The following is a 57,671-nucleotide window of genomic DNA, read 5'->3' on the forward strand; positions in this document are numbered from 1 at the left end:
GTCGAAAGATTGCCGATAATTTGCTGGCCAGGCATTTGCGATCTTGCAAGTTGCCGACCATTTTTCAGGTCGATGATGGCGACTTCTCCGGTCATCAGCGGCTGTACGAATTGATCGCCCATGCGAACTCCTCGACCTGATGGACGAGGGATTGAAGCACTCCAGATGTGCGAGCCATCTTCGAGGTCTAGCGCAGCGACTTCACTCCGGCCGACGACAATGAGCGACTCTCGATAAACGCCGGCGACGTAAAGTAATCGTTGTCGAAAGAGTGGCTTTTCCCAAACTCGCGATCCATCGCTGATGTTCAGGCAGACAAGTTCATCGGAATCTGGCGGAGTATGAATGACCAATCGACCTGCCTGGACAACCTTGGAATCGAACCAGCGATCATCATCCAGTAAGCGATCTTTCGATTGAGAAACCGTTTGGCCGCGGCTTCGAAGTCCGCGTCGGAACATCATTTGATTCTGGACGATCCGTCGTGTTTCTTCGTACTGATGCGTCCAGACAACTTGCCGCAAGAACGGGTCCACGGCTGTGATCACGCCTTCTCCAGTCGGACAGATGAGCAACCCGTCCAGATAAGCTGGCATCAGCCCGGCGAGGCGTCGTCGTTCATCGAGCACGATTTCCTTGTCAGAATTCAGCAATCCGAGTGACCAGAGAACAGAACCCGTTTCTCGGTCCAGTTCGTACAACTGAATTTGTCCCCGCTCTTCTCCAATGGCAAACAACTGATCGCCAACGGGTGTGGGGGCTCCGTAGAAGAAAATTTCACGGCCAATCTCTTCATCCTGCTGAAACGGTGTGTACGCGTTCTCGTCAACGGTCCCGATCGACCAGCGGTTTCGAAGACCGGCATTGAGTTCAAAAGCATGCAGCTGATTGAAGGGCTGAGGCACCAGTTCATGACGCTGTGTTGATCGGTTTAAGAATTCGCGATCAACGGTTCCGACGAGTTGAGTATCGCTCACTGCGTAGACATATTTGCCATCTGTACTGAGTGATGCCGATGTGAGATCTCGCCAGCCACGGACTGCAAAAAACAGGTTGCGAACTTTTTCCCGATGCTCATCGTTCGCCAGAGACGGGCCGGATGTGTATTCGTGTAAGTATTTGAATGTTTGGTCAATGTTGACTCCGACGCCATCGATTTCTCCGGTCTCCAGATTGTAGGATTTGATCGTTCCGTAACTTGGCACAATCACTCGATTGCCGACAATCAACGAACGTCCCGCAGGGAACACAGTTTGAGAGTAATGAGACCACAAAGAGGACTCGGTCGACCGGGCAAACGATTGTGCATCGTCCAGCAACGCTTTCTCTTTCGCGGCATTCCCGAGGAAAAAATCGTATTGATCGATTAATGGCTGCGACCAGGCATCAGAAAACATCACAGGAGTAAAGCGGGATGATCCGATGTGTGCTTCGTTTCCAGAGGGGATTCTCCATTCGAAAATTTCTGCTTCCGATGGTGGAAGAACAGGTGACTTCGCAAGCGACGCGAGGTCGAGATTGACACCTTCAAAGTCTTGCAGAATCGCTTCCGCCCGACTCGGGTTTCCGGACATCGCCATGAGCGTAGCGGCACGTTTGACTTTCGCATTTAAGTCGTTTCCTCCTGAGAACCGTGCGGTCCCAGCGATCTCACGGACAGCCGCTCCGATCTCTCCGCGATCGACGCTTAGTGCCGCCCATTGACTTCGTGCCAGCTGCCCCCCTTTTGTCGAACGGAAGCGGCGCCCGACCTCCGCGAGTGCGTTCAGATCCTGAGACGAAATCGCTGTCTCGTACTGTTGCATGGCCTCGGCGCCGAACAGACGTTCGTAATCCTCAGCGTGCTCGGCAATGATCAATTCAATTGCATGCTTTGTAGAGCCGCTGATTTCCATGCCGATCGTTTGAAATGAATCCTCTGAGTCATTCAAAATTGTTTGCAAAGCTTCCAGTCCTTCAGCGACCTGCCCGTTCTCGATCGCTTCTTTAGCACGAAACAATGCAGTCTCTGCAAGGGGATCGCGTGGAAGGCGTCGCAGATGTTGAAAGGTTGGATCGGGCTCTTCGCTTGGCTGAGGTGGGAACAACGGGTTGAAGACACCCTGCCCCAGCGATGGGGAGGCGAGTCCCTGAAACCAAAGTGAACAGAAGACCAAAAAGAAAATCGCTCGGTCCATCTTCATATTTTTTGCCCTTGGGCAGTGAGTGTTAATCGTCATCCGTACGACGTTCGATTCCAGAGTATGAGGTTCTTCAGGCATGTGTGGGGAATTAAACTCTTGAGGACGAATTGACGGCAGTGGCATGCAGAGACGGAGGTCAAAATTCCGAAGAGGCTTCGGTGAGGAATCTGTATCCTGAAAGGTTTCAGCCAATGACTCAACCTGCTTCCAAACTGATTCAGAACTGAACCTGAAATCTGAATTTGCTCTCTCAAACAGAATGAAAAGTGACCATCCCACAAGTTTCCGGGCTGGTTCTCATAAAAGCAAATGAGATACGGCATCCGGGGCTCTCTTGTCGTCTTTTTAACCAGTTTCCTCAGTTTCTCCCTTTTTCTGTTTCGCTGTCGTTCTGAGTCATCAATGATTTGATGGATTCATGTCAATTTTGTGATATTTTCGGGGGTGATGTCCACGCCCCATGGTCTATAATTATCCCTCTGGTGGAAGCCGAAATGCATGCGGAAATGGTTCACACTGGTGCGAAACAGTCGCGGGAAATGGCAGCTTCAGAATATCTGAATTGACAGTTCTTAGCATTCTATGATAACGAATAGGCAGAAACAGAACAGATTTGACGTAAATTCTGACAAGGATTAGGTCGTGGTCGCTCCAATTGAAATTCCCAATTTGCTCATTGCTGATGATGATCAGGCATTTCGAGAGACCGTTATCGAAATCTTGGAGCCACATTTTCCGATGGTCGCCGTCGAATCCGGCGAACGTGCCATCGAAGTTGTGGAAACGATTCAGGTTGATGTTGTCATTCTCGACATGCATATGCACGTCATGACAGGGTTAGATACATTGCGGTGGCTGAAAGAGCGTTACCGTGAGTTGCCGTGCATTTTAATGAGTTCCGATGTCTCTGAAGAACTCGAAACGCAAGCGTACGACCTCAACGCATTTCGCGTGCTTAGGAAACCTCCGCGTCGTCAGCATCTCATCGATATCATCCATCGTGCTGTCAAGCTATAGTGCAGCGTAGACAAGAGCGTTTTCGAACGGATGTACGAGTTCCGTCTCATGGAGTTCAGCGTTTTTCCTGATAGAATCATTTCTCCACAGGTACTGAAAGCACAGAACGCTGTCGCTCGGATGATGTATAGGAAGAGAGCATGTCGTATCTGCCGTCAGGCGATAGATTCGGTGAAACAATCATGCACTCGATCCGAGGCTAGAGCATCTTTCGAATTGGTTTGCAGGTTCTGCCTCGTGGCGAACAGCATTTTTACTGGAGAAATGCGTTCTTCACGGGCACACGTTAGAGCAAACTGCTCTAGTGCTGTCTGCGAATGAAGAATTTGGGCTATCGAGGCGGGCAATTTGTTGCGGAGAGCACTTCTGAAGTGATTTTGGTGAGTCCTTCTGTGCTGAGGTTACGATTCACTGATGTTTATTGAGAAACGCTAACAATAATTCTGGGATCGCTGTCATTCACTGGGAATAAGGGCACTTTTCTGGTTTTGTGAGAACAGATAAGAAGAAACTACTGGGGAATTCATGGCAGATGTGACAATCCAGGTGGTGCAGGGGCTTGAAGCGGGAGCAATTCTCCGCAAACTGCCTACCCCAATCACAATTGGTCGAGAAGAAGAAAACCTCGTTCAACTCAACGACGAACGCATTAGCCGCTACCACGCCAAAATTCAGGCAAATGAAGACCAATTGATCCTGACGGATTTGCAAAGCACGAACGGGACCCGTGTTAACGGTCACTTCACACGCATGCGAACTGTGCAAGTTGGCGACCAGATAGCCCTTGGACGTTGTCTCTTGGTGATTGGATCGCCAGAAGAACTCGAGCAACTTGGCGATGACCTCTCGATTCCCGACGCCCATGAAACTGTCGGAGACGACCCGGGCGACCTCCCTGAAGCATTTCCTTTAGATCCACCTCAGGCACCAACAGGACTCTCAGCGAATCAGATTGCCGAAGTCGCCACGCTCATCGAATTCATTCGCACTGAAATGCTCACGATCCTCAATCAAATTCAGGACACTCCCGATCACCCAGAAGGTGAAGTCCGCCTGCCAGACGATGCCTGGCATCGTCTGCAAATGCTCCCCCCTCAACTCTCCCGCTACCTCGACGAGCTCATCGAACCCCAGCAAGATTAGAGCATTTTCAATGCTTTTTGTGCCCATGAATTTCACTTTCACGAGTTCATAGGCAGCTTGCCACGAGGCGGAACCTGCAAGCCAATTCGAAAGATGCGCTAATCGAGCCGTTGAATCTCAATGAGTAACGGGATGCGGTATTCGCGATTGGGTTCTCGCTCGACCAGTCGGCCGGTGTAGTTGGCGGAGATTGGGATTCCACGTTTCAGATCGAATCGAATTTTCCCGGTCAGAGAAATTTCACGACGTGGTTCCTCGTTAGCCAGTTCAGATGTGTTCAGTGTCCAGAGTCTTGTTAGTGTCACTTCATTTTTAGTGGTGGAGTTCGGTGCCACATCAACCTGGATCGTGGCATGCAGCTTCTCTTGATGTGGGGTTGAAAATGGAGAAGTGACGGAGGTCGTTGTGGATAACAAGGTGATCTCTCGATGAAACTCTTCCTGCCACTTGTGGGTGGCATCTGGGGGAAGTTGTGGAAACACCCAGGACTCCAGAGATCCGAGCAGGTAAGGAAGTTGACCGTCCGTTGGATTCACCTGACCATTCGAGCCTGAGACTGGACCAGTCGGAGCCTCTTCAGTGAATGGTGAAAACGATCGACCAAATGTTGGGGGAGCGGTCAACGAGAATCGCGAATCATCTGCTTCCGATTCAAACTCACTCGGGAGTGTCGGCAGTTCGACTCCGTCTCGGGGAAGGACTTCATTGATAAACGTTTTGTTGCGTCGTGAAAATGCTGGAAGCCCGGCAGCGTAAGCATCGACCCGAAATGTTGGGGTTCCGGTGTGTGTTCTAGTTTCAGTTGGATATTTTGCTTCGATTTTAACGCGGTACGGATGTTGGTCTCCGCGGACATATTTGTAGTTCAGCTTCTGGACAGGAACGGGAGCGGGAACCGAGGGAGTGGCAGGAGCCTTTGAGTCAATTGGTGGGTCGACTTCCGATACCGGTGGCAAGGCTGGCTTTTGTTTCGGAGAGTTTTTCGGACGCGACTTCTTCTTTGAGTGTTTCGGTTCTGTTGTTGAAGCGACACGCTTCGCAGCTGGTGGTTCCAGATCGCCAACAATGACCTTGGGCGTGAGAGAAGAACTCGCCGATGTCGGCAAGATCGTTAACGCAAAGGCGATCAAGCTGAGTGCATAGATCGTTTGAGACAACCGATGCTGTTTCCGCTTTGGAGTCCGCATGATGTTTTGCATACGCTTGGCTGTCACTTCGAGTGGGCTGAGCCCAACCAGTTCCTTGGAAGGTCGCAGTTGTTGATGCAGTTCCAGCATGTTCAGAAGGCAACGTGCGTAATTAGCTGGCTGACATTTTAATTGTGTGACGACATCGGTATCGCAACACTCTTCTCGGATTCGACGGACTTCACGATTGAGCCAGTAAACAAGCGGATGAAACCACCACAGCACTTGAACAAGCAGTTGCAGCAAGCCGACCAGTGTGTCGCCTCGGCGTAAGTGTGTCATCTCGTGTGCGAGAATCAGCTTGATTTCAGCGATGTCGGTCTGGCTGACAACATGCGACGGCAGAACGACGACCTGATGAAAGAAGCCGCTTGCAAACGGAACAGTCGGATGCAGTGTCACCAGGACTTTAGGTATGTGAAGTAATCCTAAGTCAGCGGAAACCAGTTCGACTGCTTCCAGAAGTTCGTCCGAAGCAGGGACTTGGGTATCTTTGTGGAACCGCAACAGTTGTGCCCGTTTCCCGAGGATGTACCCCAGTAAACTCAGCACACCTGCCAGCCAGATTCCGAACAGGATCTGCCTCCATGGCCACGGTTGCGCTGGCGGAGCAGCTGCGTTTTTTTTGATGGCTGGAGACTCTTTCATCGACCTTGTTACGGCCGAGGAATTTTCGGTGCCGGTGTCGACCGCATCAACTTTCTGGAAGGTTCCAGAGTTGACCGTTTCTACGGGAGTCTCAGGGGCTGTGACTGCCGGTTGACTCTGTCCAACGAAGGGGACCATTTCCCAGAGAATTCCGGTTGGGGAATCCCAGATGGGTGGGAAAATCGCTTTCACTAAAACCAGCAACAGCAGGCCGTATGCGAGATGCGGCGATTTCGGGAGGACATACCGTACGAAGAGGACGACGGCAGGAATCAGCAGCGTGATTTGCCAAAGTTGTCGCCAGAGAGATGTGTCCAGCAGTTCGTTCATCACTTGGAAGTGTTGTCGGATTCTAGGTCATTCAGCATGCTACGAAGTTGGTGAATGTCGTCGCTCTCCAATCCTTGTTCCCGGATTAGATGTTCCACTAGCGGAAGTGTCTCCCCATCAAACAGTCTTCCGACAAAGTCTTTGACAGTTTCCCGGATCACTTGGTTCGGACGGATTTTGGCGGTGTAAACTAAGCTGCGTCCGTTTCGCTTTGAAGAAAGATATCCTTTCGCTTCAAGACGGCGGAGAAATGTTTGGACGGTTTTGTAGTCAATGTCACGCCCTTCCGGGAGGGCTTCCAGGACTTCTCGAACAGTTGCTTTTTGTAGATCCCAGACAATTCTGGCGATCTCCATTTCCGCCTTTGAGAGTGCGGGCCTTTGGCTCATCTCAGACTTTCGCTCAAGGGGTATATGGCTGGTCCATCTTGACTGTCCTGTCTGTTGCAAACCACTGATCTTGCACATCACTTTCTATTGGCGGACAGTCGTAAGTGAAAATTTTACGTCGAGCCATTCCTCATTTCCAGTCCAATCTCAGATTATTCCCATTTCGGAGCAGCCAGGTCTTCGTAATCTTGTCTGTCGAACTCAACAGGAGTTTTTTAGCGCAGGCTTTCTAGAGCAGCTTGCTCTACCGTGTACCCGTGAAGAATGTGTTTCATTAATAAAATTGCTGTCCGCCACAAAGCAGAACCTGTGCACTAATTCGAAAGGTGCTCTAACTATGTAATGAATCACTCACTTTCACGAGATAATACTTGAAGGCCCAGAAGAATTGCTTAAGGAGCGTTTTTATGAGGACGCTGGCTGGCGATATTCCACAGGAGAGTTATTTAAGGTTCTGGTTGTTCAGGGGACTGGCTGTCCAGTTCGGTGATCTGTTTACGGAGGCGTTTCGTTGTGCGGTAGCGAGATTTTCGGAGAGCGCTCTCGCTCATTCCGAGATCTTCAGCGACATGGGCATCTTGCTCACCATTGATGACAGTCCGCCAGAATGCCTGCCAGACGTGAGGTTCTGTGTTTGCTTGAATGATTTCAACCGCTTCGTAAGTTTGTCCCATTTCAAGGAGCCAAACGTCTCCATCATAATTATGGCCATCGATGAGGTCTTCTGGGACCCATTCGATCTCCTGCGCAAGCTCGTCATTCGGGATGGGTGTTTTTGCAACTTCTTCCCAATGGCGAAGGACGACGATTCGAGTAATTCCAAATAGCCAGCCTCGGAAGGAACCATGTTTTTCTCGCGAGTGCCGATATGACTCGATTCGCTGAGTCGCAATCAAGAAGACTTCCTGCGAGGCATCCGAGATGTCGTGTGACTGAAATTGATGCTTCGAGAGAGATTTGATCCACTTGAAGACCAGGTGGCCAAACAGGTGCGTCATGCGCACCCAGGCATCCTCCTTTCCCGATTGAATCCCCAAAATTAAACTCGCTGAAGTCATTCTCGATTCATCTGAATCCATAATCTCGCGATCCATTTTTAAGATTCTCCCTCAAATTATCGGAAATTTGTTGTCGTTCAACTTAACGCATTGTCCTGTCGTTACTTAGAGGGCGAAGCACGGGCGTTAATTTGCCGCGAAATCTCGCGAAATTAGAAATTTTTGTGAGAATTTTGTCTTCTCGCGGGGCGCGCCAGGGAAAAACTTATTGGTGATAAGATTCATTCCTGATTACAAGGGTCTTTGATGGAATGAGTCGGCGGTGCAGGCAAGAGCGAGCCTAACGGGGGCTGTCTCAAGTTTGTGAAAAATTGCAATTTTGAGCCTGAGTACGGCTTCGGCGGGAAAGTTGCCCCTGTCAACGACTTCGCTTGCATCGCAACCATTTTTTCTTCGTTGATTGATTGATAATCGACAAGAGCGTGTTCCATTCGTGAATCGATTTCAGTTCGCCCGAAATCGAGCTTCAGCTTTCGTTCGCTGTTTGACCGCATTGAACTGCGATGCTTTGCGAACTTCGCGATGTTGGTGATTGGTTAATCTGGCTGGAATGTACTACGCGAGGATCTCTTTGGGGTGTCCTTGTTGGTTTGGTCTCGGGCAATCTGGAATACGCTTTGGCATACGTTCCTCGTGGTGCTACGTGAGCCAACGGATTCATGTTTCAGTCTCAAATGGTAAACATGAAGAACGGTTACTCTTACCGATCATAGCAATCTATGAATTCGCAATGAAAGGTGAGTTGAGTTTTTCCAGCTGGGTAAGCACTCAAGTTTATTCAGATTCTTCAAATGCTTGTTGTGCTCGTGATGATCTCTTTTATGAATTCATTGGCTGCTCGCCACAAGGCAGAGCATAAAAATTAAGATCGGATTTATTTTAATGAGATTGAATCTGGTGACGTTTGTCATTTGTTGAAGCAGATCGTCAGCGAGGGATTTTGTGGCGGTTGCATTGTCGAATTCATTTTGAACAGTCACTATGAGGGAGGATTTATTGTTGCGAATTGCTGGCGGATAAGGAACTCTTATGAAATCGACCCCGATCTTTGCATTGTTCATTTTTCAGTTTGTGAGTTCCGTTGTTTTTTCTGCGGAGAGGCCGAACGTTGTCTGGTTGATTTCAGAAGACAACTCGATGCACTACCTGAAGATGTACGATGAGTATGGTGTCGAGACTCCCCGGATTGCGGAACTTGCTCAGAATGGACTGATTTACGATCACGCATTTTCTAACGCTCCCGTCTGTAGTGTTGCTCGGACAACATTGATTACCGGCTGCTACGGTCCTCGGATTGGAACCCAATATCATCGGAAATCTGTGGCTGTGCCAATGCCGGAGGGGCTCAAAATGTTCCCCGCTTACCTACGCGATGCCGGTTACTACACCGCGAATCACAGCAAGACAGATTATAATGCCGTTGAAGGAAAAGGCGTTTGGGACATGTCGTCGAACAAGGCCACATGGCGAGCCCGAAAAGAGGGACAGCCTTTCTTCTATAAACAATCGTTCACGGCAACACACGAAAGCTCGTTGCACTTTTCGAAGCAGCTGATGGCGAATGAAAAGACGATCACCGACCCGGAAACTGTGTTTGTTGCTCCCTATCATCCAGATACCAAAACATTTCGTTACACAAACGCGCGCTATCGAGATCGGATGCAACTTGTCGATCAGCAGATCGGGGCAGTGGTCGATCAGTTAAAAGCAGATGGCCTGCTCGAGGAGACATTCATCTTTTATTTCGGGGACCATGGTGGAGTTCTCCCGCGGGGTAAAGGGTATGCCTACGAAAGTGGGTTACACGTTCCCTTGGTGGTCCGCGTGCCAGAGAAGTGGAAGCACTTGGTCGATGCGGAATTGGGTTCCCGTCAATCTGGATTCGTCAGCTTTATTGACTTTGGCCCAACGACACTGCACCTGGCCGGAGTGAATGTTCCGGAGCAAGTGGATGGTCGGCCGTTTCTGGGTGAAGGTGTCAAGGCTGTGGAAGTAAACAAGCGAGATACCGCGTTCGGATATGCGGATCGATTTGACGAGAAATATGATTTGGTGCGGACCTGGCGAAAGGGGCGTTTCGAGTACATTCGCAACTATCAACCGTTCAATTTTGATGGTCTGCAAAACAACTACCGCTATCGCATGTTGGCGTTTCAAGAGTGGCGGGAGCTCTATCAGGCAGGCAAACTGAATGATGCTCAACGGGCGTTCTTCGAACCGCGACCTGTTGAGTTGCTCTACGATGTGGAGGCTGACCCGCATGAGGTTCACAACCTTGCGAGCGATCCTCAATACGCTTCCGTTTTGAAAGAGATGCGAAGTGAGCTCTCTCTGTTTGTTTCTGATCTGCCCGACCTCAGCTTCTATCCAGAAAGTTATCTTGCTGAGGCCGCTTTCGAAAACCCTGTTGAGTTCGGTAAGAAGCGGCAAAAGCAAATCGCTCGGCTGGTGAAGATTGCAGACCTGAGTTTACTTCCTTTCTCCAAAGCCAAACCAGAACTCGTGAAGGCGCTGGAAGCAAAGAATCCCTGGGTGAAGTATTGGGGATTGATCGCATGCAGTTCGTTTGGTGAAGAGGCCAAAGAGTTTGCGCCCATTGCGATTGAGTTGGCAAAGAATGATTCGAACCGGTTAGTACGGATTCGGGCCGCCGAGTTCCTGGGATTGATCGGCGCAGCGGACCCGCAAGCAACGTTTCGGCAAGCGCTGAAAGAGACTGACTCCGGCATTGAAGCGGGTCTCATTCTGAACTCTCTCGTGTTGTTGCGAGATGGTAAACCGGGTTATGAGTTCGAAATTGATAAGTCGCTGTTTCAGCCAAACGTGTTGGAAAACGACACCGTCGCGCGACGTCTCGAGTATCTTGCGGATTAGATCCCTTTGCTCGACCGCATGCCCGTGGAGACGGAATTTCCGCGAGTCGTCAAATCATGGCTTTTTATAGTTGTTCATAGCTGCGGTGTTTTCCATTTTGGAATACCTGTCGATTCCTGCTGTTTTTTGAACTGCACGTGGAACGGTCGGTATGGCAACATTTCGGCTTTTTCGTTGACCATCATCGGAACTGTTTTCTTCCACCACTGATCGTAACGATTCAGTAATCGTTCGACGATTTCAGGATACTCTTCTGCGACGTTTTTTGTTTGACCGGGATCTTTTTGCATATCATACAGCTGGTCTCTGCCAACCAGACGAAAGCGTTGACTGCGAACAGCAAAGTCTTTCCATTGATGCTCATTCGGATCGACTCCGGTTTTCCAGCGACCTTTGTGGCTAAACAGAAGTCGATTCTTCCATTCAGATTTTGGGTTCTCGATTAATGGGAGCAAGTCCCTCCCTTCGACTTGACCTTCCGGATTTGTTGCTCCAGCGAGGCTGACGAGAGTCGGGAACAGATCGATATGTGCAGCGATCCGATCGATATCCTGGTCTGCCGGAATTTTTCCATTCCAGCGAATGAAGAATGGAACGCGAACACCTCCTTCATCAACAGAGCCTTTCAATCCTTTCATGTTTGCATTGTACGGAAATAGTTCGTCACCACCTGCGGTTGTGCCAATCTGTTTTCCAAGCCGTCCCGAGCCTCTGCCGGTCATACCGTTGTCCGACATAAAGATGATAACGGTCTCGTTTGCGAGGCCCCATTCGTCAACTTTGTTTAAGAGCTGCCCAACGTTTTCGTCGATGTTTTCAATCATCCCGTAAAACCCGGCTTCGTCTTCTGTGAAGCCCATGTCGATGAACCGTTTGGCGTTTTCGGGAGGAGCGATGAATGGTCCATGAGGAGCATTCGTCGTGATGTAAGCAAAGAATGGGGCATCTTGCTCTTTGACTTCTTTGATCCAACCGAGTGCAGCAGTGAAAAAGATGTCCGTGCAAAAACCTTCTGTCTGTAGGAATGATCCGTTCTGCTTGATGTACGGGTTGAAATATTTGTTTCCCGGAGCGTCGGCGCAACTGCAATCGTAAGCTTGTCCGATTCCTCCGGCGCCATGAATGAATGCCTCATCGAAACCGCGATTGTGCGGTTGATACTCATCTTCATCACCGAGATGCCACTTTCCGAAAATTCCGGATGTGTAGCCAGCTTGTTTCAGCACCTGCGGGAGAGTCGTTGCGTTGAGGGTCATTCTCTCACGCTCAAGAATTGTGTGAGTCACGCCGTTTCTCATTGGGTGTCGACCGGTCATCAGGGCGGATCGCGTGGGGGCACAGGTGGGAGCAACGAGAAAGTGGGTGAAGCGAGTGCTCTGATCGTACAGCTTGTCCATATTCGGAGTGCGAATCCATGAATGTCCATGTTTGCCGACAGGGCCGAATCCTTGGTCGTCTGTGATCACCAGAATGATATTTGGCTTCGAACCCGATAGCTCAGCGGCCTGAGTGAAACCTTCAAGTCCGGCGACGAAGGCTAAGAATCCAAGGAGCAGAGTCGTCCATCTCATGGAGTTGTCCTGATTTTAGAATGTGACTGTCGAGCAGAATTCGGGATTCATTTCCCGCATGAAACGTTCACATGTGATCAGAATCGTAATCAAAATGCTGACGAAATGTCGAACCCCTTCAGGAATGCGACCTCCCCGGAGTACGGTGGCAAGGAGTGTGGGGAAGTGGTTGGACAGGTTGCCCTCGTGAACGACGTCAGAGGCTCTTTTCGTAATTTCTCGGATCGTAAACTGTGGAATCTTCCCGGCTTGAGCATCCGACGGACTTCATATTGACCCAAAACCGGGCATTTTGGATAGTGTGGCGAGAAAATTGCGAATTCATGCGGCAAGGAGGCTGCACAATGCGACGTTGGGGTACAAATTTTATTATCGTTTTGTATCTGGGATCTCTCTGTTACGGGCTCTCAGTCCATGCCCTGAAGATCAATGTTTACGACCACTTGGCAAATTATTTCGTCGTTTGGGATATGTATTGTGGCTGGGGCTGTTTCGAGAAACGTGTGCTTCTGATCGCAGAGGGTGAGAGCGGAAACCTGTACGATGTCTCTCCTCCGTGGAAGCCGATCAAGCCTTATGGGTCTGCCGAGCGACACGACTACGATTCGTGGGGATTCTACTCGGGAAAAGTGGCAGCCAACACTCTCCGGCATACTGATCATGAGCCGATCACCCGCGTATTGCTCGTCGAGCAGTTGTGGTCAAAGAAATACAACATCCCCGATTCAATGTGGGCGCGGCAATTCGACGAGCCCAAAGATCCGCGAGTCTACTACTACGTGCGGACAAAATTTGATCCAGAGGGAGCCGTCGTTGATCGGCATTATGACTGGCAAGCGAATTTGGCTTACCAGTCACTCGTCGACAATCCGGTACTGCGAACAACGATTGCTCAGTCGCGTCCTTTCATTGTTGACGATCGACCGTATCAGCCCAGTCGAAACTATATCCAGCAAGTCTCATTCGAACAGACTGACTCAGTAGATCGTTAAACCGAAGCGTCAATTTTCGATATACGGTGATCGCTCTCTACATTCTTGATACTCGCCCCCTAGCCCCTAGAACAACGGCCTGAACGGGCGCACAAGGCTCGACCATGAACGAACAACATCAGTACTCAAAGCGTTCTGGAATCGTGAACCATTTTCGAGAGTGGTTTTACGCGAAGGAAGTTCCCTATTCGCTGGCGCTCGCAAGGATTTTTGTTCCGCTGGCGATGTTGTTTGCGGTCATCCCTCGTTGGCCGAACGTTCGAGAGATGTATTCATCAGATGGAGCCCCTGCTCCGTTCTGGGAAAATTATGGGATGACAGACTTTTTGCCGATCTTCTCGCCTGAAATCGCGATGGGTCTGTATACAGCGATGGTTTTTCTTTGTCTGGCAGTTTGTGTCGGCTGGAAAACTCGTCTTTCACTTGTTGCGTTGTCAGCGCTTGTCGCCTACTTCGGATTGCTTGATGCATTGGGGACGCTCACGAAATATACGATCTTCGCCTGCCACACTTTTGTGCTGCTTTCATTTTCTGAATGTGGCTCCGTGTGGTCGGTTGATGCCTGGATAAAAAAACGGAAATCAGGTGAGCCAGCCAGCCTGGAAGCTGAGGTTTGGCCACAGCGATTGATCCAGCTGCTCGTCGGATTTGTCTACCTTGGATCTGCAGTCACCAAAACTCAAACGCATGGATTCTTCAGCGGAGATCAAATGTTTTACTGGTCGCTGACGAATATGAATTTCCATAATCCACTGGGAGAGTGGATGACTGGATTCCCTGCGTCTCTGGTCCTCTTTGGGTACTTGGCTGTGATTTGGGAAGTTCTGTTTCTCTTCCTCGTCTGGAAGGATCCTGCCCGCCGCATCTTACTGGCCTTTGGGCTTCTGTTTCATGCGATGACATTTTTCATGCTCGGATTGCTGGTTTTTCCGTTGCTGTTTTTTGCTGTCTATTTCGTCTTCCTGAAGGAATCGGAAGCAAAGAGGATTGGAACATTTTTCCAGTCGCTGCTTCCCAAGTCGCCGCAGTTTGCTGAACGGATCTCACTTGCGCAGATTACCTCCTGGCCAGCTTTTGGAGTTGTTCTTCTGGGAATGTCTCTCTTCTCTATTGCCGCAGAGAGAAAAATGGACGTCTATTCTGAGAACGGACCGAACGGGCGGATCGTCTTGCAGCCGCTGACTCAGGAAGCTGTCGCTGAGATTACACAAGACGACCGTTCAATGGCTGTCGAAGATCAACTCTTCTCAATTGATATGGGGACAACAGTTGCCGGTGGGTATGTCATCAATCCGCGGAATACGTTTCAGACAGGCGAAACTGTTTTTATGCAGGCGCGATTACTTCACCCTCACAGCGACTTGTGGGTTGAGTATACTTTGCGCGACTCCCAGAACCGCGTTGTTGCAAGGGAAGGGAGCATTGCCCCCCGTGAAGAACTCCGCGTGACTTTCAAAGTTCCGATCAGTCAGGATTGGCCCTCTGGCGAATATCGATTGTCGGTCGCTGTTAATACGAAGCCCAGCCTTGGTAGAACTATTCACATCGTCAATCCGTCTCGGTAAACGGATTCTCTTCGTGCTGGCCATTTTCATTGTGAATCGCAGCTGACAAGAGACGACGCTTGTGGAGAGTGGACCCTCCGGACACTTGCCGGAGGCGAAATGTTAAACTGCTGGAATCGGTGACGATCCTCGTTCTTTGCGATCTCAGACAAGTTTCGCTTTGATTCACATTGATGAATGATTAAGCTCATGGATGTACACAGATTGTTTTCCCCAACGAAAATTAGAACCAGTCCGGAAAGTCTTTGATTGCTCACCTTTCTCTGTGTTTGAGAGAGCGAGTTCAGGCTGCAGGATCAGTTCTAAAGTTGAGTCAAATCGATGAATGAGCCGACCCCCATCCTTGAAGTTTATCAGGTTGGTCCGACAACGATTGTCGGCTTCGGTGGACGGGATGTCCTCGACAATGTCAACGTGGCGGTTTGCCGGGAAGAAATTCTCGCTCTGATCGAGAATGTTGAATGCGAAACACTTGCCTTCGATCTCACAGGCGTCACGCTGTTACCAAGTGGGCTTCTCGGGTTATTGACATCAATCACGCAGCAGGCAGTGAATGTCCAACTCTATAATCCCTCTGACGACATTCAGGAAGTGCTCGAAACAACCAGGCTGAATACACTGATGGAAGTGAAAATGGTCGAGATCCCGAAAGTTGATGACTAGAGCAGTCTGCTCTACCGTGTGCCCGTGAAGAACGCATTTCACCAGCGAAACTGCCATCCACCACGAGGCAGATCGTCAAGACTGACATTGGAATTGCTCTATCGTTGATACCAGACGATGAGCTTTTGGAGGTCTCCCATCTGGGCAATCGTGGTCACTCGCTTTCTTGAGCCCCAGGTACCAAGCACTGGGGAATAGCCATGTTGATGGTCCACAATCTGTAAGGCTTCCCGGACATCTTCGGCGTTGATCTTCGAGCGTGCATGTGTCACCGCTCTCCATCGGGCAATCCACAGAGTTGCAGGGAAGACGAGCATTAAAGCGTGTAAACCGTCAATCAGATTGATGTTGTAATAAGCTGGGCCACAGAAGTGCATCCCCTGAATTTTCACACGAAAATAACGGGTGAAAAGTTCTTCAGACTCTTCAGAGAGCTTTCCGAATGTCCCCTCCAGAGCTTCGAACGGGACCTCATTAAGGTCAGGGTGAAGTTTCGGTAGCAGCCCGGTTCCCGAACTGAGTTGTGTGGCGGATTTCAATTGCTTCAGGCGTCCACCTGCCGATGTGTCCATCGATGCAAATGTATCCTTGCGGGCGTACTGCCCTGCCAGGAGTCGAAATTGCATCAGAGCCACTTTGGAAGGCGGGTGAGGTTCTGGAATTGTTGGAACCTCCTCGGGAGCCGCAGCTGTCAGTAAGTTGAGGAGTTCCTTCAGGCGTTCTCCGCGAATGTTTTTGAAGTTCGTTTTTTGGATCAGATCGATCCAGAAATACGTTCGCAACAATTTCAGCGCTACCGGCCTCTTTTCATCTGCCAGGGATTCATCGAGAGCGTTTACGACGTCGAGCGTTTCCTCCCAGGTGAGTTGAACTTTGTTTGTGAGCTTGGGGGCTGCGGATTGTTTGCGACCTTCCGGAACAACCAGTTCAGCGATTTCGCGAACTTCCTTGTTTTGGCGGGTGATCGATTTTCCGAGGTTTTGCGTCACGCTCGGGCAACTGAACCGTAAGCTGACAGAGATGTCGTTCCCTTTCGGGTGAAACGCGTAAGGGTAAATTCGACAGGCGAGCGGCTTGGCCTTCTCGCCGAATTTTCCGTGAATCCGACATAGCCCCTGTTCATCAAGGAAGACGCATGAACCATCTTCCTGCTGGGCAAGGCGATGTTTTTTCTTACCGATCAGGCTGCGCTCGGTGACAATCGTTTCCATGTTGTCTGGAATTTCGTTGGATGCTGCCCAATTTTGCGATTCGATTCGCTCTTTTTCCTCTTCGGTGATAAAAATTCCATGCTGTTTGCAACAGCCACTACAGTTGTGACAGTTCCAGTTTTGGATGGTCGGAAGTTCCAGTTGCAATCGTGGCATGAAATTTCGATAGTCGCGACGTGATGAATTGGGTATCCTTATAGTGATAGAGTTTAACTGAGGTGGAGAAGAGAGCGAACCAACTCGCCAGGTTGGTGTCAATTACTTGGCTCAAGTTCTTCACTCAAGTTGATTGTTGATATTTTAGAACTGATCCTGAAACCTGAAATTGCCCTCTCAAGCATTGAGGAAAGCGGTGATTCCAGAGGTTTTCGGACTGATTCAAGTCTCATTGATGTCCTGCATTTTGATAAGAAAGCCAAATTCTTGGGAGAACCACAACGCGACAAGTTGAAAGTCCAATCTCGTAAATGTGTGATCGTCGCCGTGATCGATCCACTTTCCGGCCGCAGCCGAGAACGAGCTTTCGATGAAATGGAAGGTCTGGTGACGACCGCAGGTTCCGAAGTTGTCGGAAAGATTTTGCAGGTTCGAGACAAACCGGATGCCGCGACTTATATCGGCAAGGGGAAGCTGCAGGAGTTGAAGGATTTGATCGGCGTCACAGAAGCCGATCTCATTGCATTTGACGCAGATCTCTCTCCATCGCAGGGGAAAAAAATCGAGGAGGCCACGAAAACTCAGGTTGTCGACCGGAGCGAAGTGATTCTCGACATCTTTGCGACACATGCCCGATCTTACGAATCAAAACTGCAGGTTGAGCTTGCACAGCTCCTGTACTTGCGGCCCCGCCTCACACGCATGTGGACTCACCTTGAACGAATCAGTGGTGGGATTGGCAGCGGAAAAGGTCCGGGGGAGAAACAGCTGGAAACAGACCGTCGATTGGTTGACCGGCGGATTTCCGAACTCCGACGCAGGCTGGAAGATGTGGTTGAACGGCGCGAACGACAAGTCGCAGCCCGGACTCAGCACATGACGGTCTCTTTGGTCGGATACACCAATGCCGGAAAGAGTACCTTGATGAATGCCTTGACCGGCGCAGAGGTCTACACCGCTGACAAACTCTTCGCAACGCTTGATACACGTACTCGGAAATGGACCCTCCCCAACTGGGGGAGTGTGCTACTGAGTGATACGGTCGGTTTCATTCGGGACCTGCCTCACCATTTGGTGGCGTCATTCAAGTCGACGCTGTCCGAAGCACGTTATGCAGATCTGCTTCTGCATGTCGTCGATTGCGCTCATCCTGATGCCGCCGATCAGATTGAAACTGTGAATCAGGTTCTAAACGACGTCGGTGTTGATAGCGACGATCCGATTCTCGTTCTCAATAAGATCGATGCTGCTGAAGATCGCGCAAAAATTGATGTTCTGCGAGCTAAGTATCCGACGTCAATTTCGGTCAGCGCTAAAGAGCAGATCGGTTTCGATAAGCTTCGGGAGGCAGTCTGTTCTCGATTGGCGGATGGATATCTCGACGCGCGTGTTGAAGCTCTTGCCGGAAATGGCAAAGTACACGCGTTTCTCTCTGAGCATGCTGAAGTTGTGAATACGGAATACGAAGACAGCAACGTGGTCTACGAATGCCGGATCCCGAAGCGGTTCGCCTATGGCCTCACACAGGCGGGGGCGAACGTGACGAACATGGATGGTTCACCAATTGAGGACGAGTCCGAAGATCAATGGTAAGCGGGCCGTCCAGTGTGGGCGACTCATTTCACTGCGGCTCGTCTTTTTTGAGCTGGTTTCTGGCTGAATGACTGAGTCATCGGCGGTTTTTGATCATCGCATCGTCGTCTGTGTAGAGTTGCATCTTGGGAGGCTTCGGCGTTACGGTAGAAATGAGTCTCCGTCAACGAAAAAGTTTTTCCAGTCATGCAGGTCTATGCCGATGCGTTCACTCTACTGTTTTCTGGCTGTTGTACTCTTGCTCGGCACCCTTACTGCCGAAGAGACGTTGCCAACTGTTTTCAAAGATGACTTCGAAAGCGGAGTCGAAAACTGGAAACCATCTGATGTCAAAAAATGGAAAGTGACTGAAGAGAACGGCAATCACGTCTATCATCTGCTCGGGAAGAGTGACTATCAGCCGCCTCATCGGAGTCCTCATAGTCTTTCGTTGGTGAAGGACGTAGTGGTTTCTGATTTTGTTTTTACAGCAAAGGTGAAAACGCTCCAGTCTTCGAGAGCCCATCGAGATATGTGTCTCTTCTTTGGTTATCAGGACCCGGCGAATTTTTATTACGTCCATTTGGGAGAAAAGACTGATCCTCATGCCAATCAAATTTTCATTGTGAACGACGCACCACGCATCAAGATCAGCGAAAAGACGAATGATGGAACTCCCTGGAAAGATGAAACCTGGCATCAGGTCAAAGTGGTTCGCCGAGTTTCTGATGGATTGATTGAAATCTACTTTGACAACATGGAGCAACCACAAATGGTTGCTCACGATAAGACATTCACATGGGGCCAGGTTGGTTTGGGATCATTCGACGATTTGGGGCAATGGGACGATGTCCAACTTCAAGGGAAAACTGTGACCCCGCCAATACAGCCGTAGTGTTCTGTTGAAACTGGTTCAGACCAGAAAGACCAGGAAAATAGTTCGCATCCATCAATTACAAAAATCAAACTAAGGATATTCCAATGGTGAAAACCGCCTCGACGATGATGCCTCTCGGGAGCGACGCTCCAGCATTCTCGTTGCCCAATATCGACGACAGCGTTGTTTCTCTATCAAATTTCAATGAGAAGCCCGTGCTGGTCATCTTTATGTGCAACCACTGTCCCTTTGTGATTCATCTCCGTGAGGCACTTGCAGCCTTTGGAAAAGAATATCAGGGGAAAGGCCTGAACGTGATCGGGATCAGCTCGAATGACGTCGAGAACTATCCGCAGGATGGCCCCGATAAGATGAAAGAGGAAGCTGCGAGTGCAGGATACACTTTCCCGTATCTGTACGATGAGACCCAAGAGACTGCCAAGGCTTATGGTGCTGCCTGCACGCCTGACTTTTTCCTCTTTGATCAAGATCACAAACTAGTCTACCGAGGACAGTTTGACGACAGCCGTCCACAATCGGGGATTCCCGTCACTGGGGCTGACCTCCGTGCCGCTTGCGATGCTCTGCTCGCCGGCGAGCCTGTTGTCGAGGACCAAAAACCGAGCATCGGCTGCAATATTAAGTGGAAAGAAGGAAACGCTCCCGACTATTTCACCGGGCAGGCAACTGCTTAATTGAGTGCACTATTTGAGTACGCAGTTGAGTGCCTGGTTCGCGGTGTGCTCAATGATGAAGCAGATCACTCAGGGTGCGATTCAGCGCACCCTGAGCCCGTGCTTTACAATATTGTTCAGAGCTCATTATGTTTCAGGGTAATTAGAACTGATCCTGAAACTTGAAATTGCTCTCTCAAACGTTGAGGTAAGTGGCTATTCCAGAGGTTTTCGGAGTGGTTGTAAATTGCCGGGACTGATTCAGATAAGACCATGAACGACGAACCGAGTTCCAATTTTTCTGATCGAAAGATGACTTCCGGGGCTCAGCGGATTCTGACGCAAATCCGTCGCCGTGCCGCAGAAAACAAACAGGATCGCCTGCCACTGTATGAATGGCTGGTGCAGGAACTTCTCGGTGAAGAAAACCGAGCGACTGAGGTTCTGGATCTCCCGACCTCAACGCTGGGGGCATTGCAAAATCACTTCAGCTCGGACTTCTCTGCCTCCGAGTCACTTGTCTTTTTTGAATGGCAGCTCACGCTATTACGCCATGCTGATCGTTACGCGATTCTCAGTTCTGTCGAAGCAGTGACCGGGACGGAACATCTGTTGATTTCTGCCATGGAGTTGGACTCTTCGACTCGTGAAGCCTTCGCTGAGCATGGAGTTCAACTCGAAGATCTTGTCGAGAAAATTGCTTTGCCCGACCCGGAGATTGGAATCGATCTCGAAGATGAAATTCAGGTGAAACCGGCAGGCGTGGGTGTTGTTGATGAGCCAACTCTTTTTCGCATTCTCGATGCTTCTGCAAATCGATGCCGGGAAGGAATGCGTGTGGTCGAGGACTTTGTGCGGTTCGGTTTAAATGAATCGTTTCTGTCTCGCGAACTCAAAGGACTCCGGCATTTGGTGACGGAGACTCTCAGACACCTTTCGCAGGAAAAGTGGGTGACTTGCCGAGACACTTTGAATGACGTTGGCACGACCACTTCGACACCTTCTGAAGCATACCGGGGGACGCCGGTTGATGTTCTTCGTGCGAGCATGAAGCGGATCGAAGAAGCTCTGAGGAGCTTGGAAGAATACAGCAAGTTGATTGATGCTGATCTCAGTCAACGTTTTGAGCAGTCGAGGTATCGATTCTATACCATTGAAAAAGCGATCGAGACCAATTTCAACAGCCGTGAGCGGCTCAAGAATCGGCGGCTGTATCTTTTGGTGACTGCAGAGGATTGCCGGTACGGGCTGGAAACGACGGTCCGTGATTCCATAGCCAAGGGTGTCGACATTGTTCAGCTGCGAGAGAAGCGGCGGACTGACCGAGAGTTGCTCGAAATGGGAAAGCGAGTTCGCGAATGGACTTATGAACAAGAGGCTTTGTTTATCATGAATGACCGTCCCGATTTGGCAGCCGCCTGCCACGCGGATGGTGTTCACTTAGGGCAGGATGACCTTTCTGTCAGTGACGCCCGCAAGATTGTCGGTTCTCGAATGTTGGTCGGGATTTCTACACACAACATTGAACAGGCAAGAGAGGCGATCTACGCGGGGGCCGATTATCTTGGAGTCGGGCCGACATTCCCTTCACAAACAAAAGAGTTCACTGACTTTGCTGGTTTGGATTTCTTGAGAGAAGTCGCTGCCGAAACCAATCTTCCGTGGTTTGCGATTGGTGGAATCGATCTCTCAAATTTAGGATTGGTTTTTGAGGCAGGTGCTGCCCGAATTGCTGTGAGTGCAACGATTTGCGCCGCTCCGGACCCGCGGGGGCGGACCCGGGAACTTGCAAGTCGGCTCTTCACAAACGCCGAAAACAATGTGAAAATGTGACGTGCGCTACAGACCACATCTGTAGTTGAGTCGATAATAACTCAAGTAGAGAGATCTCGCCTCGATCTGAAAGATCAGGTAAGATGATTTGTTGCAGCGACGGCTTGACTGAGTGGCTGAACAGGCCATTTCGGTCCACACGATTCAGAACATACAATTTACAACGCCAATACAACGCAAACTTTGCGGACCACCCCCAAGCTAAGTTTGATGGAGTCAGTATTCTGATTCCCTATTCTTGAGGATATTTCACGATGCGATTCATTTTGACATTCGCGTTCTCTGTGCTTTTGCTCGGTGTTTCAGTTGAAGCGCAGAACTTCGGAGACCTCTTCGAAACGAATCAGGTCAAGCCTGCATTCCAGTTGGATGAGGCTGGAGAACCTGAAGTTTCAGCAGTTCTCAAGAAAGGCGAAAAGGCAGGCGTTGTCGTTTTCGAACTGAAACTGACGATCCCGAAAGGGGCCAACAGTTATTCGCAGGACAAAGATTTTGCAAAACCGACCGTGATCACTTTGAAAGATCTCGGTGGCTGGACTCCTTTGGATGATGCGTTTAAGCCGAACCCTAAACCGAAGCGTTCGTTTGACGAAGTCTTTGGAAAAGAAGTTGAAAAGCTCGTTGGAACGACAACATTCAGCCGTCGCTTTTTAGCTCCACAAGGGGCTGATGTGACAACGGTATCATTCTCCGGAAAGATCGATTTCCTGCTCTGTGACCAGGGAAGTTGTACACCGAAGTCGAACTCATTTGTTGCCAAATACAGCGAAGAAAAGAAGGGCGGAGCCGAGAAAACTCTCACATTCGAAGAGTCTGCTCCCACTGTGCCTGCACCTGATTCATCGGCCCCCGATTCAACTGTCGAACCGACTTCCGCAGAGACGGTTTCAGAGGCGGCGTCGGGTTCGGCATCAGGTGTTGCGGAAACGGATTATAAGGTCGGATATCAAATCACCCCGACACGTCTGGTGGGTGGAGAAACTGTCGAGGATCCAGTTCGGCTGCAGTTTCAATTGTCGCCTGTGAATGCTCAGGCAGGAGAAGATGTTGAACTCCAGGTGACGATGAAACTGCTTGAAGGCTGGCAGACGTATGCTCTGACTCAAGCTGAAGGTCAACTTGAACGTCCAACGAAAATCTCGATCTCGAACGTGACCGGTATGGAGCCAACCGGAGAGTGGTCTTCAATTCAGGAACCGGAACTTCACGAAACATCTGTCGGGAAAGCTTTTGCACATTACGAAAGCGTTACATGGACCCAAAAGTATCGTGTGACTAATCCCGAAGATATTGGAGTCGCGGGAAAGATTACCTATCAAATTTGCAAAACATCTTGCCTTGCCCCGCTGCCTGTTGAGTTCTCACTTGGGACTGCTCAATCCGAAATCCATATCGCCTTGGCATCTTCACCAACTCTGACTGTTGGTCTGAGTGACGTTGCCGAGATTCAAGCACCTCCGGTCCCCACGGGAGAGAAGGACATCGACATGTTCGCCGTTGACACTGAAGGGGAAATTACCTCTTTGGGTGTTGCGTTGCCGCTGGCATTTATTGGCGGATTGCTGCTGAACTTCATGCCCTGTGTCTTGCCCGTTTTGGCAATTAAAATTCTGAGTCTGGTTCAGCAGGCAGGCGAAAGTCGTTCGCGAATTTTGACCTTGAATCTCTCTTATACCGCGGGAGTGATGCTGGTCTTTCTGTTGCTTGCTGTTGTTTCCGCAGCCATCGGTTGGGGAGGCCAATTTCAGAATCGAACGTACACAATTCTGATGAGCATTATCGTCTTCTCGATGGGCTTGAGTCTCCTGGGAGTTTTTGAACTCCCAATCCCCGGACTGGTCCCTTCAGCGAATGATCATAATGAAGGACTGATGGCCGCCTTCAACACCGGGATTGTTGCGACGCTGCTGGCAACTCCTTGTACAGGTCCATTTATGGGTGTTGTCATCGCGTTTGCTGCCAGTCAACCGACAGCAATTAACTTCCTCATCTTTGGCCTGATGGGGCTGGGGATGGCGTCTCCCTATTTAGTCGCTGGCTTCTTCCCGCAAGTCGTCAACTGGTTGCCACGCCCAGGAATGTGGATGGTCCGGTTCAAGCAGTATGCCGGGTTCGTCCTCATGGGGACTGTCATTTGGCTGATGAACGTTTCACTCGATGCAGCCACGCACGTCCCGCTGCTCATCCTGTTGTTAGGGGTCGCAGTCTTCCTGTGGATGATTGGCCTTGGAACAACATCTGGGAAAGCGATGTTTGGCAAGCCACTCGTCTATGCTTCGCTGCTTGCGGCTCCATTGATTGCTTACGGAATTTACGATATCCGAAGCACTCCTGAGAGCTCTGCGGAAGCTCGTGTTGCTGAACTCACCGGAGAGACATCAGGCAAGCCTGTCGATATCGACGAAATGCCTTGGGAGCCCTTCTCTGAAGCCCGCATGATCGAGCTTCGACAACAGGGGAAACCGATGTTAATCGACTTCACAGCCGATTGGTGCGGAGTCTGTAAGTCAAACGAACTCTGGGCATTGAATCGCAAACCGACCGTTGAATTTGTTCGCAAGCACGGGATCACGCCGATGGTCGCGGACTACACGCAGGAGGATGCAGAAATTCGTAAATGGCTCCAGAAGTTCGGAGTGCAATCGGTTCCACTTGTTGTCATTTTTCCTGCGGACATTGAGCAAAACGCAACGGCAATTCCCGGGCCATACACCATGGACGGAATTATCAACTACCTGTCAGATGCAGTGAATGTAAAGAAAACGACTGTCGCCCAAGATGAGGTCGACCAGAAAACTTTGTAGGTTCGGTCAATCTTTGACTGTCGTTTTCGTCTGAGGTCGTACGGATCAGGCTGCCCACCATCCACCGTTGACATGGAGAGTTTGTCCGGTGATGTATGAGGAGAGGTCGCTGCACAGGAATAAAATTGTGGAAGCAATCTCTTCCGGCTCGCCGAACCTGTTGAGTGGAATCTGTTCGAGCATTTTCTGACGTGCCGCGTCCGGGATCGATTCGCCCATTTCTGTCAGGACGACTCCGGGAGCGACGGCATTGACGTTGATACCTTTGCCAGCCAGTTCACGGCTGAGAACCTTCGTGAGTGTGATCACGCCCGCCTTTGCAGAGGCGTAATTGGCCTGCCCGTAAAATCCAATAACTCCTGATATCGAAGCCATATTGACGATCCGTCCCCCCTTCTCCAGGTAAGGGGTGATAGACTGGCTGGCGCGAAAGACTGCCGACAGGTTGGTTTCGATGACGGTGTCCCATTCATCGTCTGTCATGTTCTTGATGCTCCGGTCTCGGAGGACCGCAGCGTTGTTTACCAGGAAATCGATCCGGCCAAACTTCTCTTTCGTCTGATCGTAAAACTGTTTCATCTCTGAACGGCTTCGGACATCAGCGGGAGCAATGAATCCGTTGTCGCCCCACTCTTCTGCCAATTTTGTGGCTCGTCCCCGGCTGATTCCATCTGCGTCATCAAAGTAGTTGACTGCGACCTGTGCACCCGCATGTTTAAGCATGGTTGCTGTCGCCTTGCCGAGTCCTTGAATTCCCCCAGTGACGACCGCTACCTTGCCTGACAAATCAATTGAGATCATTGATGTACGTTTCCTTCTGAGAATTACCCACGCGCAAACCGAGATGAGATCGGGTTCACCTGTCAAAAATGGCATCATATCAAAGTTGTCCAGAGTTGTCGGAGGTGATTTCCTGATTCGTCGAAGACTTTTCTTGCAACGAGGGTGTTTTGAGAAGTCCGGGCAGATTATCCTCTGGAAGTTCCGTTCAGTTGATTGTGAAACAGAGACCTGTTTGACAGGACGAACGGAGAAAATTGCCAAGTCCGTGGAGTAAAATTATGGCGGAGAACGCCCCGCTTGTTGGGATCATTATGGGAAGCAAGTCCGATTGGGAGACGATGCAACCCGCGGCGGACATGCTGAAAGAGTTTGGTGTCGAACATGAATGTCGAGTTGTCTCTGCACATCGGACTCCCGATTGGATGAACGAATATGCAAAGACTGCGGAAGAACGCGGGCTGGAAGTGATTATCGCTGGAGCAGGTGGGGCGGCTCACCTGCCTGGGATGGTCGCCTCTCAAACTGTCCTCCCTGTGTTGGGAGTCCCGGTCAAAAGTCGAGCACTGAACGGGCTCGATTCGCTACTGTCGATCGTGCAAATGCCTGGCGGAGTTCCGGTCGGAACACTTGCGATCGGTGATGCCGGAAGTAAAAACGCAGCTTTGCTGGCGATTCGAATTCTGGCGAACTCGCGTCCCGAACTGCGTGAAAAACTTCGTGCGTTTCAGAAAGAACAAACAGAGAGCGTTCTGGAGAACTCGGAACTATGCTAAAGCAGATTTCTCCCGGTGCGACGCTGGGTGTTCTTGGAAGTGGTCAACTCGGACGGATGTTTGCTATTGAAGCACGTCGCCTGGGGTATGGCGTTCATGTCTTTTCCCCAGATGAAAAGACACCGACAGGAGCCGTTGCGGATCGCGAGTGGACTGCCAATTACGACAACTTCGACGCGATCGACGAATTCGCGAGAAGTGTTGATGTGGTGACACTCGAATTCGAGAACGTGCCGACTGCTGCCCTCAATCAAATTGAAAAGTTTGTTCCGGTCCGTCCGGGGCCGCAGGTTCTTGAAGCAGCCCAGAATCGAATCAAGGAAAAGTCTTTGATGCGCAGCTTCGGGCTTCCAACAGCTCCGTTTGCCGCCATTGACTCTTTGGAAACCTTGACTTCCAAACTTGCTGAATTCGGTGGAAAAGGAATATTAAAAACGGCCAGCTGGGGGTATGACGGAAAAGGTCAGCAGATGGTGACCAGCGATGCCGATCTGGCGACCATTTGGGAGCAGTACGCAGGCAACGAAACAATTCTGGAAGGCTTCATCGACTTCTCTCGTGAACTTTCGATTATTGGAATCCGAGATGCGAACGGAAATTTTGACTGTTTCGATCCGTTCTTGAATCACCATGCCAATCACATTCTGGATGTTTCGTTAGCGGGGCCAGGGCTGTTTCGTCCGAAAGTGATTGAAAGAGCGAAGGAGATTGTGCGAACGGTGATGGACTCACTCGATGTGGTGGGCGTACTCTGTGTGGAACTTTTTGAAACTAGCGGTGATGACCTGCTCGTGAACGAAATTGCTCCGCGACCGCATAACTCAGGGCACCTCACCATCGATGCCAGCTACTGTTGTCAGTTCGCACAGCAGGTCCGGTCGATTTGTAATCTTCCGCTTGGTTCTACAGAGCTTCGGCAACCGGCTGCAATGGCCAATCTCCTTGGTGATCTCTGGCCGAAAGCTGGTCAACCAGACTGGGCGGCTGTGCTCTCGTGCCCTGAAGTTCATCTGCATCTGTATGGGAAAAGCGAAGCCAAACCAGGCCGAAAAATGGGGCATCTTACTGCGCTCTCCAACGATGTTTCCAGCTCGGAAGAGATTGCCCGTAGAGTGAGAAGCTTGCTGTAGACTTTGCTTCGTCGCATCAGGCCTGACACGAATTGACAACACCATATGGCGGTCGTATCGTGGAGTGAGAGGCGGAGTTCTCTGCCGGGTGATCAACACCGACGAAGCACATCACCACACGTACGTCGACAAGATGTACATCACAGACGATGACCACTGTACTTGAGGCAAACCTTGTCAGACGAGACAGAGACTACTGACACACGGGCTGAGGCTCTTCAGACAAAGGAAGGCGTTCAACGGAAGCGTCTTGCGATCTATTTTTCCGTCACCTTTTCTGTACTGCTGGGGATCCTGGCAGGGTTGGGAGTCTTCACGTTCGGGTACGGTAAAGGGGCGAGTTACCTCAGTAATGATCCCAAAGGATGTGCAAATTGCCACGTGATGCAGGATCATTTCGATTCCTGGCAAAAAAGCAGCCACCACCATGTGGCAGTCTGCAATGATTGTCACCTCCCCCACGATTTTGTAGGGAAATGGGTGACAAAAGCAGACAACGGATTCTTTCACTCGTTGGCGTTTACGCTGCATGATTATCACGATCCAATTCAAATCAAGCCTCGGAATCGGCGTGTGACTCAAAGCTCATGTATCGATTGTCATGAGGATTTTATTCATCCTCTTTTGCCAGTTGAAACAGAAGCAGGGACCGGTGACGCTAAAGCTCACGACATGCTCTCTTGCGTTCATTGCCATAGCGATGTCGGTCACGCTTTCCGGACGATTTCATCCGGTTCAAAGCGAGATTAAACAGCCCGATTCAACACGTTTTTCACTGTTCCGTTCTAAAGCCAACTCTATGAAATCTTCAAATCAAGGCCTCGTTCGTTGGATGTTCCTCCTGACCTTTCTAGTCGGTGCGGCATCTTTTGGTGTGATCGCGTTGCTTGTGAGCATCTTTGAGCGGAAGCAGGAAGCACGAACGCCATTTGTCAAAATTGTAGAAGTGAGCGAAGTGAGCACAGACCCCGAACCATGGGGGCTGAACTTTCCGCTGCAATATGAAACCTACTTGAAAACGGTCGATACCGAACGGACTGAGTATGGCGGGAGTGATGCTTTGCCGCCGAGCAAGCTGGAGAAGCAACCCTGGTTGAAAAGACTTTACGCCGGATATGCTTTCAGTCTCGATTACCGCGAAGCACGTGGGCATGCCTACATGCTGAGTGATCAGAAAGCGACGAAGCGAGTCACTGAAGTCCAGCAAGCCGGGGCCTGTCTGCATTGTCATGCCTCAATTGTCCCGACGTATCGACGAATCGGTCTCGAAGAACAAGGGGTCGAGGTGACTGAAGCCAAGCTTGCCGACTCCTTTAATCAGGAAGCTGTGATGGCTGGCTTTAAGGCAGTCAGCCAAAGAAATTTCGAAGATGTATACGCAGAGTTGTTGAAAACTCCTGATGGTGTCGTTGAAGCGTCCGAAGGTGACCCTCATATGGGTGGGGCTCATCCCGTTTCGTGCATCGATTGCCACAATCCCGACACAATGCAAATCCGAGTGACTCGTCCGGGATTCATTGAAGGAATTGCCAAGCTGGCCGCCAGCGACGATCCGGTTCCACACTTGCCGAGTATCGCAAAATGGCGTGAATCGGGAAAAGAGCGGCCCTATGATCCGAACCTGGATGCATCGCGTCAGGAGATGCGGTCGTTCGTTTGTGGGCAGTGTCACGTTGAATACTACTGTGCAAACAAAATGACGCTGACGTTCCCCTGGAGCAATGGACTCAAAGTCGAGGATCTGGAAAAGGAATGGGCAGAGACCGAATTCCCTGATGGAGGCGGCGAATTCTACGACTATGTTCACAAAGAAACCGGAACGAAAGTCTTCAAAGCTCAGCACCCAGAGTTTGAACTCTGGAGTCAGGGAATTCATGCAAGAGCCGGTGTCAGTTGCAGCGACTGTCACATGCCATATGAAAAGGAAGGGGCTACCAAATTCAGCACTCACTGGGTTAGAAGCCCGATGTTAAATATCAACCGCGCCTGTCAAACCTGTCACAATGTTCCTGAAGCAGAACTGAAAGCTCGTGTTGACATTATTCAGAATCGAACAACAGCACATATGGAGCGGGCTGCTGTAGCGATGACCGATATGCTCGATGCCATTATTGAAGCACAAAAGAATGGAGCGACTGAAGAGCAGCTGAAGCCGATCCGAGAGATGCAGCGCAAAGCGATGTGGCGACTTGACTACATCAGCAGCGAAAACTCTAAAGGATTCCACGCAGATCAGGAAGCAGTTCGGATTCTTGGTGAGTCAATCGACTACAGCCGGCAGGCACAAGCAGCCGCATACAAAATCGGGAACACCAAAAAAGCGGCAGAAAAAGAGTAAGGCTCCTGCGTCTCAACTCATTTCAACCGGCTCGCACGACAATGAGAGGCTGTGGACAAAGGAAAGAGATAGAAGTCTTTTATTACTTGAGGATTTGATCTGTAGCGAGATGCTCGATATTCAGCATCTCCTTCAGCTTTTCGTATCTTGAGGCAGAGTTTTCGTTAGGAGACTGGGCTCGTTTCACGGCGCGAATTAACAAATTCTTTGGCGTGTGTTCCAGGTCGATGAACTCCATGATCTGAGTCTTGTAACCCTTGACTTCCAGTGCTTCGGCGCGGAGGGCATCGGTTGCGAGGGCCGCGATTCGCTCTTTGAGTATTCCGTGCTTCAGAATCAGATTCAGATCGTCATTCTGGATCTGAGGAAAGACTTCGTGTTGGCAGCAGGGAACCGCAAGGATGACATCTGCCTGAGCATTGACGGCATAGGCAAGAGCTGCATCCGTGGCACTGTCGCAAGCGTGCAATGAAAGAGCCAGGTGAACTTTCGCCTGTTGCGCCGCATCCTCAATCTTTCCGTTCGAGAACTCCAGTCCTTCCAGTTGGAGTTTATCAGCGAGACTCTGGCAGCGCGAGATGACATCTGGTTTTTGGTCGATGCCGTGCAGAACGACCTCTCTTTGATGGATGGACGTCAGCAGGTAATGGACTCCAAATGTCAGGTAGCTGAGCCCGCAACCGAAATCGACAATTCGAATTGGTCCATCAGCGGGAAGTTCGGAATAAAGGTCGTTGACGATCTCTAGATAACGATTGACCTGACGGAATTTCTTTTGGCGAGCTGCATGGACCTTCCCTGCAGCGTTCATGATTCCAAGAGCTTCCAGAAACGGACAAGGAACACCCTCCGGGATGAGATAGTTCTTGGCTCGATTGTGTTTCAATGAGACGCGGGGTTCCTGGGACGTTGTTTTCTTCTTTGTGTGTTTCAGCCCTTTCTTTGACTTTCTAAGGATCTCTTCGCTTTCATTTGTAAAGAGATAAGCTTCGCGAAACATGTCTCCAAAATCGTTGCGAAATTTCTCGACTGACTCCTCATAAGAGAGATTCTGGTGAGTCTGCAACTTTTCGAACTGGAGTTCCCATTGAAGAAAGTTTTGACCCTTGATTTCAATCGGGCGAACGGTTTGCTTGCGTGGAACTTCAGGTGAGGTTCCTTGAGTCGGAGCACTTAAGATCAAACGTTGGAATCGCTTCTCTCCAATGGAACTGTGAAATGCATTGATGAATTCTTCAAGATGGGCGGTCATGTTGTATGCCGTGCAGCAGCAGATCGATCAATCTGTTGGTGAGATCGGTCTGCTGTGAAATTGGAAATTGAAGTCACTCTACGAAAAAACAGCCCGCAATGTGCAGGCTGTTTTTTGTCTTGATTGAGTACGAGTACGAATCGATTGGATTCTAAAATTCTCCACCAATTGGCTCTCGGCCATTCCGCGTGCAGAGTGCAAAGAAGATCTGGTCATCGACGTTTTTCGCCATCGACCGGGACGATCCATCCGCCAGAGCGATATTCAGAACATCACCGTGGAAGCTACCGAAGCCGAAGAAGTGAATACTTCCTGTGAGGTTACAGTTTTGAGCGTTGGCAGGCGTTCCGGTCCAGTAGGTGTCGAATCGCGAACCGGAAATGTCGTCGCGTCCTCGAGCACAACAGGCGTAGCTGTCGCCCCAAAAACCACCGAAGAGTGATTCTGCAAAAATGATTGTGTTCGACATTCCATCGGTAATGTCGCGGTCATCAATGCTGCTGTTCTTAAAGAAAATTCCGTTCTCGACCGGGCCACCCTGAGGAGGGAGTTGGCCTTGTGCGTTTTGAGCTTGTGTTGCCACGAATCCCATGTTTCCTCGGTAGCTGGAATAAGCAAGGTTGCCAGGACGGTTGTCCGGAAGGCTGGCACTTGGGCAGACGTACGAGGGGACGGGAACCTGGAGGTACTCCCAGTTACTGTTGATTGGTGGGTCAGGATTGTTGCTGGTTTTATCGAGTTCAAACTGAATGGCGAGCGTCCCTTGCTCGATCTGTGGCAGGATCAGTGAGTGCAAAGCCCATGGGCGTCCCATCGTCCAGTCACTGATTGTAATCGGCTGCGCACTCCCAGAACTGATCACGACGGGAGGAGAAAAGTATTGTGAAATATCGATATCGCATAGCGGAGCTGGAGGATTTGGGTTGAGAGGATCAGCTTCGGCTTCAATCCAACCTGATGGGAACGATCGATGGCTGTCGAGGTAGTTTTGTGATGCCAGTCCGAGTTGCTTGATGTTGTTCAAGCAAGAACTCCGACGTGCCGCTTCACGGGCACGCTGCACAGCTGGCATCAGCATAGCGACCAAGAGGCCGATAATTGCGATGACCACAAGCAATTCGACGAGCGTGAACCCCGATTTATTACGGGAGATTCCGCGTTGTTTGATGTCGCATCGACGCATGGATGACCTCTCAATTTCAAAATGAGGGAGCTATGTGCTCGTATTTTATGATCAATTATGGAGCACTTTCGTGCTTTCGGAGTCGTGAAAAACGGTTCTCTCAGAAAAAACCGGAACTCCACGGGCAGATTTCGTACACCAATTCGAGAACTGCTGAGATTGTCTTACATATTACAGGGTGGGTCATCAAGTTGGACAGCGAAAAGTTCCTTTTTGGTGCTATTTTGCTGAGTTTCCCCAGCGCTTTGTGAGGTTGGCAGAGACTTCAAGCTGGTCGCAAATTCGAGCCACTACAAAATCGATCAGGTCCATGATCGACTGCGGTTGATGATAAAAACCCGGCATCGCTGGTAAAATCACCGCTCCGGCATCGGACAATGTTTTCATGTTTCCTAGCTGGAGGCTACCAAGTGGAGTTTCGCGAGGAACAACAATCAGTTTTCTGCGCTCTTTCAAATGAACATCGGCAGCTCGGTGAATCAAATTCGATGAAAGGCCATTTGCAATACTGCTGAGTGTTCCCATTGAGCAGGGGCAGATCACCATTCCGTCGGTGAGGAAGGAACCACTTGCGATCCCCGCCGAAAAATCCTGGTAGGCATGGGAATACAGTTTCCCGGTTCGCTCTCGGACATGTGAGTCTCCGGGAATTGAATTCAGTAGCTCCTCCGCGTTGAACTGGAGAGGGTCAATTTGCAGTCCCAGCTCAGCAGCGAAAACCTGCGTCGCTGCCGGGCTGATAGTCAAATGAACTTCGTTTCCTGTTTCGAGTAACACTTGCAACAAGCGGACTCCGTAAAGTGATCCACTCGCTCCGGTGATGGCGACAACAATACGTTTCATGCGGTTTCATTCCATTTATCAGTCTGTTCCAGTCTCCAAGTTAGAGTGATGAACCGCAAAACGATATCGATCAAACAGTTTTTTTGCTTTCAAATCCCTCTCAAGTTCTTGTTGCCCACTTTTCACTGACACAAACGCAGAAATTCACAGCCTTCAACACCGATTCTCTAGAATTTTCAAGCAAACCCAAAATTGATTTTGCGTCCTGTTGTGTGGCGGGTCATTCATGAAGCCTTGAAAACGAGCTTCACCAGCACGGCAAACGTCATAGATGCATGAGAAATAAAAAAGAGGCAGCCAAACCGAAGTCTGACTGCCTCTTTACAACGGAGGGTGAATCCGTTCGCTTCAAGTATTCGCTGTGATTGCTGTCGATTATTTCAAAATTGGCAGCAGGTTTGGATTCGATGCAGATCGTTCCAGGTCGACCTTATCGATTTCCTTAGGTGGAGCTGGTGCGGCTGGTGCGGCTGGTGGCACCAGGTTGTCGGCATCATTGCTCTCGACCGGTGTCGGTTCTCCCTCAATTTCCTGAACAGACTCAACCGGATAATAAGGAGCGGCGTTGGCCGTGGGGCCAAACTGATGCCAGTCCTGTGGTCGTGGGGCTGGGGGAGTCATCCCTGGGACAGGAACCCACGTTGGAACTTTTTGGTAGTAGTATCCAAGTTGAGTCGTATCTGTCGGTGTGTAAACAGCAGGTCGATGCCCGTGGTAACCGCTTGGATGTCCACCGGTCCACTTTGCAGGGTAGTTATGTTGATAGGAAACCGGCTGACGGAAGTAGGGTTGTTTGCCGGGAATCATGAATCCATGAGATGGAGCGTAAGAGCAGACTCCACTGCAAGGGTCCAGCCATGCCAGGATTTTGCGAGCCGAACAGCTCAGCTTTCCACAGCATGAGTTACAGCCATTGCAACCGGCTCCCCCGATTGGACAGATCACGCCAAGTGGGCATCTTCCGTATGGTCGGCAACCGTATCCACCGTATCCGTTTTGGCAACTCCGGCACCCAGAGCCGCCTCCATTTTGACAGACACCACTTTGGCAGTTCTGGCAGTTTCCATTCTGACAGCCAGCAGAATTACCAAAGCCAGCCCCTGCTGCCTTATCGCAATTTGTTCGCAACAGCCCATTCTGGGCAGCGACTGCGGGAGAATCGGTAATGTGGACGACTCCCGTTTCGTCCAACTCCTGAGCCGAAGCCACTCCGGTGATCAGGCACAACATTCCCGCAACTGCGAGAAGTTTGCTTCGAAGAATTTTTGATCGAACCATCGTTTTATTCCTGTAATACAAATGAGTCCCGTTGTCCGTAAGTTGTTGTTACGGAGTAGGAACTCCCGGAGTGAGAGGGTGAGCAACAGGTGTGAGTCGACTGGAAGGAATGCCCCAACCGTAGTTGTATGTGTGGTTCACGTTCGGTGCGAGAGGCACAGAAACAGGACCACCATATCCCGGAGCGGCATAAACCTGTCCGTCGCGTGAATCGAAGTAGTCCGGATTCACGGGGTAAACCATGCTGTATTTGCCCCAAGGTGGAGCGCCCTTCCCATCTGGTCCGGTTGGACAGAAGTATCCAAACTTACAGCGAAGGTAAGCCTTCTTCTCTGCAATGTCAGCTCGGCATGATGCCTTGAGGGTATTGCAACGTTGTTGGTTGCGAAGCCCCAGGAAGAACATGTTCATGCTGATCCATTGCCCAACTTTTGAGTTGGCACAAAGGTACGGACCTGGTTCGCAAGTCGCGTAGCCATCGGTGACGTAACCGTCGGAGACATATCCGTCGGTGACATAGCCATCCGTCACGTATCCATCGGAGGCGTAACCGTCCGATGTCGGGCATGTTTTACATGCACTGACTTGCTGAATTTCACCCGATTGACCACGGTAGGTCCATTCCGGTTGAGATTGATCGCTGACGCGGACGACGCCGGCCGATTCTGACTGGCCAAGACGTACGACTCCCTCAGCATCCTCTGCTGATACGGGGACCGTCGCCAGGACGAGACTCGCGGCAACAAACCGCAGGCTCCAACTGCGAACGAGAGTCATCATGATTCTTATTCCTGGGTCTGAGTGTTCGACTGCCGACGCTCAAGACAAGAGTGGTCTCAATCAGTGAGAGCCAAATGTCTTCCTTGACGGCGATCAGTACGATTTTTGAAAAGTTGATGTACTGGAACATTTTCAAAGTTTGTCCTGTCGATGAACCTCGCTGTCACGATTTCATAGACTGTTCGCCACAGGGCGGAACGTGAAGACAAATTGGAAATGCTCTTGCTCTCTCATCCGACACCGTGCGGGCGGCATCGGACGAGAAGGGCAGAGTGATTCGGATCGATTCGTGAACCGAAATTTTGAGAGCAGCTTTATTGCTCTCGTCTGTTCGTGGGAATGCTTTCGATAAAATCGTTAGCGTTTTTCCACGAGGCTGAACTCACGAAGTTTTTCGGATTGCTTAACGTGGTGGGCGAAATCCGGAGAAGAGAGGACGATGCGATTTGTATTTCACAATCACTTCGGTCCCTTCCAGTTTCACTTGTTCGTGTTGACGCATCCCGAACGGGGTCCAGATCCAGCCCCCTTTGACGTTGTAGTAAAACGGGCCATACATGGCATGGTATTCATGCGGGTACAGCATTTCGTGTGGAGCAAATGCCTGGTTTGTAATGATCGCTCCACCATTCCATGGAGGCGTATACTGAACCGGGCTTGGATACAGTGGAGCATTCAGTTGTGGATAATGTGCTCCACCATGTCCGTGCGGAGCAACGTAACCGTTCCCCGGTGATTGAACGAGATGCGTTTGTTGAACGCGACCGTTATGCGGACTCTGTGCCATTGCTGTATTGAACATCGAAACTGCAACGACAGCTGCAGTCATCTTCAAAGATACTGAGAACATTTCACCCTCCCTGTGTCCTCTACGAACACACGAGTCACAGCTGTGACGTGCGGTGTTCTGTTTAATTTTGACAGCGAAGCTGTCAGACTATGTCCCGATCCGTGAACATTTCGAACAGGAACCTTCCAGGTCTTCTGGAAGTCAGGTTCGGTTCCTGGATCAGTGCTGATGACTTTCCCGTAAACTGACATCGTGAACAGCGAACTCAATGTTCGAGAGGCCGAAGGCAAGTTTTTGGTCCAGTTTGAAAATCACGTTCTCGAATAAGACAACATGACTCACTCTCAGATTCGGCAAACTCGGATCGTGACAATGAGTCATTTCGGGAACGTTCCAACGAAACACCCACGTTTTCCGAATGTATGACTCTCAAACGACTTAAATCAGCTGAATAACCGCTTCAGTCGGTAATGTTCGCACTCTTTTCGTAATCCGGAAATCCTTCCTGTACTCCGCAGATTGACAAAGTCATGACTTATAAAGAACGACTCAGACTCGGAATTCTTGGCTGTGGTCGGATTGCGACCCGCCGCGTTCTGCCTGCTTCATCGGAAAGTGAACTGGTGAGCGTCGTCGCCATTGCCAGTCAGCGAGAGGGAGTGGCCCAGGAATCTGCGAGCGAGTTTCAGATTTCCCACGCATTCAACAGTTACGAGGAACTCCTGAAGTCGGAAGATGTTGACGCGGTTTATATTCCGAGTACCGGCGATCAGCACCACCGGTGGACCATTGCAGCGGCAGAAGCTGGCAAGCATGTCCTATGCGAGAAACCGCTCGCGCCGACTCTTCGAGAAGCTGAGGAGATGGTCGCTGCGTGTCGCGAAAACAATGTATTGCTGCAAGAAGCTTTCATGTGGCGACAGCACCCTCGCGCACAGATGCTCAAGAGCGTTTTACAAGACGATGCGATTGGCACGCTCCGGTTAATTACGGTGAACTTCTCGTTCAATATCGATCGCAACGATTGGCGACTGAGGCCAGAACGAGGCGGCGGGGCGATGTGGGACCTCGGTTGTTACGGAGTCAACGCGAGCCGTTTCTTTACCGAAGCGGAGCCGACAGCGATTTCTGCCGATGCTCATTGGTGGGAGACCGGCGTTGATATGACTATGCGAATTGGACTGACTTTCCCAAACGAAGTGCTCGCAAATATTGATTGCAGTTTTGAATTACCGTTCCGCTGCCGCATGGAACTTGTTGGAGACGGTGGTCGAATCGTCGTTGATCCCGCATTTCAACCAGGTGAGAAACCATCGTTTCAAATTTGGCGCTCAGCTGATCATGACGCTCCCATGGAAACGATCGAAACAAGTTCCCGCGACCAGTATGCCTGTCAGCTCGACGCTTTTGCGTTGGGAATTCAAGAAGGGAAACTCGTCGATTCTGCTGAAGATGGTTTGCAGAACATGAAAGTCATGGAAGAGATCCTGAACACCGCGAAGAAGACATCGACGGCTTCTCCGAAGGCATGAAGTCTTCGGGTTGAGCAAATTTGATATTGGATTTGGTTTAAGTTTTGTGAATGTTGAACCAGCGTCCGCAGTGATTGCATTTTACATCCCCATGCGGTGAGACATCTGCGTTTTCGGCTAAGCTCGCGCCACAGCCATCGCATTGATACCCAGCGGTGACATCAGCGAGTGGGGCGGCGGGCCCGTCGTCAGGGCGTGGATTCAGTTGATGCATGTTTTCCATCATCGAGCGGATTCGATGTTCAGGACTCAGCTTCCCTGAAAGTGTTGACATGCCGATCACCACAAATGGAATCGCTACAAAGGTTCCGAAAATTTTGAAAAAGAGTGGAGCAAAGCCAAACGGAGGAATTCCTGTCCATAAAGAAAAGATCAGTGTCAGCCCGATTCCGAGCGGAACAAGCCCCATGAATCGGATTAATTGCATTGGGTCTTCCTTCTATGGTGAAACTGGTTGAAATCGTGAATCGAGAAACGCGTGGCGAACTCAATTCTTATTCGTGATAGAGCCCAATTTATTCGTGCCCTTTTGGTTTATGAGGAGTTTTCAAGGTCGAAAGGTACTCGACGAGGTCACGGATGTCGGACTTCGAGAGCTGTTTCACGATGTCGTCTGGCATTCCTGACTTCCCTTTCGCTTGTGCATCGATTTTATCTTTCTCGACGATGATGATTTCGCCCATCGGCTTCATCAGTCGATATGATTTGTCGTCTTCACCTTTTACGAGCCCGGAAACAATTCGACCATCGTCCATTGCGAAGACGACAGTCTCAAATCCTTTGGCGATTTTCGCATTCGGGTCGACGATCGATTCAAGGAGATATTTGCGAGGGTTTTCTTTTGAGACAGCGGACAAGTCTGGTCCGACATCGCTGCCGTTTCCTTTGACTTTGTGACACCGGCGACAGGATGCAGCTGCGTTTCCGAAGAAGATCTCAACTCCGCGAGCGTAATCTCCCCCTTCCAGACATTCCAGATAAGCTGAGAGTGGGTCACTGGGGTCACGGTTTTCCTCAATCATTGCCAGCCGAGTTTTGAAAGCATCCGACTCCTTGCTCTCTGCCACCTGGATTAAATCCAGCTGAACATCCGGAGAAGCTTTCCCGGCGATAAACTGGTCGATTGCCTGCAATAGTATTTCATCCGCAGCCTGTGAATTCAGGTCCGCCAGTACTTTGACAGCTGACTGTCGCTCAATCTTGGTTCCCTTCTGCAATGCCTCTCCGAGCATTGGTGTGACTTTCTCAGGTGCCCTTGCGGAGAGAAGTTCTCTGGCAACGGCACGAATCTGGTCTGACTGATCTTGGGTTGCAGTCTCCAGGGTCTCTCTAATTTCTTCTGCTTCAACAGCGTCGAGAGCAGACAACGCTTCGACTCTCATCGCTGCAGCGTTCTTCTTGTTCTTGAAAATTTCATCCAGATGGGAAGCAACATCTCGTACTTCATATTTGGCAGCGAGCTTGATCGCTTGCGTCTTGAGCTTTGCCCCGCCCGACATCATCCCGCCAAGATTGTTTCGAACAGCTTGATTCGCCAGTCCTGACTCTCGCTGTGGAAGTGGACGGTAAATATTGATGACTCGATCCAGATTCGGTGGCTGATCCCAGCTGAGGAGTTCATCTATTGCTTCCAGTCGCAATGCCTCTAGTAGCCGAGTTTCTGCTGCCAGCTTGGCGACAGTTTCGGCATTCTCGGCGAGGCCCAATCTGAAGTTGGCGTTCATCACACGCCGCAGTAATGCGTCTGGAGTTTCGGGAGTCACTTTGAGTTCTGCGAGTGCAGGGAGCGCAGCTTCAATCTCCAGATCGTGGATTGCTCGAGCTGCTTCGACAGACACTTGAACATTTGGATCATTCAAGAATTGCGTCAGTTGAGGAGACTTCATTCTTCTCAACGCGACGACAGCAGCCAGCCGCACGCTTTCATGAGAGCTGACGTCGGCATGTTTCGCCAGATCTTCCGCAGTGGCTGTTCCGACCAGTCCCATGATGCCCGCATGCCGCAGCGCTGGATCGTTGTCCCTGTTTTCGTTCAGCATTTCAATGAGTGCAGCTTGTGATTCCGCTTTTTGCAATTTGCCGAGACCGATGGCTGCGAAGTATTTTTCGCGAGCGCGTCCTCTTTTGACAGCTTTCAGGAAACCGCTGTACGCTGCTTCCGACTTGGCATCGGCAAGAACCTTGATCGCTTGAGCCCGAACTTCTTCGACGGGATCGTTCATCAAAGCTATCAGTCGATCAGGTGTCGCTTTCCCCTGTCTCAATAGTTGTCCAAGTCCCCAGATTCCATGTAATCGGGCGATATTGTCGCCGCTCAAAATGGTCAGCCGATCGAGATCGTCGATCGCATCGTTTTTGACGAGCTGGAACTGAGCACGTTGTCGGACGCGGCGGTCCGGGTGTTCGCAAAGGTGAGTCAGTTCGTGGTTTTCGATATCGCTAAAATTGAGCTTCATGATCACGTCAGAGGGTTCAACGTTATCCGGTTCCCGATTTTCCTTGTGCGAAAAAGTATAGACACGGCCCTTTCCTGGACCCTCCCAGCCATCGACCCAGTCGGTGACGTACATCCGTCCGTCGTACCCGAAGTCGACATCGGTTGCGAGAATCGATTGGATGAACCAGCCGTGGTCAACGAATTTGAAGGTCGCTCCATGTGGCGTGACGGCGAATTGTCGAATTCCACTGGCTCCTGATGACCCACGAAAATCTGCGAGAAAGAAGCGGCCTTTGTATTCTGAACCCAAACCAACTCCGGGATAACAAACAAGTCCGGAAGGTCCATCAGAGATGTTCACAATCGGTGGGACGATATAAGCGGGTTGAACTGCCGTCGTTTCTTCATCCGCCTGATACGGATGCCACATCCGTTCGCGGTTCCAGGGGCCACGGTCCGAAAGATATTGGAAATACATCCGCCAACCAGTGTCACCACCTTCGAGGACATGCACCCAGCGAGCCTGGTCGCCGGAGTCAGAGTTGTTGTCGCCGGTGAAGAGATTCCCGAAGTCGTCAAAAGCAAGCTCTTGTGGATTCCTCAAGCCATAGGCAAAGACTTCAAGATTTGAACCATCCAACTCGCAGCGAAACACCGCTCCCGTATCAGGGCGAACGAGATGAGTCCCTTCTTTGGTCATGACGTTGTAACCACGATCACCAATGCTGAAATACAAACGCCCATCGGGGCCGACAATCAGACCGTGCATGTCGTGTCCACGAAAAGCGACCCGCACTCCATATCCGTGATGAAGAGCTTCCTGGTGATCAGCTTTGCCGTCGCCGTTTGTGTCTTTAAGTTTGTAAAGCTTAGGAATACAGGTGTAGTAAACATCTCCATCAATCGCCAAAACACCGGCACCTGTTCCGTCGAGGATGTCGTTGAATCCGTCTGCGAAGATGGTCGATTTGTCTGCTTTGCCGTCGCCGTCAGTATCTTCCAGAAGGCGAATTCGATCCTGCTCTTTCGCATAGTTCGCGACATCTTCACCAAGATACTTTTTGAACATCTCCAGACGCTCTTCGACGGTTGTCAAAGAGAGGTCCGTTTCAAGCCAGTTCATGTGGCCTCGATTATCTTCGACTCCCTTTTGTTGACGGAACGTTTCGCAAACATACATCCGTCCCTGTTCATCAAATCCGAAGGCAACCGGATTCGCCAACATCGGTTCTGCTGCCCATAACCTGGCTTCCATGAAAGCGGGGTACTGAAATGCTTCCATCGCAAGTTGCCCCTCGTTTGAGGCCTCTTTGATGTCTGGAGAATAATCTTGAGCTAGCGCAGCGATCTGCCACGAAACCGGGAGCAGCAGGAGGAGCGTGAAAAAACGAAGAGCTGGCAAGTGTCACCTCTTTGGTGGGGATGATCTATGAATGTCGCGGCAATTCCACGTGGGAGAATATTTTAACGCTCGCGAGAATCGGAAGAGAGTGCTTTATTACAGAAAATACACGGTTTTTGCCTCATCATCGCTCTGAGAGTGCTTTTGTGAGGCTCATGCCCGTGAAAATTGCTTTCCCGACTGTATAACTCGTTCGCCAGGAGCATCAAGGCTGAGCTAAGCGTTTCCAGGCGAGGAGAGCATCTTTCACGGCTGCGACGTCGTGGACTCGAATGAGGTCGGTGTTCTGTTGCGCGAGAGCGATCGCGACTCCAAGCGTCCCAGCGAGCCGTTCTTCGATGGGCCTGCCGATAATCTTGGACAGGAACCTCTTGCGGGAATGACCAATCAAGACTGAATGCCCATGTGCGCGAAGTTCCGCGATATGAGTCAGCAACGACAGGTTATGCTCTGCTGTCTTTCCAAATCCAATTCCGGGATCGATGACGATTCTTTCTGCTGCGATTCCCAGCTGAGTAAGAGTTTGCGTACGATGAAAGAGGTACTCGGAAACTTCCGCAACGACATCGTCGTACTGCGGATTGTTTTGCATCGTCTGCGGCGTCCCCTGACGGTGCATTAAGATGACTCCGCAACCGCACCCGGCAGCGATCTCGGTCATTCGTGGATCATGTTCGAATGCAGAGACGTCATTGATGATGCTGGCGCCCGCTTGCAATGCAGCCTTGGCAACCTCGGATTTCATCGTGTCGATGGAGATCGGGACATCGGTTTGAGACGCCAATTGCTCGATGACCGGAATGACTCGCCGCAGTTCTTCATCGATCGGGACCGGTTCCGCTCCCGGGCGGGTTGATTCTCCTCCAACATCGAGAATGTCCGCACCCTCTTCGACCAACTGCATTGCATGCGCGACGGCGTCTGCAGGGGCCAACCAGTCTCCGCCATCAGAGAAACTGTCCGGAGTGACATTCACGATTCCCATCAACTTGGGGAACTCTCCGAGCGTCCACGTCTGATTGGAAAATGTCCAGGTCCGAAGTTGTGAAGAATTTTCTTGCATGACGTAAACACCTTGCATTACCGGAGGGTTGACTCGTCCGGTAAAACCTGGCGAAAGAATTGATGAGAAAATGAGACGTCCCGCCTCGTGGCGAGCCGTCTATGAAGTCGTGAAAATGAACTTCACGGGCACGACAAGCATTGAAGATGCTCTAAAGCATCTTTCGAAATGGTTTGCAGGTTCTGCCTCGTGGCGAACAGTATTTTTACTGGAGAAATGCGTTCTTCACGGGCAAACGGTAGAGCAAACTGCTCTAAAACCAGTCCGAAAACCTCTGGAATCGTCGCTTTTCTCAATGTTTCAGTGAGCAAAATCAAGTTTCAGGATCAGTTCTAAATTGTTCCGGTTCCGATTAGCAAACCGATTCGGCAGGCATTGAGGAACTGATCGATGTGGAGTTCTTCCTTGACTGTGTGAATTCCATGCTGACCGCAACCCATCGTGACTGTCGGTAAGCCGTGGGCATTCATCCAGTTTGCGTCCAGCCCGCCGTTGCTGATTCGGGTGGTTGGTTCCAGCCCAAGAGCTTCCATCGTTTTGATCGCTGTTTGAACAACGGGCTCGTTCACGTCTAATCGGAATGATTCGTATTTGTGCCGAGTGGTAACTGAAATGCTTCCAGTCTTTCCGGAAGAGTTCTGCAATTCTTTGGTTGCCCGCTGAAATGCTTTATCAATCGCACCAACGATTTTGGCTCGGAAAGTTGGGTTGTGGCTGCGTGCTTCCGCCTTGATGTGCAACTGGTCCATCACGACGTTCGTCGCATCCCCTCCTTGAATCACTCCGATGTTGCTCGTCCCGGACTGTTTTCCCTTCTGGATGAGACCATGCCAACCATCATTCACGAGTGAGTTGATCGCCATCGCAGCGATGGCAGCCGCGCTCACTCCCTGTTCTGGAGCGGCGCCTGCGTGGCTGGCAATTCCGGTGATGTCGATCTCGATGTGATCATCCCCGGTGGCACCAATGACAGCGAGGTTCGCTAAGCCACCATCCCAGTTGTAACACTGAGCCGGTTGTTTCAACTTCTCGATCTCAACATTCTTTGCTCCAACAAGGCCAATTTCTTCCTGCACTGCAAACAGTAGCGTCAGCGGAGGGTGTGGCAAATTGTGCTCCTGAATGAGACGAATTGTATTCAGGACAACCGTGGCTCCTGCTCGATCATCCCCACCCAATGCTGTTTTAGGGTCTGAGGACGTAATGATGTTTCCTTCACGCACTGGTTGGCAACCGACGCACAATGGGACCGTGTCAATGTGTGCCATCAACAATCGACGAGGTTGATCGGACTGTCCCGGAATATCGACGATCAGGTTTCCGATTTCGCCGCCGATATGGCTTTTGGTGTTCGCTGAGTCGTACGAAATTTGTGAGTCCTGAATTCCATACGACTTCAGTTGCTCGACGATGAAGTTCGCGACAGCTCTTTCGTCGCCACTTTTTCCGGGAATTGATATCATCTGAGTGACAAGGTCAATTGCGCTTTCATCGACAAGACTTGAGAGCTGAGAAACATTTGCTTCGGACATATCCGTTTGCCTGTGCGTAAAAAACGTTAACAAAAGTTCGGAAATCGTATCGATTCACAGTCGTGTGGATCAATGTTCAGAACTTGTTAGAGCGAAATTGAAACATCAACAAGAATTGAAGGACCGTTGTCACCAGGTGGTATCACAGTCCTTCGTTCTGGTTCTGTTTGAGTGAAAAGAATATCGAGTCCTCTCTGGAACCTTTGAGTTGAAAGTGCTTGTCAAAGGCTGAGAGGTTAAGTTTAGAACTGATCCTGAAACTTGAAATTGCTCTCTCAAATGTTGAGGAAAGCGGCTACTCCAGAGGTTTTCGGACTGGTTCTACATATTCGTGCGAAGTTTAAGCACACCACTCAATGAAAACGACTCGTCGCGGAAAGCTGCGCCGAGTCGTTCGTGGTCCGGAAAAACTCGTTTGTTTATGACTCGCCTGTTCCGAGTGCTTCGGGCTCATTCGGGAGATCAGGTTGCTCATCGAGATGAACAGCTTTGTAGCCACCAGTCACTTTAAAGCCGATGATTAGGGCCAGATAGCAAACTGCCATAATGAGTGGAACATACGAGGTCAGTTTCAATGCCATTCTACCACCAAACAGGCCAGCACCCTCGACAAGAGGTTTGTCAACTTCGGCATGAGTCGAAGCACTCTTCCACCAATTGGTGAGCATCGTCTGGTTTTCGTCGGTCTTGCCTTCCTCTTCGAGCAAAGTGTTGACGCGGGCGAGTTCTTTGCCATTGTCAGAAAGGACGCCAACTTTTGCTCCGTCGAGTCCGACTGTTTTAAAGTTCATGAAACGACTTTCATTGTCGGCCTGATACCGTTTGAAAGTTTCTGCATCTTTGGCTTCAAGTTCTTGCGAAGCGTAGTAATCCTGTTTGAATCCAATCGCTGGTCCCCCGAGAAGGCCAGCTGAGAGCATTCCGACACCGCCCAGCATTCCAATCGCAACTGCTCCCCCTTTGGGAAAACGCTCCGATGCAACGCCTAGCATTGTGGGCCACAGGAATGTTTTTCCACAGGCGTACACAGTCGCAGCGACAATACAGATGATTGCCCCTTGAGCGGAGCTGAGAAGGGTTAAACCAATGAAGCCAAGAATTGAGCTGACGAATAAAAGCCCCAGAGGTGAAATTCGATGGACAATGGGACCGGCAACAAATCGTAGAGCGAACATCAACGTTGATGTGTAGACGAACAGAGCCATTCCTTTGGCCTCGCTTTCCATGATCGATCCCGTAATTTTCGCAATCCAGGAATCTGTGCCAAGCTCGACATAACCGACCATTGCGTGGATCACCAGCAGGAACAACATCAGTGGTGCGAAGACTGTTCCGATCATCTCGCCCAGAGTGGTTCCGGCTGAGGCAGCTTCTGACTGCGGGAATTTTTGTCCAAAGAGCATTCCTCCGTAAATGATCACAGGGATCAGGAACAGGGACATCTGAATTTTCCAGTCGACAGCTTGTTGAATGACATCACCGGCTTCATTTTCTTGAGCTGCCATGAAGGCTGAAGCAAGTCCCCCGATCACCAGACCGGCAGGCCAGCCAGCGTGAAGAATATTGAGATAGTGAGTTTTATTCTTCGGGAACAGCGTCGCTGTTAATGGATTGACCACAGCTTCAGCGAGTCCGTTTGCAACTGCGAAAATGAACATTCCCCAGAACAAACAGTTATATGCTCCTGCTTTCCCACCCGCTTCAAAGGCTGCCGGAGCAGCCAACGTGATGAATGCAGAGACTGCGTGTAGCAAGAAAGCCAACATCATCAGTCGACCATAGCCGACTTTATCCGCGATGAGAGAGCTCAGAATGATCACGATTCCAAAGCCGGTCAGTCCGCCTCCGGTAATTGCACCCAATTCCGTCATTGTGAAGCCGAATTCCACAGCCCACAGGCCCAAGACTCCACCACGCAGCGAAAAACCGACTCCCGCAGCAAGGATTGCCATAAAACCCGCCCACAACAATCGTTGTGCGTTCGGGAAAGCGGATTCTGAAGTCGTCTCTGTCATGTGTCTTCTCCAGCAGTTCGTATTGTGATGTCAACGTTTTTGATTGTTTTTACTTGAGTCTTGACGTTGTATGATCCATCTCGGTCACATTGATTTGATGTTGTGCTGCAAGGCGTGAATTTGACTTTGCCGTTGCGCTGCAACATGTTCATCGAGCTGGCGCTCTTTCAGGGACGGACCAAACTTTTCATAGGGGGGCGTAGTCGTTGGTTGGAAGTGTCTCTAGGCTTCACGAATTGGCGCATCATTATTGTTTTTGCCAACCGACCACAAGTTTGAATTGGGGCGTGCATCGTATCGGTCCCGGATGATGTTTTCCACGCAACGGAGCAACTTTCGGCCCGAGTTGGGAGATATTCAATGAGCCCTGTTCGCACGAATTTTCAAGGACATGACGTTTAAAGTCGAGAACGTTTAGGTTGAATTCTTACTTCTCATGAAAGCGGAAGCTCATGAAGAATCTCTTTCAGAATCTCTCTGCGGCTTTGCCAGACGAGATGATCGAAACATTAATAGAAACTGAGACCGTCCGTATTGAGCGGATTGTTTCAGACGGCCATGCGTCACCTCCCGGGTTCTGGTACGACCAACCTGAGCATGAGTGGGTCGTGATCCTGTCTGGATCGGGAGAGTTACGATTTGATGATTCAGAAGAGGTCATCGAACTCAAGCCGGGAGATTTCATCAATATTCCGGCCCACAGAAAACATCGCGTGGAAGCAACCGATGCCAATGAGAAGACTGTTTGGCTGGCGGTCTTTTATCGATAACTCTCCGGCGGTACTTCTGTTTCGCTAGCCAGGACTGTGACAGCCTTGAGACCGGACGAAGAATTTAGTCGGCAAGTTCTGGTTCAATCGTGCGAATGTCTACAACGCGGATCATCATGAGTCGCTGTAATCCGTTGGCCTGATCGCTTTGGAAGAAGTGGCTGGCAAGTTTTCCTTCGCCATCTTTGGTCATTCCGATAACGAGGAATTCGCCCACGTTCAATTCTGCGGAGAGGCGATCTTCAAAGAGTGTGATTGCCTGCTTGCGATCGCGAAGCGTCCATTGGGATGCGGTCGCGGTCGGCTTGAGCGAGCTTTGGCCATGTTGAATTTCCGGGATGATTACCAGCTTAGCCCATCCATCTTCTTCGCTTGACGCCTGAACTTTGAAGAGCGCCTGTCCCTGGCTGATGGTCAGTGTCTGCGGCTCTCCATTGAGTGGACGTCTGACGATTTCCGTACCGTTATCAATACTGCGAGAAACGAGCCAGGCTTCCTGCCCCGATGGGATCATGTACGGCTGAACAACCGCTCGACGTGTGGGGTCTTGCCCATTGGACATCGACATCAGTGTTTGCAAAGGACGCGGAGGTCGCGAGGCGCTCAGACCTACCCGAAATCCGTCTTCATCAAGTTTTGTGCGGGTCTTTTGATCAATCGAGCTGACCGATTGCAAAGATTCCCAAAGAGTATCCCCAATGAGAGGATCACCGATGCGGCGGTCGACAAAATAGACCTCAATGGCAATTGCCTCACGCGCTGCAACTATCGGCTTCAGGATCGATTTCGATTTTGTTTGAACATTCGATTCCGGAAAAAGCAACGTACATCCCGCCCCACTGCATACCCAAAGGCACACACTGAGTAGAAAACAACTTTTCCACGTCCTTGCGGAGGAAGTCATATGTTCTTCTGTGCGGATAAGTGAAGTCGTTGAAATAGAGCATCTTCAATGCTTGTCGTCCCGGGGAAGTCAACTTCGGCAGGACTTCAGACGCGTCTTGCCACGAGGGGAACGAAAAGACCGATTTTGGATTTGCTCTGAAAAATGCTCTGGAAACGGGTTTGATAAAACGAAAAGTTCGCGATCGTCTTGAATTCAGCTTGCTTGTATGCAGAAGCGTCCGTCTGGAGCAATTCTAATCTCTAAAACGTCGCAAAACTGCCATTCATCGCGCGAGTATTGCCGAATGAAGTAGACTGAGAACAGGAATGAGGAAAAGTGCCTCCTGAGTTCAATACCGATGATGCGTTGAATTTCTGCGCTTTCCTGTTGAGGGCATAATTGCTGTTTAACTGGTTTTGCTATTTCCTCTATGTTGACATTTTCGCTGTCTCATTTTCTGTCGGGAGCGCAGACTTCGTCTTGTTGCGTTTGGCATGATTGACGTACGATCCGGGTTGTTATTGAGATTTTGCCGACACAGAATGGACTCTGGCGCAATGCAATGATCCGCTCCCTCTTGCGGACTTTCAGTCGATTTTTAGCAGCAGTTGTGCTGTTCGGGCTGATTCTATGCGCAGTCGAAGTCTGGTTTCGCTGGAATCGACTCGATTCCGCAGTGAACAAAACGCCGCGAAACTCCGAACCACTCGTCAGCCAAGTCGTCAAACCGAGCTCAACGACTTTTCTGGAAGTGACTCCGCTTTTGAAAACCGAGATGCCTGTCAGTCTGTCGGAGCAAGTCTTGCTTCGAACAAATGAGTTTGGGACACGCGGGAAGGAACTCGCGATTCCTAAGCCTCCCGGAGTCTTTCGTGTGCTCTGTTTGGGTGGCTCGGGGGTCTTCGGCATGGGCGTCCGTGAAGAAGAAACCTTGACCGGGCATCTGCAATTACTTTTCGCCGAGACCGGTTTGAAACATGTTGAGTTTGTGAATGCCGGTTGTCCCGGGAGTGGTCCGCTGACGAACTATCTCCGCTTACGTCAACGTTTTATCGCTCTCCAACCGGATTTGGTAGTTCTCTGTCTTCGCCCCGAAGAAGTCGAACTCGATCGCATCGTCCGAGGAGGATTGACGTTGGATGAACAGGGAAACCCTGCTTTTGCATCTCATCCAAATCTGCAGGCGAAAGAGAGCCATGAACTCGCAGCGCTTTGCGAAGAATTTGCAACAGCAGATTGGTTTATAGGAAAGGCTGGGCCGTTGTTCGGGCTTTCAAATTCGCCCTCGTCCGTACCGGTTCCTTCTGACGAACCGATCTCTCTCAAGCCGCTCGTGTCGATGTGGTCGTTCACACAATCGATCAACGCAAACATGATGATTTCAATCGTTCCCAATGCCTGGGATATGGAACCTCAAACAGGACGAGCCCCTTCGCGAAACGCTCTCGCCTTTGACCGAGACTTGCATGCCTACTTCGCGGATCGGGGAATTGATTCACTAACTTTAATTCACAATTCGATTCAGCTGTTCGAGCAAACTGGAGATCGGACATTATTCTTTCATGAGAAAAATGGACATCTGACCCCCACTGGAAATTCTCTCTACGCGCGATCACTGGCCAAGTCGATCGTGGATCACGTTCCTGAAATCTTGCAGCCTGAAATTCCCCCAGCCTTGCCGGTTCCTTCAATGGAATCGAGTCCGGTCAATACAGAAACACAAGGGCACTCACTTCCACTTACCAGAGAGCGAGCCGTTCCTCAACAAATTGTTCGTTAGAGCAGTTTGCTCTAACGTGTACCCGTGAAGAATGCATTTCTCTAGAACCAGTCCGAAAACCTCTGGGATAGCCGCTTTCCTCAACGTTTGAGAGAGCAATTTCACGTTTCAGGACCAGTTCTAAAAAGTTGAGTACGAAATCACTCGCCCATGACTTCGAATATGACAAATCCGAACCCAGAATTTGAAGCAGACACCGCTCGTGATGAGATGTCTCTGGAAGAGATCGAAGCCGCCTACATGCGAGCTTTGGAAACCGCTGAATCTGCTGAGCATTTGATTCCAGAACTGGATCAAGAAGAAATTCCGGAACTTGAAGAAGAATTTTCTGACACGCTCGCCGTCGAGAACTCATCACTTGAGGATGTTGAATCTATTGACGACTTACCGGTCGCTGAAGCTGACGACTCAAAGGAGGAAGAGGTTCGTGTCACACAACTGCAGGTAGCCGAGGGATTATTGTTCGTAGGGGGAGAACCGCTGCCTGCCAAAAAGATGACCGATCTACTTGGTGGGACGACCACTCATGAGCAAGTCGATCTCTTGATTGAAGAACTGAACCAGCGGTATACCTCAGAGAATCGGCCGTATGAAATACGTCTTGTCGAAGGTGGCTATACAATGGTTCTCAAGGCTGAGCATGAACATGTCCGTCGGCGTGTTTACGGACAAGGCCCGAAAGATGTCAAGCTGAGCCAGGAAGCGTTGGAAGTCCTGGCGTTTGTCGCTTACCAACAGCCCACGACTCGTGAAGATGTGGAAGCGATCGGAAAAAAAAATGCTGGCGGATTACTCCGCCAGCTCTTGCGTCGGCAACTCATCGTTTTGAATCGAAATGAACAATCAGACTCGGAAACCTACCAGACAACAAAGCGTTTCCTCGATTTGTTCGGACTCGGCTCCATCGACGACCTTCCCCAGGCGACCGATTTCGATTTCAAATAAGATCGCAAAACGAGTTCCGATTCAGGCTCAGGTAAGACTGCATCGGCGACAGGGACTGACTGCTTCTCTCATATGTTTAGAGCAGTATGCTCTACCGTGTGCCCGTGAAGAACGCATTTCTCTAGGAAAATTGCTGTTTGCCACGAGGCAGAACCTGCAAACCAATTCGAAAGATGCTCTAGTCAGATTCAGGGATTACAGGAGTGACTTCCAGAAGGAACTCATCGTCTGATGAAACTGAGCTAACGACTCCATCTTCAGCGACCTGTTTGAGGATTGGCATCAAGACTGATCTCTGCTTCTTGTTTTGCTCCACTTTTTCGACGGGGACCGTCACTTCAACAGGAACCGGCTTTTGCTCGACTGATGATGTTCTTCTTTGTGGAGCGTTTGCTTCTTGCACTTTCAGTTCTTCAGGCTGAGTCGCCATTTGAACCGGCTTCTTGATTACCGGTTTATTTGGTGTTGCTTCCCCGGATGGTTTTTCAGGGTTTGTGACATCACCTGATGGTTTCTGTGTTCGAGCGACAGAGGGCTGCGACAATGGGTGAGTGTTTGGATTCGCTTGCTCACGATAAAGAACGAGTGCATGCAGTGCGTGATAAAGCGGGCCGCAATCTGCTGGCTCGTGAGCATTTCGAATCAGGTCGTAGCTGAGCGTTTGCACGGCTGTTCGAATCCACTGTTCTTTCAGTCGACTTTTCGGAAGCGAGACAACGATCCACTCCAGCATGTGACCTGAGTATTTAATTCGTTCGTTGAAATCATTGCTGTAGCCGACAGACTTGAACCAGTTCGTGGCGAACGATCCGTCACGATTCTGCATACGTTGTGTCGCAAAGAGGTAGCGTTGCAGCTTTTGATCCGCTTCGAGCCAGGCACCTCGAAGTTGACCATGCTTTTTCAGGTACGAGTTGCGAGCATAGGCGAGTGCAAACATCCCGTGAGTTCCACCACATGGAGCATCGTAAGGGGAAGCTTTCACTTGCATTCGCACGAGTCGTTCCATGCTCCAAGGCTCATTCTTTTCGTTGAACCACTGCTCGTCCTGGTCAACATATTGTGTCAGGAACCAAAGGGTCCAGGTGATCTCTTCGTGTGAGCTGACCGACATTTTGGCGTGATCAACCATTTGTTGCATGGTGATTTTCTGTCCTCCAGCCGCAACGAACTCATGGTCGAGAGGAAGGTTACACATGGCAATGACAGCCAGGAACTGATTTGTGTGTCCTTCGAATTCGTAGGGAGTTCCGTTGTATGGATGGGCGCGTCCACCATGCTTGGTCACTTGGAACCACGGAGTTCCACGAAATTTGGCTCCGTTGGAAATCCAGTCAATCGCGTTGACCGGTTTGCCACCCTGTTTGATCACGTAATTTTCACGGAGTGAAAGCAGTCCATGGATGATTTGCCACGGAGTGTGAACATCGGCATCCAGAAATCGATTGCTCGTTGTTGTAATAGCACGATCTACGATTTCGTTCAGCGGATCGAGTTGCTGAGCTGTCGCGGCAGGAACTGCCGGAGCTTTGAGATCCTGAGCGAACGCCGGTGCTGAGACCAGAACCCACGTCATGCAACAAATTGAGATTCGAATAGGCATTGCACGTACCGGCCCGTTGTGTCTGAATTTGGATCGATCAGTTGTATTCATTGTATTGTCGGATGGCATTTTCAGAGGGGAAGTGTTCGTCATCATGATCAGTCAATTCCTGGGACGATCGTTTGAGGTTCGTACAGAACCATGAGGTGGATTCCCGTCCATTGGGTAGACATACTGCCATCCATGTCATTACTGAGTACCATTAGCTGATCGGCCTGAGAGGTCATCACAATCGACAATGTTTCGGTGTGTGGCACGCTTTTCTCAGCTACCGACCGACCTTGCCGTTAAAGGTTGCTTGAGAGAATTCTTCCAAGGGCTGAAGAATCATCGAGATCCTGCGCGATGCTTCGGGTTGCGTAATGTTCGTTGAGAAATTGGCCCGAAATTGATTATTTCAGAGACATGACTGACTCAGAGATCAGCTCGGTTGCGTTTGTCAGTGCGAATTGTTTCAAGAGATTCGCATCATCGCTTAGAACTGATTCTTCCAGAAGGAATTCACCAATCCATACAGTTTAGCGCGAAGCGCATCAACGTGAAGATGAGTTGTCACACTGTCTTCCTGTCGAGCAAGTGATGAAGTCATGAAGCGAACTTCACAGGCACGACAAGCAGCGATAATGTTCTGAAGAGACGGTTGACGGCCTGATGATTTGAGAGACTGTGCAAGTCCAGAGTCAGGGTTGAGAGAGAAGGTTCGGTTCAATGGATGAATAATCTTTAGAACCAGTCTGAAAACCTCTGGAATCGTCGCTTTTCTCAACGTTTGAGAGAGCAATTTCAAGCTTCAGGACCACCTCTAGACAGGGCATCGATTTTGGGGCTTGAAAAGAAAACGTTACCAACATCTTGTATGCAGGAGTCTCTCGATGTAACCCCCGGGCTGCGAGACTGCGAGGATTGATCGAGCAACGAATACTGATTTCATCTTCGCAACCTTCGGGGCGGGTTCAGGAGTTGGCAGTGCAATGACAGATGCGATGTTCACAGCAGATGTTACCACACGGGAATTTACTCCCCGTTCTCAGTAACTGTATTCTCTCGCAGGTCATTGAATTGGAGTGATGCCTTCTCGATCCGAAGCTGGTTGATTCATTTATTGTTGCTGCCGGACAGTCAGCAATTCCATGACGTCGCTTGCAATGAAGAGGTTCAATCACGAAATTGAACGGATCAAATAGTTTCGATGCTCTCTGACTTTGTGGTGTCTTGATGATTCGCTTGCAATGCATTCTGTCCGCTCTCCTTGTACATCTACTTCTGCCGATGCCGGTTTCGTCTGCGACGCCGGATCACATCATTCTCGTGATGGCAGATGACATGGGGTGGGGGCAAACGGAATATGCAAATCACCCCATCTTGAAAACGCCGAATCTCAATGCGATGGCAGCAAACGGGTTGCGGTTTGATCGTTTCTACGCCGGAGCTCCAAACTGTTCACCAACGCGTGCGACTGTACTCACAGGGCGGACGAACGACCGCACTGGAGTCCTCAATCATGGAGTCCCATTACGACCGCAGGAGAAGACCGTTGCACAGGCGCTGAAAAAGGCTGGCTATGCGACCGCACACTTCGGAAAGTGGCATCTTAACGGGATGCGTGGCCCGGGGGCTCCGATCCTCAAGGACGATATTCGCAGCCCAGGAGCGTTCGGCTTTGACACGTGGTTGTCTGTGACGAACTTCTTTGACCGTGATCCAATTTTGAGCCGTATGGGGAAATTTGAAGAGTTTCAGGGCGATTCTTCAGAGATCATTGTTGCTGAAGCAATCAAGTTCATTCAGAAAAACGTTGATGCTGGCAAGCCGTCGTTCTCGGTGATCTGGTATGGCACACCACATAGCCCATTTATGGCGGACGAAGATGACAAGGCGCCGTTTCCAAAACTCAAAGACCCTTCGCTCAGCCACTATGGCGAATTAGTAGCAATGGATCGAAGCATCGGTACGTTGCGGTCCGCATTGCAGAAAATGAATATCGCAGAGAACACCTTCTTAATGTTCAACAGCGACAACGGTGGGCTTCCGAGAATCACTCCGGGGACCGTCGGGAACTTGCGAGGTTTTAAGAATTCAGTCTATGAAGGAGGTTTGCGTGTGCCTGCCATTATTGAATGGCCAGCAGTTATTCAGACTCCGCGCGTGACTCAGTTCCCAGCCTGTACGATGGACATTTTCCCCACATTGGTGGACATTGCTGAACTCCCCGAGTCGAGCATGCTCGCAGTGCGAGACGGAATGAGTATCACCCCACTCTTTCAAAATGAAATCGCTCAGCGACCAGAACCAATGGGCTTTCGACACACAAACCGGGTGGCGCTCATTGATAATGATTACAAGCTGATCACTCAGAAGTTCGGTAGTGGCAAATATGAACTCTACAATCTGAAATCTGATCAACAGGAACAGATGGATCTCCTCGACAGCCAGCCAGAGATCGCACAACGTATGATCGCAGCCATGCAGGCGTGGAACGATTCCATCGAAAAGAGCATTCAAGGGGACGATTACCCTGAAGGCAAAGTGATTCCGGCAGATCCCGGTCCGAGTACCTGGATGACTCTCAAAGAATACGAACCGTATTTAGAGGGCTGGAAAGACCGACCAGAGTTTCGGCGGTATATCAAAATTCAATAACTCCGATTTTCGGTCTTTTTCTTTGAAATCCTGTTTCATCAACCGAACGCTTCCCTGGAAGTGTTCGGTTTTTTCGTTGTGATGATCGTAATCGAGAATATCGTCATTACTGTCAAGCTTTGTTACGAAATCTGCCGATAGCTTCTGTGTATCAGGTGATGAGCCAGATGGGCATGAAAGCAACTCTGTGTGATGGTTTTGCTTGAACGCTCAGTTGCAGGGTCTCTTTTGATGCAGACGAAGCTGACGGGAACGCTTTCCTGCCAGAAGCCATTTCGAATCTATTCGTGGCTGCCCGATTCGTTTGTATCGCGGCTCTCTTTATCTGGTAACGCGTCATCGATTTGAGTTCAGCAGAATCACAGACTTCGTGGGACACCTCACACTCCAGAACTCCGTCAGTGTCCGATACATCTTTCAACCGGCGAGAAGCCACTTGACGCTCAAGTCGAGAATAAGTTCCACATGAAGAGGATGCTTTGAAATGAAACGTGCCTTGTGCCTGACTGCTCTCGTTACTCTGTCGATTCTTGCGTTGTCTACGACATCCCAAGCGGCTCCACCGTTCAGCTTTTCGCAACAAGCTGAGCCAGAACTAAATTGGCAGTCTGATTTACAAGCTGCTCACAAAGTCGCAACGGCCCAGAACAAACCGATGCTACTCGTCTTCGGTGCCGATTGGTGTCACTATTGCAAGAAGCTGGAACGGGAAACGCTCAACTCCAAAGAGCTGTCGGCTTACGTGAACCAATCCTTCGTGCCTGTGCATATTGACGTCGACAAAGACAAGAAGGTCGCACAGATTCTGAAAGTCAGCGGCTTGCCATGCACAATCGTCCTGAGTCCGAATGCAGATTTACTTGGCCGAATTGATGGGTTTCACACTGCTTCGCCATTTCACAAACAACTTGAAGCCGCTCGCATGAAGCATCAAGTCGTTCAGCGAGCATCTTCAACAGCACAGTAAGTCGGCATCAGTGGACGTCAGCGGTCATCTGAGAGCAGTTTGCTCTATCATGTACCCGTAAAGAAGTTGTTGCACCAGCGAAATTGCTGTTCGCGTCCTGCCTCGTGGCGAACAGCAATTCGGAAAAGGCTAATCAGAAGCCTTACAGACCACGTACAGAAGCGGAGACATTGCTGGTCGCGATTCGTCCGGCCAGTGAATGTTGTGTAGTTCTGCCGAGTCGATACTCTTCGTCAGAAACGATTCAACGGCATTTGCTTCGTCGATTCCCCCGGGATGTCCGACATATGCCAGGACGGAGAGTATTCCGCCCGTCTTCAACAGTTGCAATCCGAGTTGAATTGCACTGACTGTCGCTGGACCTGTGGTTGTCAGAGATTTGTCACCGCCAGGCAGGTATCCCAGGTTGAATAGGATGGCACTCACGCTTGACTGGTACTCTTCCAGAAGCGATTGCAGTACTTGGGCATGATCACCCAAATGGTATTCAATGTTCTGACGCTCGCGGCATCGATCTTTTGTCGCATCGATTGCCAACTGCTGAAGGTCGCAGGCCAATACCGTTCCCGACTCCCCGACTAATTCGGAGAGGAAGAATGTGTCGTGACCGTTCCCACAGGTTGCGTCGATGACGAGATCACCGGTCTTGATAAAATCACGAATCAATTCGTGAGCGATCTGCGTGAGCTGAACCATCTCTGCACACCGATCTTACTTAATGACTTCCTTAGGGATTTGCCCGTCGAGATATCTCCAGTTTTTAATGAAGGAGATTACGTCTGCGACTTCCTGCTTGCTCATTTTCCGTTCCAGACCGACAGGCATCAACGAGACGCCAGTATTCTTGAACTCTTCGATGTTTTCGCGGTCAATCGTGACCAGCTTGCCCTCAGGTTGCTTCAATGTCACGGAAGTTGAGGTTTCCGAAGCGACAATCCCGGAATGAACTTTGCCATCGGTATCGAGAATGTTGAAGCTGAAGTAGTTGGCATCGATAGCCCGGTTTGGATCGAGAATGTTCATCAGATAGAAATCGGGTGTCTTGGTTCTCGAATCGGAGATATCAGGAGCGACATTGACTCCGACGTCGCCCACCTTATGGCAGGTCGCACAGTTCTTTTCGAAGGTCACTTTGCCTCGCAACGGGTCGGAGTCCATCGTCAAACTGACTTGATACTCTGCGAGTACCTTCACGCGATCGGCAGGTGGTTCGCGTTTCAGAAGTTTCTGGGCACGAGCAACGAGTTCTTTGTCGGAGAGTCGATAGAGCGTTTTCTCGACAGTCGCGTCAATCTCCAAAGCTGGAACCCGTCCAGATTCAATTTCATCCAGCAGTGCCGGAGCTCGGCTTGTGTTGCTGGCCATTGCTTGCAGAATGCTTCTTCGGACGCTTCCCCGTCGTTTCGGGAGCAGTTCGACCAGAGCTGGGTTGACTTGAGCTGCAGGTCGTTTCAAAAGTGCTGAGAGTGCCAATGAAGCACGAGTTGCATCGCCCGAACCGGTCGCGGTGATCAGTTGCTGAAGTGATGCGTCGTCATCAGCGAGGCTTAATAAGTCAAAAAGGATTGGTAGTTCTTCTGCTATGGAATCTTTGGTTTTCAATTCCCGCGTCGCTTCAGTCATCGTGGCAGCGATGTTCTCTTTTGCTTTGTCAGGTAAACTTGCAATCAGCGAGTTTAAAGCTGTGCGTCCACCTGGGAAGCCTTGAACGAGACCAGAGAGGACACTCATTCGGGTCGTGAAAGAGTTGTTTTCATTTCCGACGATCGTTGCCAGAAGTGTGCGAGCCTGGTCTTTCTGATTCTGTTTGGCGACCAGTTCCGCAAGGTCTCGAACTGCAGCGTAAGTTTGTAATCGCAGAGCCTGTTTTTCAGCCTCGTTCTTCGGATTAAATTTTTCGAAGGCAGCGATGAGTTGTGTGGAAACGTCTAGGGATTCACTTCTGGCAGCAAGTCTTAAGTAGACGGACAGCCAATAAGGGTCGTATTGCTCAGAGTCTTTCTGAGTCCCCGGAACAATTTGCTTGAGGATTTGGTCGAGTACGATTTTCTGATCAGCTTCAGACAATGTCTTCCAGGGGACTTGTCCGAGCATTTCAAAAATGAACGAACTGACCGGGATTCCGGAGTCTGTTCTTTGAAAAGAGGAGTTGACGAGTTCCTTCCATTCTGGAGTCTCTCCAAAATGACGCTGGCCGAGTTC

46 protein-coding genes (2 of these 46 running past the window's edge) are annotated in these 57,671 nt (G+C 50.3%); 22 read left to right on the forward strand and 24 right to left on the reverse strand.

Annotated elements, in window-relative coordinates; genetic code table 11:
* On the reverse strand, positions 1-2,183 hold the 5' end (the start) of the coding sequence (locus tag ACN0YR_RS12865; RefSeq protein ID WP_417849638.1) for a PQQ-binding-like beta-propeller repeat protein. The gene continues 2,323 nt to the left of window position 1, outside the view; the window shows 2,183 of its 4,506 coding nt (coding positions 1-2,183); the start codon lies at positions 2,181-2,183; its stop codon lies beyond the left edge, outside the window.
* A gap of 642 nt (positions 2,184-2,825) precedes the next feature.
* Here ACN0YR_RS12865 and ACN0YR_RS12870 point away from each other — a divergent pair.
* Positions 2,826-3,200, forward strand: a complete 375-nt coding sequence (locus ACN0YR_RS12870) for a response regulator (protein WP_417849639.1) — start codon at positions 2,826-2,828, stop codon at positions 3,198-3,200.
* A gap of 525 nt (positions 3,201-3,725) precedes the next feature.
* Positions 3,726-4,343, forward strand: a complete 618-nt coding sequence (locus ACN0YR_RS12875) for an FHA domain-containing protein (RefSeq protein WP_417849640.1) — start codon at positions 3,726-3,728, stop codon at positions 4,341-4,343.
* A gap of 98 nt (positions 4,344-4,441) precedes the next feature.
* On the opposite strand, the gene ACN0YR_RS12880 is transcribed toward ACN0YR_RS12875, so the two are convergent.
* The 4 genes from ACN0YR_RS12880 to ACN0YR_RS12895 form a co-directional block, all read right to left on the reverse strand.
* Positions 4,442-6,508: a M56 family metallopeptidase gene (locus ACN0YR_RS12880; RefSeq protein ID WP_417849641.1), complete on the reverse strand. Its 2,067-nt coding sequence runs from the start codon at positions 6,506-6,508 to the stop codon at positions 4,442-4,444.
* A complete protein-coding gene (locus ACN0YR_RS12885) occupies positions 6,508-6,897 on the reverse strand; it encodes a BlaI/MecI/CopY family transcriptional regulator (protein WP_417849642.1) in 390 nt (129 codons plus the stop codon). The genes ACN0YR_RS12880 and ACN0YR_RS12885 overlap by 1 nt, the downstream gene beginning before the upstream one ends.
* 446 nt (positions 6,898-7,343) lie before the next feature.
* Complete coding sequence (locus ACN0YR_RS12890; protein WP_417849643.1) at positions 7,344-7,991, reverse strand: RNA polymerase sigma factor; 648 nt, start codon at positions 7,989-7,991, stop codon at positions 7,344-7,346.
* 185 nt (positions 7,992-8,176) lie between these two features.
* The gene (locus ACN0YR_RS12895; protein WP_417849644.1) at positions 8,177-8,386 is read right to left on the reverse strand and encodes a hypothetical protein; all 210 of its coding nucleotides are present in this window, start codon (positions 8,384-8,386) and stop codon (positions 8,177-8,179) included.
* A gap of 598 nt (positions 8,387-8,984) precedes the next feature.
* On the opposite strand from ACN0YR_RS12895, the gene ACN0YR_RS12900 reads away from it, so the two are divergent.
* Positions 8,985-10,829 carry a sulfatase-like hydrolase/transferase gene (locus ACN0YR_RS12900; protein ID WP_417849645.1) on the forward strand — a complete coding sequence of 615 codons (1,845 nt, stop codon included), beginning with the start codon at positions 8,985-8,987 and terminating at the stop codon, positions 10,827-10,829.
* 74 nt (positions 10,830-10,903) lie between these two features.
* Here the strand turns inward: ACN0YR_RS12900 and ACN0YR_RS12905 are convergent, their stop codons facing one another.
* A complete protein-coding gene (locus ACN0YR_RS12905; protein WP_417849646.1) occupies positions 10,904-12,400 on the reverse strand; it encodes an arylsulfatase in 1,497 nt (498 codons plus the stop codon).
* A 344-nt stretch (positions 12,401-12,744) separates the two neighbouring features.
* Here ACN0YR_RS12905 and ACN0YR_RS12910 point away from each other — a divergent pair, with 344 nt between their 5' ends.
* The 3 genes from ACN0YR_RS12910 (at position 12,745) to ACN0YR_RS12920 (ending at position 15,620) form a co-directional block, all read left to right on the forward strand.
* Positions 12,745-13,392, forward strand: a complete 648-nt coding sequence (locus ACN0YR_RS12910) for a hypothetical protein (RefSeq protein WP_417849647.1) — start codon at positions 12,745-12,747, stop codon at positions 13,390-13,392.
* A gap of 104 nt (positions 13,393-13,496) precedes the next feature.
* Entirely contained in the window at positions 13,497-14,957 is a 1,461-nt protein-coding gene (locus ACN0YR_RS12915) for an HTTM domain-containing protein (RefSeq protein WP_417849648.1), read from the forward strand.
* Between the two features lie 321 nt (positions 14,958-15,278).
* Positions 15,279-15,620 carry an STAS domain-containing protein gene (locus ACN0YR_RS12920; protein ID WP_417849649.1) on the forward strand — a complete coding sequence of 114 codons (342 nt, stop codon included), beginning with the start codon at positions 15,279-15,281 and terminating at the stop codon, positions 15,618-15,620.
* Positions 15,621-15,718: 98 nt separating this feature from the next.
* On the opposite strand, the gene ACN0YR_RS12925 is transcribed toward ACN0YR_RS12920, so the two are convergent.
* Positions 15,719-16,987 carry a YkgJ family cysteine cluster protein gene (locus ACN0YR_RS12925; RefSeq protein WP_417849650.1) on the reverse strand — a complete coding sequence of 423 codons (1,269 nt, stop codon included), beginning with the start codon at positions 16,985-16,987 and terminating at the stop codon, positions 15,719-15,721.
* A 267-nt stretch (positions 16,988-17,254) separates the two neighbouring features.
* On the opposite strand from ACN0YR_RS12925, the gene hflX reads away from it, so the two are divergent.
* The 5 genes from hflX to ACN0YR_RS12950 all read left to right on the forward strand — a co-directional run bounded on the left by hflX (position 17,255) and on the right by ACN0YR_RS12950 (position 24,747).
* The gene (gene hflX / locus ACN0YR_RS12930) at positions 17,255-18,580 is read left to right on the forward strand and encodes a GTPase HflX (protein ID WP_417849651.1); all 1,326 of its coding nucleotides are present in this window, start codon (positions 17,255-17,257) and stop codon (positions 18,578-18,580) included.
* A gap of 202 nt (positions 18,581-18,782) precedes the next feature.
* Complete coding sequence (locus tag ACN0YR_RS12935; RefSeq protein WP_417849652.1) at positions 18,783-19,454, forward strand: hypothetical protein; 672 nt, start codon at positions 18,783-18,785, stop codon at positions 19,452-19,454.
* A gap of 86 nt (positions 19,455-19,540) precedes the next feature.
* Complete coding sequence (locus tag ACN0YR_RS12940) at positions 19,541-20,131, forward strand: thioredoxin family protein (RefSeq protein ID WP_417849653.1); 591 nt, start codon at positions 19,541-19,543, stop codon at positions 20,129-20,131.
* A 252-nt stretch (positions 20,132-20,383) separates the two neighbouring features.
* Entirely contained in the window at positions 20,384-21,943 is a 1,560-nt protein-coding gene (locus ACN0YR_RS12945) for a thiamine phosphate synthase (protein ID WP_417849654.1), read from the forward strand.
* A 254-nt stretch (positions 21,944-22,197) separates the two neighbouring features.
* Positions 22,198-24,747: a protein-disulfide reductase DsbD family protein gene (locus tag ACN0YR_RS12950; RefSeq protein ID WP_417849655.1), complete on the forward strand. Its 2,550-nt coding sequence runs from the start codon at positions 22,198-22,200 to the stop codon at positions 24,745-24,747.
* Between the two features lie 45 nt (positions 24,748-24,792).
* On the opposite strand, the gene ACN0YR_RS12955 is transcribed toward ACN0YR_RS12950, so the two are convergent.
* Positions 24,793-25,548, reverse strand: a complete 756-nt coding sequence (locus ACN0YR_RS12955) for an SDR family oxidoreductase (protein WP_417849656.1) — start codon at positions 25,546-25,548, stop codon at positions 24,793-24,795.
* A 260-nt stretch (positions 25,549-25,808) separates the two neighbouring features.
* On the opposite strand from ACN0YR_RS12955, the gene purE reads away from it, so the two are divergent.
* The 4 genes from purE to ACN0YR_RS12975 all read left to right on the forward strand — a co-directional run bounded on the left by purE (position 25,809) and on the right by ACN0YR_RS12975 (position 29,771).
* Positions 25,809-26,303, forward strand: coding sequence for a 5-(carboxyamino)imidazole ribonucleotide mutase (purE, locus tag ACN0YR_RS12960; RefSeq protein ID WP_417849657.1), 495 nt, complete (start codon positions 25,809-25,811; stop codon positions 26,301-26,303).
* Positions 26,297-27,433, forward strand: coding sequence for a 5-(carboxyamino)imidazole ribonucleotide synthase (locus ACN0YR_RS12965; protein WP_417849658.1), 1,137 nt, complete (start codon positions 26,297-26,299; stop codon positions 27,431-27,433). The genes purE and ACN0YR_RS12965 overlap by 7 nt, the downstream gene beginning before the upstream one ends.
* Positions 27,434-27,688: 255 nt before the next feature.
* Positions 27,689-28,183, forward strand: coding sequence for a cytochrome c nitrite reductase small subunit (gene nrfH / locus ACN0YR_RS12970; protein WP_417849708.1), 495 nt, complete (start codon positions 27,689-27,691; stop codon positions 28,181-28,183).
* Between the two features lie 49 nt (positions 28,184-28,232).
* A complete protein-coding gene (locus ACN0YR_RS12975; protein WP_417849659.1) occupies positions 28,233-29,771 on the forward strand; it encodes an ammonia-forming cytochrome c nitrite reductase subunit c552 in 1,539 nt (512 codons plus the stop codon).
* Positions 29,772-29,853: 82 nt separating this feature from the next.
* Here ACN0YR_RS12975 and ACN0YR_RS12980 read toward each other — a convergent pair whose 3' ends face one another.
* The 5 genes from ACN0YR_RS12980 to ACN0YR_RS13000 all read right to left on the reverse strand — a co-directional run bounded on the left by ACN0YR_RS12980 (position 29,854) and on the right by ACN0YR_RS13000 (position 35,107).
* Positions 29,854-31,023: a class I SAM-dependent methyltransferase gene (locus ACN0YR_RS12980; protein ID WP_417849660.1), complete on the reverse strand. Its 1,170-nt coding sequence runs from the start codon at positions 31,021-31,023 to the stop codon at positions 29,854-29,856.
* Between the two features lie 151 nt (positions 31,024-31,174).
* The gene (locus ACN0YR_RS12985) at positions 31,175-32,206 is read right to left on the reverse strand and encodes a DUF1559 domain-containing protein (protein WP_417849661.1); all 1,032 of its coding nucleotides are present in this window, start codon (positions 32,204-32,206) and stop codon (positions 31,175-31,177) included.
* Between the two features lie 219 nt (positions 32,207-32,425).
* Positions 32,426-33,049, reverse strand: coding sequence for a UbiX family flavin prenyltransferase (locus ACN0YR_RS12990; RefSeq protein ID WP_417849662.1), 624 nt, complete (start codon positions 33,047-33,049; stop codon positions 32,426-32,428).
* Between the two features lie 375 nt (positions 33,050-33,424).
* Positions 33,425-34,327, reverse strand: coding sequence for a hypothetical protein (locus tag ACN0YR_RS12995; protein WP_417849663.1), 903 nt, complete (start codon positions 34,325-34,327; stop codon positions 33,425-33,427).
* 48 nt (positions 34,328-34,375) lie between these two features.
* The gene (locus ACN0YR_RS13000; protein ID WP_417849664.1) at positions 34,376-35,107 is read right to left on the reverse strand and encodes a hypothetical protein; all 732 of its coding nucleotides are present in this window, start codon (positions 35,105-35,107) and stop codon (positions 34,376-34,378) included.
* 74 nt (positions 35,108-35,181) lie between these two features.
* Here ACN0YR_RS13000 and ACN0YR_RS13005 point away from each other — a divergent pair, with 74 nt between their 5' ends.
* On the forward strand, positions 35,182-35,310 hold the full coding sequence (locus ACN0YR_RS13005) for a hypothetical protein (RefSeq protein WP_417849665.1): 129 nt from the start codon (positions 35,182-35,184) through the stop codon (positions 35,308-35,310).
* Between the two features lie 200 nt (positions 35,311-35,510).
* On the opposite strand, the gene ACN0YR_RS13010 is transcribed toward ACN0YR_RS13005, so the two are convergent.
* Complete coding sequence (locus ACN0YR_RS13010) at positions 35,511-35,957, reverse strand: hypothetical protein (RefSeq protein ID WP_417849666.1); 447 nt, start codon at positions 35,955-35,957, stop codon at positions 35,511-35,513.
* 470 nt (positions 35,958-36,427) lie between these two features.
* On the opposite strand from ACN0YR_RS13010, the gene ACN0YR_RS13015 reads away from it, so the two are divergent.
* Complete coding sequence (locus ACN0YR_RS13015; RefSeq protein WP_417849667.1) at positions 36,428-37,429, forward strand: Gfo/Idh/MocA family protein; 1,002 nt, start codon at positions 36,428-36,430, stop codon at positions 37,427-37,429.
* A gap of 37 nt (positions 37,430-37,466) precedes the next feature.
* On the opposite strand, the gene ACN0YR_RS13020 is transcribed toward ACN0YR_RS13015, so the two are convergent.
* The 5 genes from ACN0YR_RS13020 to ACN0YR_RS13040 all read right to left on the reverse strand — a co-directional run bounded on the left by ACN0YR_RS13020 (position 37,467) and on the right by ACN0YR_RS13040 (position 45,878).
* On the reverse strand, positions 37,467-37,856 hold the full coding sequence (locus ACN0YR_RS13020; protein WP_417849668.1) for a hypothetical protein: 390 nt from the start codon (positions 37,854-37,856) through the stop codon (positions 37,467-37,469).
* A gap of 88 nt (positions 37,857-37,944) precedes the next feature.
* Positions 37,945-41,268 carry a PVC-type heme-binding CxxCH protein gene (locus ACN0YR_RS13025; RefSeq protein ID WP_417849669.1) on the reverse strand — a complete coding sequence of 1,108 codons (3,324 nt, stop codon included), beginning with the start codon at positions 41,266-41,268 and terminating at the stop codon, positions 37,945-37,947.
* 205 nt (positions 41,269-41,473) lie between these two features.
* A complete protein-coding gene (gene folP, locus ACN0YR_RS13030; protein ID WP_417849670.1) occupies positions 41,474-42,331 on the reverse strand; it encodes a dihydropteroate synthase in 858 nt (285 codons plus the stop codon).
* Between the two features lie 332 nt (positions 42,332-42,663).
* Positions 42,664-43,863 carry a M20/M25/M40 family metallo-hydrolase gene (locus ACN0YR_RS13035; RefSeq protein WP_417849671.1) on the reverse strand — a complete coding sequence of 400 codons (1,200 nt, stop codon included), beginning with the start codon at positions 43,861-43,863 and terminating at the stop codon, positions 42,664-42,666.
* A gap of 419 nt (positions 43,864-44,282) precedes the next feature.
* Positions 44,283-45,878, reverse strand: coding sequence for an MFS transporter (locus tag ACN0YR_RS13040; RefSeq protein ID WP_417849672.1), 1,596 nt, complete (start codon positions 45,876-45,878; stop codon positions 44,283-44,285).
* A 452-nt stretch (positions 45,879-46,330) separates the two neighbouring features.
* Between ACN0YR_RS13040 and ACN0YR_RS13045 the strand changes: the two genes are divergently transcribed.
* The gene (locus tag ACN0YR_RS13045) at positions 46,331-46,648 is read left to right on the forward strand and encodes a cupin domain-containing protein (protein ID WP_417849673.1); all 318 of its coding nucleotides are present in this window, start codon (positions 46,331-46,333) and stop codon (positions 46,646-46,648) included.
* Positions 46,649-46,712: 64 nt separating this feature from the next.
* Here ACN0YR_RS13045 and ACN0YR_RS13050 read toward each other — a convergent pair whose 3' ends face one another.
* On the reverse strand, positions 46,713-47,471 hold the full coding sequence (locus ACN0YR_RS13050) for a hypothetical protein (RefSeq protein WP_417849674.1): 759 nt from the start codon (positions 47,469-47,471) through the stop codon (positions 46,713-46,715).
* A gap of 625 nt (positions 47,472-48,096) precedes the next feature.
* Here ACN0YR_RS13050 and ACN0YR_RS13055 point away from each other — a divergent pair.
* Both ACN0YR_RS13055 and scpB read left to right on the forward strand, forming a co-directional pair.
* Positions 48,097-49,314 carry an SGNH/GDSL hydrolase family protein gene (locus ACN0YR_RS13055; protein ID WP_417849675.1) on the forward strand — a complete coding sequence of 406 codons (1,218 nt, stop codon included), beginning with the start codon at positions 48,097-48,099 and terminating at the stop codon, positions 49,312-49,314.
* 162 nt (positions 49,315-49,476) lie between these two features.
* A complete protein-coding gene (gene scpB, locus ACN0YR_RS13060) occupies positions 49,477-50,259 on the forward strand; it encodes an SMC-Scp complex subunit ScpB (RefSeq protein WP_417849676.1) in 783 nt (260 codons plus the stop codon).
* A gap of 178 nt (positions 50,260-50,437) precedes the next feature.
* Here scpB and ACN0YR_RS13065 read toward each other — a convergent pair whose 3' ends face one another.
* Together ACN0YR_RS13065 and ACN0YR_RS13070 are read right to left on the reverse strand one after the other, a co-directional pair.
* Positions 50,438-51,862: a hypothetical protein gene (locus ACN0YR_RS13065; protein ID WP_417849677.1), complete on the reverse strand. Its 1,425-nt coding sequence runs from the start codon at positions 51,860-51,862 to the stop codon at positions 50,438-50,440.
* Between the two features lie 98 nt (positions 51,863-51,960).
* A complete protein-coding gene (locus ACN0YR_RS13070) occupies positions 51,961-52,119 on the reverse strand; it encodes a hypothetical protein (RefSeq protein WP_417849678.1) in 159 nt (52 codons plus the stop codon).
* 958 nt (positions 52,120-53,077) lie between these two features.
* Here ACN0YR_RS13070 and ACN0YR_RS13075 point away from each other — a divergent pair.
* Together ACN0YR_RS13075 and ACN0YR_RS13080 are read left to right on the forward strand one after the other, a co-directional pair.
* Positions 53,078-54,502: a sulfatase-like hydrolase/transferase gene (locus ACN0YR_RS13075; RefSeq protein WP_417849679.1), complete on the forward strand. Its 1,425-nt coding sequence runs from the start codon at positions 53,078-53,080 to the stop codon at positions 54,500-54,502.
* 484 nt (positions 54,503-54,986) lie between these two features.
* Positions 54,987-55,469, forward strand: coding sequence for a thioredoxin family protein (locus ACN0YR_RS13080; RefSeq protein ID WP_417849680.1), 483 nt, complete (start codon positions 54,987-54,989; stop codon positions 55,467-55,469).
* 129 nt (positions 55,470-55,598) lie between these two features.
* Here ACN0YR_RS13080 and ACN0YR_RS13085 read toward each other — a convergent pair whose 3' ends face one another.
* Positions 55,599-56,165, reverse strand: a complete 567-nt coding sequence (locus ACN0YR_RS13085; RefSeq protein ID WP_417849681.1) for a class I SAM-dependent methyltransferase — start codon at positions 56,163-56,165, stop codon at positions 55,599-55,601.
* Positions 56,166-56,180: 15 nt separating this feature from the next.
* Positions 56,181-57,671, reverse strand: the 3' end of a protein-coding gene (locus ACN0YR_RS13090) for a PVC-type heme-binding CxxCH protein (protein ID WP_417849682.1). The gene runs 1,563 nt beyond the window's last position; 1,491 of the gene's 3,054 nt are visible here — the last part of the coding sequence; its start codon lies beyond the right edge, outside the window; its stop codon occupies positions 56,181-56,183.

It is taken from the genome of Thalassoglobus sp. (assembly GCF_048270125.1).
Lineage (GTDB): Bacteria > Planctomycetota > Planctomycetia > Planctomycetales > Planctomycetaceae > Thalassoglobus.

Excerpts from the sequence above, each read along its gene's own strand:
- ACN0YR_RS12875 (WP_417849640.1), top strand. The coding sequence starts at position 3,726 with ATGGCAGATGTGACAATCCAGGTGGTGCAGGGGCTTGAAGCGGGAGCA.
- ACN0YR_RS12880 (WP_417849641.1), bottom strand. The coding sequence starts at position 6,508 with ATGAACGAACTGCTGGACACATCTCTCTGGCGACAACTTTGGCAAATC.
- ACN0YR_RS12885 (WP_417849642.1), bottom strand. The coding sequence starts at position 6,897 with ATGAGCCAAAGGCCCGCACTCTCAAAGGCGGAAATGGAGATCGCCAGA.
- ACN0YR_RS12890 (WP_417849643.1), bottom strand. The coding sequence starts at position 7,991 with ATGGATCGCGAGATTATGGATTCAGATGAATCGAGAATGACTTCAGCG.
- ACN0YR_RS12895 (WP_417849644.1), bottom strand. The coding sequence starts at position 8,386 with ATGGAACACGCTCTTGTCGATTATCAATCAATCAACGAAGAAAAAATG.
- ACN0YR_RS12900 (WP_417849645.1), top strand. The coding sequence starts at position 8,985 with ATGAAATCGACCCCGATCTTTGCATTGTTCATTTTTCAGTTTGTGAGT.
- ACN0YR_RS12905 (WP_417849646.1), bottom strand. The coding sequence starts at position 12,400 with ATGAGATGGACGACTCTGCTCCTTGGATTCTTAGCCTTCGTCGCCGGA.
- ACN0YR_RS12910 (WP_417849647.1), top strand. The coding sequence starts at position 12,745 with ATGCGACGTTGGGGTACAAATTTTATTATCGTTTTGTATCTGGGATCT.
- ACN0YR_RS12915 (WP_417849648.1), top strand. The coding sequence starts at position 13,497 with ATGAACGAACAACATCAGTACTCAAAGCGTTCTGGAATCGTGAACCAT.
- ACN0YR_RS12920 (WP_417849649.1), top strand. The coding sequence starts at position 15,279 with ATGAATGAGCCGACCCCCATCCTTGAAGTTTATCAGGTTGGTCCGACA.
- ACN0YR_RS12925 (WP_417849650.1), bottom strand. The coding sequence starts at position 16,987 with ATGCCACGATTGCAACTGGAACTTCCGACCATCCAAAACTGGAACTGT.
- ACN0YR_RS12935 (WP_417849652.1), top strand. The coding sequence starts at position 18,783 with ATGCGTTCACTCTACTGTTTTCTGGCTGTTGTACTCTTGCTCGGCACC.
- ACN0YR_RS12940 (WP_417849653.1), top strand. The coding sequence starts at position 19,541 with ATGGTGAAAACCGCCTCGACGATGATGCCTCTCGGGAGCGACGCTCCA.
- ACN0YR_RS12945 (WP_417849654.1), top strand. The coding sequence starts at position 20,384 with ATGAACGACGAACCGAGTTCCAATTTTTCTGATCGAAAGATGACTTCC.
- ACN0YR_RS12950 (WP_417849655.1), top strand. The coding sequence starts at position 22,198 with ATGCGATTCATTTTGACATTCGCGTTCTCTGTGCTTTTGCTCGGTGTT.
- ACN0YR_RS12955 (WP_417849656.1), bottom strand. The coding sequence starts at position 25,548 with ATGATCTCAATTGATTTGTCAGGCAAGGTAGCGGTCGTCACTGGGGGA.
- purE (WP_417849657.1), top strand. The coding sequence starts at position 25,809 with ATGGCGGAGAACGCCCCGCTTGTTGGGATCATTATGGGAAGCAAGTCC.
- ACN0YR_RS12965 (WP_417849658.1), top strand. The coding sequence starts at position 26,297 with ATGCTAAAGCAGATTTCTCCCGGTGCGACGCTGGGTGTTCTTGGAAGT.
- ACN0YR_RS12975 (WP_417849659.1), top strand. The coding sequence starts at position 28,233 with ATGAAATCTTCAAATCAAGGCCTCGTTCGTTGGATGTTCCTCCTGACC.
- ACN0YR_RS12980 (WP_417849660.1), bottom strand. The coding sequence starts at position 31,023 with ATGACCGCCCATCTTGAAGAATTCATCAATGCATTTCACAGTTCCATT.
- ACN0YR_RS12985 (WP_417849661.1), bottom strand. The coding sequence starts at position 32,206 with ATGCGTCGATGCGACATCAAACAACGCGGAATCTCCCGTAATAAATCG.
- ACN0YR_RS12990 (WP_417849662.1), bottom strand. The coding sequence starts at position 33,049 with ATGAAACGTATTGTTGTCGCCATCACCGGAGCGAGTGGATCACTTTAC.
- ACN0YR_RS12995 (WP_417849663.1), bottom strand. The coding sequence starts at position 34,327 with ATGGTTCGATCAAAAATTCTTCGAAGCAAACTTCTCGCAGTTGCGGGA.
- ACN0YR_RS13000 (WP_417849664.1), bottom strand. The coding sequence starts at position 35,107 with ATGATGACTCTCGTTCGCAGTTGGAGCCTGCGGTTTGTTGCCGCGAGT.
- ACN0YR_RS13005 (WP_417849665.1), top strand. The coding sequence starts at position 35,182 with ATGTCTTCCTTGACGGCGATCAGTACGATTTTTGAAAAGTTGATGTAC.
- ACN0YR_RS13010 (WP_417849666.1), bottom strand. The coding sequence starts at position 35,957 with ATGTTCTCAGTATCTTTGAAGATGACTGCAGCTGTCGTTGCAGTTTCG.
- ACN0YR_RS13015 (WP_417849667.1), top strand. The coding sequence starts at position 36,428 with ATGACTTATAAAGAACGACTCAGACTCGGAATTCTTGGCTGTGGTCGG.
- ACN0YR_RS13020 (WP_417849668.1), bottom strand. The coding sequence starts at position 37,856 with ATGCAATTAATCCGATTCATGGGGCTTGTTCCGCTCGGAATCGGGCTG.
- folP (WP_417849670.1), bottom strand. The coding sequence starts at position 42,331 with ATGCAAGAAAATTCTTCACAACTTCGGACCTGGACATTTTCCAATCAG.
- ACN0YR_RS13035 (WP_417849671.1), bottom strand. The coding sequence starts at position 43,863 with ATGTCCGAAGCAAATGTTTCTCAGCTCTCAAGTCTTGTCGATGAAAGC.
- ACN0YR_RS13040 (WP_417849672.1), bottom strand. The coding sequence starts at position 45,878 with ATGACAGAGACGACTTCAGAATCCGCTTTCCCGAACGCACAACGATTG.
- ACN0YR_RS13045 (WP_417849673.1), top strand. The coding sequence starts at position 46,331 with ATGAAGAATCTCTTTCAGAATCTCTCTGCGGCTTTGCCAGACGAGATG.
- ACN0YR_RS13055 (WP_417849675.1), top strand. The coding sequence starts at position 48,097 with ATGATCCGCTCCCTCTTGCGGACTTTCAGTCGATTTTTAGCAGCAGTT.
- scpB (WP_417849676.1), top strand. The coding sequence starts at position 49,477 with ATGACAAATCCGAACCCAGAATTTGAAGCAGACACCGCTCGTGATGAG.
- ACN0YR_RS13065 (WP_417849677.1), bottom strand. The coding sequence starts at position 51,862 with ATGCCTATTCGAATCTCAATTTGTTGCATGACGTGGGTTCTGGTCTCA.
- ACN0YR_RS13075 (WP_417849679.1), top strand. The coding sequence starts at position 53,078 with ATGATTCGCTTGCAATGCATTCTGTCCGCTCTCCTTGTACATCTACTT.
- ACN0YR_RS13080 (WP_417849680.1), top strand. The coding sequence starts at position 54,987 with ATGAAACGTGCCTTGTGCCTGACTGCTCTCGTTACTCTGTCGATTCTT.
- ACN0YR_RS13085 (WP_417849681.1), bottom strand. The coding sequence starts at position 56,165 with ATGGTTCAGCTCACGCAGATCGCTCACGAATTGATTCGTGATTTTATC.